The following is a 43,402-nucleotide window of genomic DNA, read 5'->3' on the forward strand; positions in this document are numbered from 1 at the left end:
GTGTGTCATAGTTATTCTCGCCAGGTATTAATTTTTGTGGGGGGGGGGGGGGGGGTCGTGGGCAGGCGCCCCCCCGCCATGATGGCATGTGTCTCGTACACATCCTGTCAGTTCGCACCAACGGCCGTGACTGCGGCGGCCGTTCAGGATGCCGGCGGCTCGTAGGCGGCTCGTCGCAGCAGGTGCGAACCGGGACGGACCGGGGCGTCAGCCGCGGAACGCGGGCAGGCCCACCGTGTCGCTGACCTTCTGCGGGGTGCCGCCCTTGGCGGGCACGGTGTAGATGCCGTCCGGGCCGCGGAAGGCGACGGTCGTGCCGTCGTGCGAGACGACCGGCTCGGTGTAGTCGGCCGAGGCGCGCGGGGTGAGGTCGCGCTCCTGGTGGGAGTCGACGGACCGCTCGAAGATGTGGCTGTGCCCGTCGACCGAGCGGACGAACACGATGTCGCCCTCGTCGTCGGCGGCCGGCTGCGAGCCCTTGGTGACGGCGGCGCCGTCAAGCCGCGTGTACTCGTCGCGGATGTACACCTGGCCGTCGTTCTTGTTGGCGTACACGGCCGAGCCGTGCGAGCCGGTCGCGTTCGGCCACAGGTTGCCGGTCTGCGGCACGCCCGGGCCGCCGTCCATGTCGGACGTGATCAGGCGGAGCGCCGCGGGGGTGGCGCCGGCGTGGGCGGGGACGGTGAGCAGGCGCAGCGTGCCGTGGTCGTCGGCGGTGAGGAGCAGGTTGTTGCGGCCCGGGTCGATCGAGTCGGGGACGGTGACCTGCCAGGTCGGGTGGGACCAGGTCTGGCCCGAGGGGGCCTTGGCGATCAGCACCTTGTGGCTGCCGTCCGGGTCGGAGGTCTGCAGGTTGCCGTTGCCGTCGACGAACGCGGCGTGCTTGCCGTCCGGGGACCACGTCAGGTCGCGGACGACGGTGCCGAAGTCGACGACCTTGCCGTCCATCACCACGTACCGGGTGCCGTTGCTGATGGTCAGCCCGGTGCCCTTGGTGAGGTTCAGCGCGGCCTTGGTCGGCGTGGTGGAGGGCGTGGCGGCCGGGGCGGGCGCGGAGCCGGTGGGCGTGGTCGACGCGGAGGCGGACGGGGTGGCGGAGGCGCCGGCGGAGGACGAGGGCGAGGCCGAGCCGACGGCGGACGGGGAGGTGGACCGGGTCGGCGCGGCGGTGCCGGACTTCGCGTCGGCCGCGTCGGCCGACGGGTCGCAGGCGGTGAGCAGCAGAGCGGAACCCGCGGTGATCGCGGAGACGAAGGCGACGGCGGCGGAACGGCGGAGGCGGGCGCGCGCGGACATGGAAGGTTTCCCCCGGAAGCAGTGAGTGATGGTGGCTCAGCCCGGTCCGTTCCGCGCTCTGCTGCGCTGTCGTTCGGGCGTTGACCAAAGATTGTCAGCCGGATGACCCGGGACCATGTGTGCACTGTCACTGCCCTGTAACCGGCGTTCGGGAGCCCGTTCCCGAGTGGCCTCGGGGTTGGTGACGACCCGTCGGGTGGCGGTCGCGCGCGCCGCCGGGAAACCGGGGCGGTCGCTGGCTAGCGTGGCCAGCGCACGTGGTCGTGCCCGTGGCCGGGTCCCTTGCCGGGCCGCGGATTCCCGATCCCCGACAGCGGAGCGAGAGGCACCATGGCTGCGCAACCCGAAGGCACCCCGGTCTGGGCGGACGCGATGTTCACCGACCTGGAGGGTGCGAAGAGCTTCTACGGCGAGGTGCTGGGCTGGACGTTCGGCGAGTCCTCGACCGAGCACGGCAACTACACGCAGGCGTTCCGGGACGGCAAGGCGGTGGCCGCGATCGTCCCGCCGCCGCCCGGGCACGGCGAGGCCCGGTCCACCTGGGTGCTCTACCTGGCCTCGCCGGACGTCCGGGCCACCGCGGAGCGGATCCGGGCGGCCGGCGGCACCCTGCTGCTGGAGCCGATGCAGGTCGGCACCTTCGGGTCGATGGCGGTCGCCACGGACCCGGGCGGCGTGCTGTTCGGCGTCTGGCAGGGCGAGGAGCACACCGGCTTCGAACTGCGCGACGCGCCGGGCAGTTACGGCTGGGCGGAGGTGTTCACCCGGGACCCGGACGCCGCGAACACCTTCTTCCCACAGGTCTTTTCGTACGGGGTGCGGAAGCTCGTCGACGAGAAGGTCGAGTACCGGCTCTTCACCGTCGGCGGCAGGGAGGTGCTCGGGTCGATGGCGATGACGCCCGAAGTGCCCGCGCAGGTACCGTCGTTCATCAGCATCTACTTCATCGTGGAGAACTGCGACGCCGCGGTCGAGCGGGTCGCCAAGGTCGGCGGACAGCTGGTGTTCGGGCCGATGACCAGCCCGTTCGGGCGGTTCGCGTCGTTCGTGGACCCGCAGGGCGCGGCGTTCTCGCTGATCGACCCGGGGGCCGCGGAGGGCGAGCCGCCGTCCACGGTGGAGGTGTCCTGATGGTCACGCCGCGGCCCGAACTCACCGGCGAGCGGGCCGATCTGCTGGCCTCGCTCGACAAGCACCGGGGGTTCCTGCGCTACACCGTCCGCGGGCTGACGGACGACCAGGCTCAGCAGCGCACCACCGTCAGCGAACTCACCCTCGGCGGGTTGGTCAAGCACGTCGCGGGGGTCGAGGAACGCTGGATGCGGTTCGCCATCGGCGGCGCGGAGGCGATGCGCTCCGAGGGCGCGCCGACGGACGCCGAGGCCTGGGCGGAGCAGTTCCGGATGCTGCCCGGCGAGACCCTGGACGTCCTGCTGGAGCGCTACCGGGCCGTCGCCGAGCACACCGACGGCCTGGTCGCCACCCTCGACCTGGACGCCGCCCACCCCCTGCCGTCGGCCCCCTGGTTCGAACCCGGCGCGGCCTGGAGCGTCCGCCGGGTCCTGCTGCACATCGTCGCCGAGACCGCGCAGCACGCGGGCCACGCCGACATCCTCCGCGAGGCGCTGGACGGGCAGCGCACCATGGGCTGAGTCGGTCCGCGACGTGCAGGACCGACTTGCCCTGTTCGGCACGGTGGTGGACGGGTCGGTGGTGGGCGGGCTGCGGTCCTGGACGGGGCGGGGCGGTGCGGGGGGTCAGTCGGCGTCGAGGACGGTCCGGTAGTAGTCGATCTTGTCGCGCAGGTGGGTGCGTTGGCGTGCCAGCAGGGTGATCTGGTCGTTGACGGCGGTGTCGTGCTTCTCCAGCAGGGCGATCCGGTCGCGGAGGCTGTCCGGGTGGTCGGTGCGGGCGAGTTCGGCGTAGCGACGCATGTCGGCGATCGGCATGCCGGTGTCGCGCAGGCAGCGCAGGATGCCCAGCCAGGCCAGGTCGTCGGGGGTGAAGCGGCGGTGGCCGCTGGTGGCGCGGGTGATGGAGGTGAGCAGGCCGATGCGCTCGTAGTAGCGCAGGGTGTCCAGGCTGAAGCCCGAGCGTTCGGCGGCCTCGGCGGGGGTGAGCAGCTGCTGAGTCGTCACGGGGCCGATTCTGCCTGCTCGTTGGGCGCGGTGCAGCGGACGAAGCGTTCGCCCCAGGTGGCCATCAGGGTGGCGAGTTCGGGCGGGGAGACGACCTGGAAGTCGACGTCCAGGGAGCCGACCGCCATCGCGGGCCAGTCCAGCGACTCGGCGTTCATCAGGAGGCGGCAGCGGCCCTCGTCCACCTCCTCGATGTCGGACCAGTAGCCGATCCGCTGCCGGACGGTCGCCGCCGGGGCGTCGATCAGCACGTCGACGCGGTACGGCCGGGACTGGGCGTTCAGGCCGGCCCGGACGAACTCGGCGGCGTCGGCGGCCGGCAGGGTGCGGGGGCGGAAGTGGGCGCCGGTCGGGGCGGGCGCGGTGAGCCGGTCGAGGCGGAAGGTGCGCCAGTCGTGCCGGACGAGGTCGTAGGCGACCAGGTACCAGCGTCGGCCCAGCCGGACCAGGTGGTGCGGCTCGGTGTGGCGCTCGCCGGTGCGGCCGTCCGCGGTGCCGTACTGGAAGCGCAGGCGTTCGGTGTCGCGGCAGGCGAGGGCGGTGGCGGTGAGGGTGTCGGGGTCGATCCGGTCGTCGGCGGTGTCCCGGCCGCGCCAGACGCCCGGCACGGTGACGGTGCGCAGCGCGTCGACGCGGCGGCGCAGGCGGGTCGGCATCACCTGCACCACCTTGGCCAGTGCCCGCACCGAGGCCTCCGCGATGCCCTCGACCGGGCCGTCGGCCGCTGCCTGGAGTCCGACGGCCAGCGCGACCGCCTCCTCGTCGTCGATCACCAGCGGCGGCAGGGCGGCGCCGGCGGCGAGCTGGTAGCCGCCGTCCACGCCGCGCCGGGCTTCGACCGGGTAGCCGAGCTCGCGCAGCCGGTCCACGTCGCGGCGCAGGGTGCGGGCCGAGACGCCGAGGCGGGCGGAGAGTTCCTCGCCGCTCCAGTAGCGGTGGGACTGGAGCAGGGTGAGCAGCCGCAGGGTGCGGGCACTGGTGTCGGCCATGACTCCGAATCCTCTCGCAATTGCGGCCGGAAACTGGCCGCAATGGCTCCTAGTGTGGAACACGAGCGAGCGGGACGGCGCCGAGAACGCGCCGAACTTCCTTGTGTTGAACCGCTGTTGACGTGCTTACGAGAGGCGAGACGATGACCGAGACCACCGAGACCCCCGTCGGCCAGTACCCCGTCGCCACCGCCACGGACGAGCGGCCGGCCGGCGAGCAGGCCGAGCTGCTGGACGCGCTGCGGGCGGCCCGGCACTTCCTGCGGATGACCGCCCGCGACCTGGACGACGAGCAGGCCGGGCGGCGCACCACCGTCAGCGAGCTGTGCATCGGCGGCCTGATCAAGCACGTCAGCTCGGTGGAGCGGACCTGGGCGGCGTTCATCGAGTTCGGGCCGTCCGTGATGCCGGACTTCATGAGCTTCACCGAGGCGGACTACGAGCAGCGCGCCGCGGAGTTCCGGTTGCTGCCCGGCGAGACCCTGGCCGGGGTGCTGACCGCGTACGAGACCGTCGCCCGGGCCACCGACGAGCTGGTGTCGAACCTGTCCGACCTGGGCGTCTCGCACCCGCTGCCGCCCGCGCCGTGGTTCCAGGCCGACACGGCCTGGTCGGCCCGCCGCACGCTGATCCACATCGTCGCGGAGACCACCCAGCACGCCGGGCACGCCGACATCATCCGGGAGGCGATCGACGGGGCGAAGAGCATGGGCTGAGGTTCGGACGGGCTGCGGCACAGCGGCTGCGCGGACGGCGCGGACGGCGCGCACGGCGTGCTGGGCTGCCCGGGCGAGGCGACCCGGAGGCGGGCGGGCGGACTCTCGGCAGCGCGGGCCGGACGCCTCCGGACCTTAGGCTGACGGGATGTCTGCTCCTCGTCTGCGCCGGGTCGCCGTGCTGGTCCTCGACGGTGCGAAGCCGCTCGACGTCGGGATCCCGGCGCAGGTGTTCTCCACCCGCGCGAGCATGCCGTACGAGGTGCGGGTGTGCGGCGCGGCGCCCGGGCTGGTGGCGGGCGGGGACGGGCTGTCGTACCACGTGGCGCACGGGCTGGAGGCGCTGGAGTGGGCGGAGTCGGTGTTCGTGCCCGGCTACCGCCACCCCGACCGGGACGACCCGCCGGCCGCCGTGGTCGAGGCGCTGTGCGCGGCGCACCGGCGCGGGGCCCGGCTGGCGGCGATCTCCACCGGGGCGTTCGCGCTGGCCGCGACCGGGCTGCTGGACGGCCGCCGCGCCACCACGCACTGGCACTACACGCGGGCGCTGGCGGCCAAGTACCCGCGGGTGCGGGTGGACGAGAACGTGCTGTTCGTGGACGAGGGCAGCGTGCTCACCTCGGCGGGCGCGGCGTCCGGCATCGACCTGTGCCTGCACGTGCTGCGCCGGGACCTCGGGGTGGCGGCGTCCAACCACACCGCGCGGCGGCTGGTGGCCGCGCCGTACCGCAGCGGCGGTCAGGCGCAGTACGTGCCGCGCAGCGTGCCCGAGCCGATCGGGGAGCGGTTCGCCGCCACCCGGGAGTGGGCGCTGCACCGGCTGGACGAGCCGCTGACGGTGCGGACGCTGGCCCGGCACGCCGCGGTCTCGCCGCGCACGTTCTCCCGGCGGTTCGTCGAGGACACCGGGTACACGCCGATGCAGTGGGTGCTGCGAGCCCGCGTCGATCTCGCCCGTGAGCTGCTGGAACGTTCCGAGCGGAGCGTCGAGCGGATCGCCGCGGAGACCGGTCTCGGCACCGGGGCCAACCTGCGCACGCACTTCCAGCAGATCCTCGGGACCACGCCGAGCGAGTACCGGCGGACGTTCACCAAGGGGGAGTGAAAGCGCTTTCCGGAGGCGAGGGGAAAGCGTTTTCCTGCTGCCGTCGGGGCCTGGCACGATCCTTGCGAACCGTGGCACGGACGCCACTGCCGCGGGCTGGGCGGGCGGGCGAGAGTGGAGGAGTTCACCCAGCGCACAGGAGGGCACTTCCCATGACCCGCATCGCCATCAATGGATTCGGCCGCATCGGGCGCAACGTGTTGCGCGCCCTGCTGGAGCGCGACAGCAAGCTGGAGGTCGTGGCCGTCAACGACCTGACCGAGCCCACCGCGCTCGGTCGGCTGCTGGCCTACGACACCACCTCGGGCCGGCTCGGCCGCCCGGTGACCGTCGAGGGCGACGTGCTGGTGGTGGACGGCCGTCGGATCAAGGTGCTCGCCGAGCGCAACCCCGCCGACCTGCCGTGGGCCGCGCTCGGCGTGGACCTCGTGCTGGAGGCCACCGGCCGGTTCACCTCCGCGGACGCCGCCCGTGCCCACCTGGCGGCCGGCGCGAGGAAGGTCCTGGTGTCCGCGCCGTCCGACGGCGCCGACGTCACCCTCGCCTACGGCGTCAACACCGAGGCGTACGACCCGGCCGCGCACACCATCGTCTCCAACGCGTCCTGCACCACCAACGCGCTGGCCCCGCTGGCCGCCGTCCTCGACGAACTGGCCGGCATCGAGCACGGGTTCATGACCACCGTGCACGCCTACACCCAGGAGCAGAACCTCCAGGACGGCCCGCACCGCGACCCGCGTCGGGCCCGCGCCGCCGCCGTCAACATCGTGCCGACCACCACCGGCGCCGCGAAGGCGATCGGCCTGGTGCTGCCGCAGCTGGACGGCAAGCTGTCCGGCGACTCGATCCGGGTGCCCGTCCCGGTCGGCTCGATCGTGGAGCTGAACACCACCGTCTCCCGCGACGTCACCCGCGAGGAGGTGCTCGCCGCCTACCGCGAGGCCGCCGCCGGCAAGCTGGCGGGCGTCCTGGAGTACTCGGACGACCCGCTGGTCTCCTCCGACATCACCGGCAACCCGGCGTCCTCGATCTTCGACTCGGAGCTCACCCGGGTCGACGGCCGGCACGTCAAGGTGGTCGCCTGGTACGACAACGAGTGGGGCTTCTCGAACCGGGTGATCGACACCCTGGAACTGCTCGCCGCGAACTGACGCGCGCGCCAGAGGGCCCGTACCGCGATGCGCGGTGCGGGCCTCCTGCGTGCGTGCGGGTCAGTGCGTCGGCAGGTCGAACGCGGCGGCGGCGACCTGGTACTGGGCGGCGAAGGAAGCGCCCGCGCGGGAGGTCGGGGTGAAGGAGTAGACCAGGTCGCGGGAGCCGTCGCGGGTCGCGAAGACGGCGCTGGTGTACCCGGGGCGGCTGCCGGTCTTGCCCCAGAACTCGACGCCGGGGGCGGGGGAGAAGCGCATCAGGCCGGTGCTGAAGCAGGCCCGGCCGGCGGTGGGGCCGATGTCGCAGTGGTCGTTCTGGTTGTTCGGCACGTTCGGGACGGCGAACAGCTCGGCCTGCTGGGCGGGCGGCAGCAGCCTGCCGTGCAGCAGCGCGGACATGAAGCGCTCCAGGTCGGGCGCGGTGGAGATCATGCCGCCCTCGGCCCACGGCCAGGGGCTCTGGTCGGTCACGTCCGCCAGGCCGGTGCTGCCGTCCGGGCGGGTGACGGTGAGGACGGCGTGCGCGGTCGGGTTCGGCAGCGCGGTGTCGTCGGCGCCCGGCACCCAGGTGTGGTGCAGGCCGAGCGGGCGCAGGATCCGGGCGCCGACCTCGTGGCCGTAGCTGTGGCCGGTGACCTGCTCGATCAGCAGGCCCGCCAGGTAGTAGTTGACGCCGTTGTACTGCTGGGCCTTGCCCGCGTCGAACGCCTTCGGGTTGAGCATGATCCGCCGGACCACCTCCTGCGGGGTGAAGCTGTCGCTCGCGTGGGCGGCGAACCACTCCGGGGTGCCGTCGTCGGGGAACTGTCCCAGGCCGTTCGGCAGGCCGCTGGTGTGGTTGAGCAACTGCCGTACGGTGACCGCGGAGTAGGCCTCCGGCAGGGTGTTCGGCGGCAGGTACCGGACGGCGGGGCCGTCCAGGTCGACCCGGTGCTCGGCGGCGAGCTGGAGGACCACGGCGGCGGTGAAGACCTTGGTGATGCTGCCGATCCGGAATTCGCCGTCCGCCTTCACCGGCCGCCCGGTCGCCGGGTCGCCCACCCCGGAGGTGCCCGACCAGCGGCCGCCCTCGCCGCCCACCAGCACGACGGCGCTGGTGAGTTGGTCGCTGGGCAGGCCTGCGATGGACGCCTTCAGCGCAGCCGCGTTCGGTGGCGTCGCGGCGGTGAACGGGCTCGTGGCGGTGGACGGGCTCGCAGCGGTGGGCAGGCTCGCGGGGGCGGTCGGTGCGGCGGTGGCCACGCCGGTGGTGAGGCCCACCACCAGTGCGCCGATCGCGGCGGTGGCTGCCAGCTTGCGTCCCGTGGTCTTCATGCCCGTCCCCCGTGTTCCTCAACGGCCGCTCCCGGTGAGCGCGTTGACGTGGGAAAGTCTTCCGTCCGGCCGTTCCGTGGTCATCCGGGACGAACCCCGAGCGGCCCCGGAGGTCGGACCTCAGGGCCGGCTCAGGGGTGGCTCAGGGGCGGGTCGACCAGGTGGTACTGCCAGGCCCAGGCGGCGATCTCGACGCGGTTGCGGGCGCCGAGCTTCTGCTGGACGGCGGTCAGGTGGCTCTTCACGGTGCTGAGGGTGATGAACAGGTCGGCGGCGATCTCCTGGTTGGTGCGGCCCCGGGCGATGGCGCGGACCACCTCGGTCTCGCGGGCGGAGAGCGGGCGGCCGGGCGGACGGCCCGGCGGGGTGGGCGCCGGGGCGGGGGCGAGGCCGCGCAGCAGGCGGAGGGTCAGGGACGGGGAGATCAGGGCGTCGCCGGCGTGCGCGGCCCGGACGGCCTCGATCAGCAGCGCGGGCGCCGCGCCCTTGAGGACGAACCCGACCGCGCCGGCGTGCAGTGCGCCGTGCACGTACTCGTCGAGGTCGAAGGTGGTGACGACGACCACCCGCAGCGGGTCGGCAACACCCGGACCGGCCAGCGCGCGGGTCACGTCGATGCCGTCCAGGCCGGGCATCCGGATGTCGACCAGGCAGACGTCGGGCCGCAGCCGGCGGGCGAGCTCGACCGCCTGGGCGCCGTCGGAGGCCTCGCCGACGACGGTCAGGTCGTCCTCGTCCTCCAGGATCAGGCGCAGGCCGCTGCGGATCATCGCCTGGTCGTCGGCGAGCAGGATGCGAATGGTCATCGGGGGGCGCTTTCGGGGACGGGGAGTTCGGCGTGGACGGTCCAGCCGCCGGTGGGGGCGGGGCCGGTGGTGAGGGTGCCGCCGAGGGCTTCGACGCGTTCACGCATGCCGAGGAGGCCGTAGCCGGCGGGGCGGCGGTGGCGGGTGTGGGCGGGGGCGGCGTCGTCGGCGACGGTGACGGTCAGGACGCCCGGGGTGTGGGCGACGGCGACCTCGGCGGTCCGGGCGTGGGCGGCGTGGCGGGCGACATTGGTCAGCGACTCCTGGACGATCCGGTGCACGGTGGTGGCGACCTCGGGCGGCCAGGGCGGCGCGTCCTGGTCCGGCAGGCACAGCCGGACGGTCGGGCCGTGGCCTTCGAACCTCCCTACCAGGTCGGCGAGTTCGGCCGGGCCGGGGGCGGCGGGCGCCGTCCCCGGAGTGTCGTCGGCGGCGCGCAGCAGGCCCACGACGCGGCGCATCGCGGACAGCGCGTCCGCGCCGGCCGTCTCGATCCCGGCGAGGGTGTCGTCCAGCTGCTCGGGACGCTTGCGGGCGACGATCCGGGCCGCCTGCGCCTGCACCACCACGCCGGTGATGTGGTGCGCGACCAGGTCGTGCAACTCCCGCGCCAGCGCGAGGCGTTCGTCGCGGCGGGCGGTCTCGGCGGCGGCCTGCCGGCGGTGGTCCAGCAGACGTAGCCCGAGGCCGGCGGCGAGCGCCAGCGCCCACACCTCGATGCCGACCCGGAACGGGGTCGCCGGGGCCTGCGCCGCCAGCAGTCCCGCCGTCATCAGCGCCAGTCCGGCGGCGGCGAGCGCGGCGGCCGAACGCCACGGCAGCGTCCGCACCGCGGAGCCGCCCAGCACCAGCAGCCCCAGCACCGCCGCCGCGCCGGGCTCCCCGGGCAGCCCCGCCGCGCGGGCGGCGAGGGCCGCCGCACCGGCCACGGCCAGGCCCAGCGCGGCCGCCCCGCCACGGTTCCGCTCCCGCCCCACGGCCAGCGCGCACACCACCGCACCGGTCGCCGCGTCCAGCAGCCACGTCCGGCCCTGCGCCGCGTACTGCGCCGCCATCACCAGCAGCACCAGCGCGAACCCCGCCCCGAGCACTGCGTTCCCCACCACCGACGTCCGTCTCACGCCGCCACGCTAGGGGAAACCACAGGTGCGGCGAACCGGCCGAAAGTACGACGGGCGGGTGGGGGGACCGTACCTTCGGCCGCTGTGGGGGGTTGGGGGTGGGCGGGAGTGTGGGGGCATGGATGGATTGACGAGCGGTGCCGTGCTGTTGGCGGTGGCCGAGAAGACTGAGCGGAGCCCGTTGTTGTACGCGTGGTGGGCGTTTCAGCTGGGCGTACTGGTTGCTCTGGGGTGGGGTGCGTACCGGTTGGTGCGGGCCTGGCGGGGGCGGCGGGCGGGGCGGGACGCCGAGGACGTGGAGCTGTGGTGACGCCGGTGTTGGAGGCCGTCGGGCTCGGCAAGCGGTACGGGCGTCGATCGGCGCTCGCGGACGTGGAGTTGAGTGTTCCGGCGGGCCGGGTGGTCGGTCTGGTCGGACCGAACGGGGCCGGGAAGTCGACGTTGTTGCAGCTCGCGTGCGGGCTGATCGCCCCGACGGCGGGCCGGATCCGGGTGCACGGCGCGGAGCCGGGCGTCCGACCGGATCATCTGGCGCGGGTCGGGTACGTCGCCCAGGACACGCCCGTCTACCCGGACCTCACCGTCGCCGAGCACCTGCGTCTCGGTGCCCGTCTCAACCCGCGCTGGGATGCGGCGCTCGCCGAACGCCGGTTGGGCCGTTCCGAGTTGGACCCTCGGCAGAAGGCCGGCCGGCTGTCCGGCGGGCAGCGCGCCCAACTCGCCCTGACCGTGGCCGCCGCCAAGCGGCCGGACCTGCTGATCCTCGACGAGCCCGCCGCCGCCCTCGACCCGCTGGCCCGGCACGCGTTCCTGGACCACCTGATGGAGTCCGTCGCCGAGCTGGGCGCGACGGCCGTGCTCTCCTCGCACGCCCTGCCCGATGTCGCCCGGGTCTGTGACCACCTGGTGGTGCTGGCTCGCGGACGGGTCCGACTGCACGGCGACATCGGCCCGTTGCTGGCCCGGCACGCCCGGGTGACCGGCCGCCCCGCCGACCTCGACGCGCTCCCGCCGACCGTCACCGTGCTCACCCGCACCGACCCGTCCGACGGCGGCCCGGCGACCGCCCTGGTCCGCACCGAGCAGCCGCTGCCGGACGGACCGTGGGCCGTCACCGTGCCCGACCTGGAGGAACTCGTCCTCGCCCAGCTGGCCCGCGCCGAGAACGCGCGCCGTCCCGCCGCCCGACCGGAGGCCCGTCGATGATCTGGCTGACCTGGCGTCAGTTCCGCACCCAGGCGCTGATCGGCCTGGGCGCGCTGCTCCTGCTGGCCGGCTACCTGGTGGTGCTCGGCCTCGACATCCACCACGCCCAGCAGGACACGCTCGCGCACTGCTCGGCCCGCGCCGACTGCACCGGGCCGCTCGCCGCCTTCGCGGACCGCTACGGGCTGCGCACCGACCTGCTCGGCTACCTGCTGCTGGTGGCGCCCGCCGTGTTCGGGGTGTTCTGCGGCGCGCCGCTGGTGGCCCGGGAGTTCGAGGCGGGCACGCACCGGCTGGTGTGGAACCAGAGCATCACCCGCCGCCGCTGGCTGGCGGCCAAACTCGGTGTGGTGGGCGGCAGTTGCACCCTTGCCACCGCTCTCGCCGCGCTGCTGCTGGGCTGGGCCGCCGGCCCCGTCACCGCCGTTCGCGGTGCGCGCTTCGAGCCGGTCGCGTTCGCCTCGCACGGCCTGGTGCCCGCCGCGTACGCCGCGTTCGCGTCCGTGCTCGGCGCCACCCTGGGCCTGTACCTGCGGCGCACCGTCCCCGCGATGGCGGCCACGCTCGCCGTGTTCACCGTCGTCCAACTGGTCGTCCCGGCCGTCGTCCGTCCGCACTACCGGGCGCCCGAGCGCACCGCCGTGCAGCTGACCGCGCCGATCGTCGCCAACCTCAGCAAGATCGGCACCTACGGCGACATCGGCGGACTGCGGGTGCCCGGCGGGCCGTGGGTGATCGACACGAGCGCGATCCTCGACGAGTCCGGCGCGCCCGTCGGGCACAGCGACTGGTTCCAGGACTGCATGGACCACAGTTCGCTCGCCGACCTGCCCGGCTGCCTCGCCGACCACCGGATCCACGTCGAGATCACCCAACAGCCCGCCGATCGCTACTGGACCTTCCAGCTTGTGGAGAGCGCGCTGTTCGCCCTGCTCGCCGCCGCCTTGGCCGCTCTCGCGGTGCGCCGGCTGCGGACCCGCGCCGACTGAGCGGAGACGATCCGAAAAAACTGCTGACAACCTTTCCGGCATGCTCGGGCGTGTGGTCGGTGTGAGTCGAGAAACCGAGGACGACGCCTACACGGCCTTCGTCGCGGCCGCCTGGCCGCGGCACCTGCGCACGGCCACCCTGATAGCGGGGGACCGGCACCGCGGCGAGGAGTTGTTGCAGGACTGCCTGGTCAAGCTGTACGTCCGCTGGCGACGGGTGGCCACCGACGATCCGCACGCCTACCTGCGGCGGATGCTGGTCAACGGACACATCAGCTGGTGGCGTCGACGGCGTCGGGAGACGCTCACCGCCGATCTGCCGGAGACGGCCGGCGCGGTCGGTGTCGAGTACGACGAGATGGACGAACTCCGGCGTGCACTGCGGTCGTTGGCACCGCGGCAGCGTGCGGTGGTGGTGCTGCGGCACCTGGAGGACCTGTCCGAGAGGGACACCGCCACCGTCCTCGGCTGCTCGGTCGGCACCGTCAAGAGCCAGCACTCCCGGGCGATGGCCCGGCTGCGCACCACCCTGTCGAACAACCGATCGATGAACCAGGAGGCTGTCAGCCCATGAGCACCACTGACCACGAGGACCTGTCGCACGCGCTGGAGGTGCTGGCGGACAGCCAGGCCCCGGCCGGGCCCGCGCCGATGGCTGACCTGCTGCGCCGGGGACGCCGCAGCAAGCGTCGGCGCGCCGCCACCATGACGGGGGCCGTCGCGGCGGTCATCGCCGTCGCGGTGGCGGGCGGCGCCGTGCTGACCGCCGGCCCGACGAACACTGTGGCCGGTCCGGCGGCCGCCCCGTCCGGCGGGGGCTCGTCGAAGCCGAGCGACGGTGCGTCGTCGAAGCCGAGCGACGGTGCGTCGTCCAAGCCCGGCAGCCCGGGCTCCGCGCCGAATGTCGCAGAGCTGCTGGCGGCGCGGATCCCGGCCGGCTACCACATCGAGAACACCTGGAACGACCCGGGCCCGCAGCCGCTGCCGAGCGGGATGCCGGGCCCGACGGACGGAGTCCGGCAGCAGGCGTTCCGGGTCGGGGCGCTGCACAACATCACCAACGGCACGCGGTCGGGCAACATCCGGATCGAGGTCGGCCAGGTCATCGGTGTTCCGCGGCACTCGACGGGTTACAAGCCGCACGCGACCTGCGGCAACGTGTCCAAGTGCGCTGTCGAGAACCGCCCCGACGGCAGCCAGCTGTACACGTACCTCCCCGACGCGGCGGCGGGCCTGCAGGACTGGCGGGTGACCCTCTACCGCACCGACGGCAGCATGATCACCGCTTCCTCGAACACCGTCGCCAATCAGGGGGGCAAGCTGTATCCGTCGCCGCTGCTCGACGGCGACCAGCTCACGGCCCTCGCGCTGGACCCGGTGTGGCAGCACGTCGCCGACACCGCGCCGGACGCCAAGGTCTGACCCCGGCACCGGTCAGGGGCGCAGCAGCCCCCAGTAGAGCGCCCACGGGACGAACGCCGCGCCCGAGAGTGCCAGCAGTCCGAGCCGTACCCGGGCGCCGCCCGCCGGGCGGTTCCGGAGCGCGGTGAACGCGGTCAGTGCGACCGCCACCACCGTTGCCACGGCGGCGAGTTGCAGCAGCCACCAGACGGCCGGCCGGCCCAGCAGGACCGGTCCGGGCAGGGAGACTGCGGTGATCGCCATGAACAGCAGGTAGAGCGGGGTGCCGACGACCGTGAGGGTGCCGGTCAGGGCGGCCCAGCGGGCCGGGCGGGGCAGGCCTGCCGGGGCGGGGCGGCGGCGCAGTCGGCGGACTGTGCCGGTGGCGAGGTGCCCGACGAATCCGATCAGGCAGACGCCGGTCAACGCGGCCTGGAGCCAAGGGGATTCGTACCAGTGGAGCGGGGCGAGCAGCCGGCTGGCGTACTCCTGTGCGGGGGCGGGGTCGGCGGATGCCGCCGGCAGTCCGGTCGCCAGCCCGTTGATCCAGCGGGACTCGAAGTCGGCGTAGTCGTCCGGTAGTTGAGGGGATCGGTCGAAGCCGTCGGCGAAGCTGCGGCGGAGGTTGTGGCGGACGTCCGGGACGGTTCGGATCGTGTAGTGGCGGTTGCCCGCACGGTCCAGGGCCTCCCGGACGATCCGCTCGCTCTCGGCGGGCACGGCCTCGCGGTCCAGCGTGCCCCACTCGGCCAGCACCGGCTGGTGGATCCGCTCCCAGGCGGGCACCGGGTCGTAGTCCGCTTCCGGGAAGAGCCCGGCGGCGGCCAGTTGCCGGATCAGTGTGCTCTGCATGGTCGGCACCAGCGAGCCGGTGATTCCGGCGTGTCGGAGGAACTCGCCGTACGCCCAGGCCTGTTGGCGGGCCGGGGTGAGGCCGACCGCGCCGGCGGTGACCACGAAGGACACGTCCGAGGGGGTGCGTCCGGCGGCCAGGGTGACCACCCAGGCGCCCTCCGACAGGCCCCACAGGCCGACCCGGTTCGGGTCGATCTCGGGCCGGAAGCGCAGGAGTTGGGCGGCGGCGAGGGTGTCGTCCGCGAGGCGGTTGTAGTCCCGGTCGAGAGTGGAGTAGCCGGCGGTCCGCTTGTCCCAGATCAGGGTCGGGATGCCGTGCCCGGCGAACGCCTCGGCGGCGGGCCGCAGTTCGTCCATGGTGACCGGGCCGGCCCCGCCGACCATCGCCAGCCCGGGGGCGCCGTTCGCGCCCTGCGGGGCGATCAGTTCGCCGTGCAGAGTGACGCCGTCGGTGCTGGTGAACTCGACGGTGGTGTGCGCAAGTTGACCGTCCGGGCGGGCTGCGGCGGGGGTCGCGGTCGGTAGCAGGAGCAGGAGTGCGATCACTCCCAGCAGTTTTGTTCGATGTCTGTTCCGCATGGCGTGGTCTCCCCGTGGTCGAGCGCGGTCGGTCGATCCACCCTTTCCGATCGTCCGCCGTCGCACGATGCGGTTGCCACCCGGACCCGGGGTAGGGGCAACCCCCGGATACGCCAAAGAAGCTGACGAGATGTCAGCTTCGTTCTGGCTGAGTGGCTACTTCGGCTCGCGGTCGAACTGCGAGCGGGACCAGCGGTAGCCGAGCACGGTGAGGGCGGCGCACCAGATCAGCGCGATCCACCAGTTGTTGCCGATGTGGGTGCCGAGCAGCAGGCCGCGCAGCGTCTCGATGGCGGGGGTGAACGGCTGGTACTGGGCGATCGGCTGGAACCAGCCGGGCATCGAGTGCAGCGGGACGAAGGCGGTGGAGATCAGCGGCAGCAGGATCAGCGGCAGTGCGGCGTTGCTGGCGGCTTCCGCGTTGGGGCTGCCCAGGCCCATGCCGACGGCGAGCCAGGTGAGGGCGAGCGCGACCAGCACCAGCAGGCCGAACGCGGCGAGCCACTCCAGCGCGGTGGCGTCGTGCGAGCGGAATCCGATGGCGACGCCGACGGCGCCGACCAGCACCACGCTCAGCACCGACTGCAGGACGCTGCCGACGACCCGGCCGAACAGCACCGACCCGCGGTGGATCGCCATGGTGCGGAACCGGGCGACGATGCCCTCGTTCATGTCGGTCGCCATCGAGACGGCGGTGCCGACCACGGTGGAGCCGATGGTCATCAGCAGGATGCCGGGCAGCAGGTAGGCGACGTACGCGGCCCGGCCGGCCCCGCCGCTCATCGCGCCGCCGAAGACGTAGACGAACAGCAGGAGCAGCATCACGGGGGTGAGCAGCAGGTTCAGGGTGAGCGACGGGTAGCGCCGGGCGTGCAGCAGGTTGCGCCGCAGCATGGTCGACGAGTCGCGGAAGGCGAGGGCGAAGGCGCTCATCGTGCGTTCTCCTTGGGCTGGTCGGTGACGGCGGGCGCGCCGGTCAGCGCGAAGAACACGTCGTCGAGGTCGGGGGTGTGCACGGTCAGCGCGTCGGCCTCGGCGCCGGCGGCGTCCAGCCGGTCGAGCACGGAGCGCAGGGCGCGCTGGCTGCCGTCGCTGGGGACGAGCAGGGTCAGCGAGTCGTCGTCGCGGGCGCTCTCGGCGAGGGCGTCGGCGGCGGACCGGTACCCGGCCGGGTCGGTGAAGCGGAGTCGGACGTGGCCGCCGGGGACGAGGCGCTTGAGTTCGTCGGCGGTGCCTTCGGCGGCGATCACGCCGTTGTGCAGGACGGCGATGCGGTCGGCGAGTTCGTCGGCCTCCTCCAGGTACTGGGTGGTGAGGAAGACGGTGACGCCGCCGGTGACGAGTTCCCTGATGATCTGCCACATGCTGTGGCGGCTACGGGGGTCGAGGCCGGTGGTGGGCTCGTCCAGGAAGATGATCCGAGGATTGCCGACCAGCGTCATCGCGATGTCGAGGCGGCGCTTCATGCCGCCGGAGTAGGTGGAGGCGGGCTTCTGCGCGGCCTCGGTGAGGTCGAACCGGGCGAGCAGGTCGGCGGCGACGCGGCGGCCCTCGGCCTTGGGCAGGTGGTGCAGGTCCGCCATGAGCAGCATGTTCTCCTCGCCGGTGATCAGGCCGTCGACGGCGGAGAACTGGCCGGTGACGCCGATCTCGGCGCGCACCGCCTGCGGGTCGGCGGCGAGGTCGTGGCCGCCGATCCGGATCGGGCCGCTGCCGGGGCCGGCCGAGATGAGGGTGGAGAGGATCTTCACGGCGGTGGTCTTGCCGGCCCCGTTCGGGCCGAGCAGGGCGAAGACGGTGCCTTGCGGGACGGACAGGTCGACGCCGTCGAGGACGGTCTTGTCCCCGTAGGACTTGCGCAGCCCCTGTGCCGCGATGGCCAGGCCGGTCATGGGAGAACTCCTTCTGCTGCTGGGCGGGTTGGTACTGGGTGGGTTGATGCCGTGCGGGTTGGTGCTGGGCGTGTCGGTGCCGTGCGGGTCGGTGCCGGGCGGGGCCGCCGTGCGGTGCGGCGGCCCGGTGGCGGGGCTGCGGTCAGACCGTGCGGGCGGTGATGTCGCCGTTCATGGTGGTGGCGCGGATGGCGAGCCCGGGCACGTCGTCGGCGTTGCGCAGGGCGTTGTGGATGCGGCCGTGGCCGGTGCCGGCGTCCAGCGAGGCGGACACGCCGCGGGCGGCGCCGACGGTGATCGAACCGGACTGGGTGGTGAGCGCCAGCTCGCCGCTCACCGCCTCGGTGACGCTCAGGTCGCCGCTCTGGGTGTCGAGCTTCGCCGAGCCGGTGAGGCGGCCGACCTCGATGCTGCCGGCCTGGAGGACGAGCCGGCCGCCGGCCGCCTCGGCGAGCTTGATCGTGCCCCGGGCGCTCTCGAACGCGACCTCGCCGAGCCGTCCCACGCCGGTCAGTTCGGTGTCGGCGGACTTGGCCTCGATCCGGGAACCGGCCGGCAGCTGGACGGTGACCTCCAGCGCGCCGGTCGGGCCGAGCAGGCGGTGCTGTCCGGAGGCGGTGACGATCCGCAGCACGCCGTCCGCGAAGACCACCTCGGTCTGCTCGGCGGCCCGCACGTCGCGGTCCTTCTTCGGGTTGGCGGGGAGCACCTCGACGACGGTGTCGGTGCGGTCGGTGGCGATCAGGCGGAGGTGGCCGGCGGGGATCTCGACGACGGCGGTGATCGCGGCGGGGGTGGCGAACTGCTGCATGGCTGACTCCATCTGCGCTTCGTTTCTAATGATGGAAACGCTACGTTGCGTTCATGGAGTCGGCAATGGACTTGTTGCAATCAAAGTGCATTGCAGCAGGTCAGCGGCCACAAATCGTTGCAACGGCCCTCCAGCTAACGCAACGTTGAGAGCGAGTGCGGTGCAATGAAATGTGCGTGAACGCTATGCTGGGGCCGACCGGGAAGACCGACCGGGAAGACCGACCGAGGAGACCGTGATGCCGGGAGGCAGGCTCACCCAGCAGGAACGCCAGCAGATCGCGCTGGGACTGGCCGAGGACCTTGCGTACGCCGAGATCGCCCGCCGACTCGACCGTCCGACCTCGACCGTCACCCGCGAGGTCATGCGCAACGGCGGCCCCAACGGCTACCGGGCCGACCTGGCCCACCGCGCCACCGAACGCCGCGCCCAGCGCCGACAGGCGCTGCCCCGCAGCCCGTACTCCGACCGGCCCGCCGACGGGCGCGACCCGGAGGCGGTGGCGGTCTATGCGGAGACCGTCACCACGGTGTTCATGCACTCCGGCATGAGCCGGATGCCCGCCCGGGTGCTGGCCGCGCTGATGCTCACCGACGAAGGCCGCCTCACCGCGGTCGAGCTCGCCCAGCGGCTCCAGGTCAGTCCGGCGTCCATCTCCAAGGCGGTCGCCTTCCTGGACGACCAGGCGATGATCCGGCGCGAACGCGACGAGCGCCGCCGTGAGAGCTACGTCCTGGACGAGGACATCTGGTACCAGGCCACCGTCGCCAGCGCCCGGGCCAACGCCGCCGTGGTCGAGGCCGTCCGCGAGGGCGTCTCCGTGCTCGGTCCCGGCACCCCGGCCTCCGACCGGCTGGACAGCATCGCGCGGTTCCTGAACTTCGTCTCCGAGGGCCTGTTCCGGCTGGCCGAGGACGCCCGGGAGATGCAGCACGCCAAGCCCGAGCCGGACGCCGAGGACGCCGAAGCCGCCGAGGACGCGGTGGTCGGCGGCGGCAGGGGCTGAGGGTCCTGGCCCGCCCGGTCAGTCAGGCCGTGGGCCGGGCCGGGCTCGGGCCGCGCGGCCCGACCGGGCGGGCCAGGAACGCGCCGACCGCCGCGGCGCCGGCCAGCAGGGCGACACCGGCGACCAGCAGCGCGAGCCGGGTGCCGGAGCCGTCCCCGGCCGCGTCGGCCGTCGCACCCAGCACGGCCACGCCGAGTACCGCGCCGGTCTGCCGGGCCGAGTTCAGCGCGCCCGAGGCGATCCCGGACTGCTCCTTGGCGACCGCGCCGACCACCGCCGTCATCAGCGACGGGATCGCGAACGACACCCCGAAGCCGAGCACCAGCAGCCCGCCCGCCGTCGCCACCCGCGCGACCGTCGAACCCCCGGTCGCCGCGGCGGCCACCAGCACCCCGACGCCCATCAGCAGGAACCCGGCGACGGCCGGGCGGCGAGCGCCGATCCGGCCCACCAGGCGGCCGGTGAACACCGGGTTGAACGCGGTCGGCAGCATCAGCGGCAGGAACGCCACGCCCGCGCCGAACGCGCTCAGGCCGTGCGCCCGTTGGAAGTGCAGCGAGAGCACGAACAGCACCCCCGACAGGCCGAAGTTCACCAGCAGCCCCGCGCCCAGCCCGGTGGCGAGCGTCCGGTCGCGCAGCAGTCCCAGCGGCAGCATCACGGCACGCCCCGCAGCCTCCCGGCGCCGCTCGACCAGTACGAACAGGCCGCCGGACAGCGCGAACACCGCGAAGCCGCCGAGCACCGGCAGCGAGCCCCAGCCCGCCGGCCCGCCCTCGATCAGGGCGCAGGTCAGGCCGGTCAGGGCCGGCACCGCACAGACCTGCCCCGGCAGGTCCACGCCCCGGTCCGCCCTGCCCCGGTCCGCCCTGCCCCGGTCCGCCCCGGGCCGGTCCGGCGGGGCGTGACGTGCCGTCAGGGCGAGGGCGAGGAACGCCACCGGCACGTTGACCAGGAAGATCGCCTGCCAGCCGAACCGGTCGGTGAGCGCCCCGCCGACCAGCGGCCCGGCGGCCAGCGCGCTGCCGCTGATCGCCGCCCAGACGCCCATCGCCCGGGCCCGGGCCGCCGGTTCGGTCCAGGCGTGCGCGATCACCGTCAGCGAGGCCGGCAGCAGCAGCGCGCCCGCCACCCCGAGCAGCGCCCGCAGCGCGATCAGCGCGCCCATCGAACCGGCCAGTGCGCTCACGCCGGAGCACGCGCCGAACAGCCACAGCCCGGCCAGGAACACCCGCCGTCCGCCGTGCCGGTCGGCCAGCGCGCCGGCGGTGAGCAGCAGCGCGGCGAAGGTGAGGGTGTAACCGTTGGAGACCCACTGCAGAGCGCCGAGCGAACCCGACAGGTCCGCGCCGATCGCCGGCAGGGCCACGGTCACCACCGTGGTGTCCAGCATCACCATGAAGTAGCCGAGCGAGAGTCCGAGCAGCAGCAGCCCGTTCCCACGCCGGGAGTCGGTCCGTCGACGACCGGGCACAGTTGTCCCCCGAGGGTGCGAAAGAAATGAGTGGATGCGGAGGGCGCGCCGGACGGCGGCGGCACCAGGGTTCGCCTCGCCGGTTGTGCACGGCGGGCGGTCACTGAAATTCTTGCCGTGCCAGGGTGGTTGAGGAAGCGGGCGCTTCCGATGACGCCCATCGCCGGAACCGATGCAAGCGACGCAAGCGGTGCACGCGACGCACGCGATGCGAGCGACGCAAGCGGTGCACGCCATGCAGCCGGTGCGGCGGCCGACACCGACCTGACGAGGAGCGGACGCCGTGGAACTGCGCCACCTTCGGACCTTCCGCACCGTCGCCCGGACGCTCAACTTCACTCGCGCCGCAGCCGAGTTGAACTACGCCCAGTCCAGCGTCACCGAACAGGTCCAGGCCCTGGAGGCCGAACTCGGCACCAAACTGTTCGACCGCAGCCACCGCCGGCTCTCCCTCACCTCCGCCGGGGAGCGCCTGGTCGAGTACGCCGACCGGATGCTGCTGCTCGTCCAGGAGGCCCGGACGGCCGTCGAGGACGGAGCCCGCCACCCCGGCGGCCGACTGGTCGTCGGCGGCCTGGAGACGCTCTGCGCGCACCGCCTGCCTGCCGTCCTCGCCGCCTACCGCCGCGAGTGCCCCCGGGTGCAGGTGGCGGTCCGCCAGGGCAGCCGCGGCGAACTGTACGACTGGGTGCGGCGCGGCGAGATCGACGTCGTACTGACCTTCGGCCGGGCGCCCCGCGGCGAGGCGACGGCCAGCGAGACGCTGGCCGGCGAGCGGCTGATGGTGGTCGCCCCGAACGGCCACCGGCTGGCCCAGTACGCGCAGCTCGCCGGGCCCGAACTGCGCGGAGAGCCGTTCCTGGCCACCCCGGCCGGCTGCGGCTTCCGCGAGATGCTGGACCGCCTGATCGACAGCCTCGACTCCGACGCCCCCGTGATCGAGACCGAACTGGCCGGCATCGCCGCCCTGCGCCAGTGCGCCGCCGCCGGCCTGGGCTGCGCCCTGCTGCCCGAACTCGCGGTGGCCGACGCGGCGTCCCGCGGCGAACTCGCCGCCGTCCCGCTGCTCGGCGACGCCGCCCGGACGACGATCACCATGACCTGGCTGCGCCGCGCCGAGGCGCGGCCCGCGGTACCGGCGTTCCTCGCCACGGCGCGCGCCGCGTTCGCCCGGCTGGCGATGGAGCGGGCGGCGGCGTGAGCTGCGCTCAACCGGCCTTCACGCTTGAGCAGTTGAGCAGTTCGGCGCGGGCCGGGAGCACCTGGCCGAGCAGCAGTTCGTGGAGGTGCGGGTCCGGATCGGCGACGCCGTCGGGCAGCACGCGGAGGCGGTAGTCGCGGTCGGCCGCGTCCAGGGCGGTGGCCAGGACGGCGCCGCCGGTGCTGAGGCCGGCGAGGATCAGGGTGTCGACGGCGCGGGCGCGCAGCCGTTGGTCCAGGCCGGTGCCGGACAGGGCGGAGAGGCGGGTCTTGCGAACCGCCAAGTCGCCTTCCAGCGGGGCAAGTTGCGGGTGGAAGGCGGCGTCCGGGTCATCGTGGTGCAGGACGCGATGCCGGGCCACGGCGGCGAAGACCTGGTTGGTGGCGGGGACGGCCGCCCAGTCGGACTCGGTGAACGCGGTGCGCACGTGGGCCACCGTGCCGCCCTCGGCGCGGACGTCGGCGGCGGCCCGCTCCAGCCGGGCGAGCAGCGGAGCGGGATCGGGCAGGGTGGCCAGGACGGCGGGCTGGCAGTCGAGCAGGAGCAGTGCGGTGTGCTTCATGGAGAGGTCCTCGAAGTGGCGGATCGACGAACAGTGCGGCTTCGCTTCACGGAGTGGGCGTCGAAGTGGGCGTTCCTGCAACGCCGTTGATCGGATCAGACTCGCGCGCCGACAGCGGCAACGGCGCCGGCTCCGGCTCCGGCTCCGGCACCGGCACCGGCACCGGCTCGCGGCGCGGGAGCAGGAGCGGGGTGGCCAGCGCCAGCAGTCCGGCGACGGCCAGGGTGGTGCGCGGGTCGGTCAGGGTGGCGAGCAGGCCGCCGAGCGCGGTGAGGACGGCGGTCGTCGCCTGCTGGCCGATCGACCACGCGGACAGGGTGCGGGCGACCAGATGGGTGGGGGTGCGTTCCAGCCGGTAGGTGGCGAGGACCGGCGTGAACAGGCTCATGTGGACGATGATCGCCAGCTCGACGGCCATCACCGTGAGCAGTCCGGCCACGCCGGACGGGACGAAGGCCAGCCCGATCAGCCAGACGACGCGCAGCGTGCCGACCGTCCGGAACACCCACGTCCGGCCGCGTCGCGCCACCACCCGGCGGGCCAGCCGGGAGCCGATCAGCCCGCCGAGGCAGGGCGCGGCGAACGCCAGGCCGTACTGCCAGGCGGGGAAGTGGAGTTGGCGCAGCAGCAGGACGGCGAGCACCGGTTCGGTGGCCATGATCAGGCCGGACACCAGCAGGTTGTTGAGGTACAGCGCCCGCAGTTCCGGGTCGCCCAGCAGGTGCCGCCAGCCGTCCAGCAGCGATCCCGGCCCGGCCGGGCCGCCGTCGCGGGCGGGCGGGGGCTCCTCGCGGTGGCGGATCGCCGCGAGGCCGAGCGCCGAGAGCAGGTAGCTGCCCGCGTCCGCCAGCACCGTGACGACCGGGCCGAGCACGCCGATCGCGGCCCCTCCGAGCGGCGGGCCGACCGCGATCGAGCTCCAATTCGTCGACTCAAAACGGGAGTTGGCGACCAGCAGGTCGTCCGGCCGGACCAGCGCCTTAAGGTAGGCCCCGCTCGCCGCGCCGAACGCGATCTTCGCTGCGGCGACCACCGCCGACACCGCGAGCAGCTGGCCGAACCCGAGCACCCCGCAGGCGTACGCGAGCGGGACGGACGCCATCGCGCCGCACCTGACCAGGTCGGCCGCGACCATCACCGGTCGCTTGCGCCGGAACTCCACCCACGGCGCGAGCGGCAGCGCCAGCAGCGCCCCCACCGCCGGGCCCACGGCGGACAGCGCCGACACCTCGGCGGGGCCGGCGTGCAGCACCAGCACCGCGATCAGCGGCAGCGCCCCGAACCCCAGCCCCGAGCCGTACGCGCTCACCGCGTACGCCGCCCACAGCCACCCGAAGGGCCGTCCCAACGACCGCCGACCGCCCATCGCCACCCCGTTCGACCGTACAAACCCGCGTTGACCCGGCAGAGCAAATCGGGTCGTGAAGGTGCAGGTCAAACAACCGGGAAGGGCCTCGGGCACAACCGCTGGTTGTTCACTAAGGTGGACGGCGTGGACCTCGAAGCCGTACGCACCTACCTCGCCGTCGCCGAGGCGGGCCAGTTCCAGAAGGCCGCCGCCGACCTGGCGATCACCCAGCAGGCCGTCTCCAAGCGCATCGCCGCCCTCGAACGGGACCTCGGGGTGCGGCTGTTCGCCCGGACTCCGCGCGGCGCCGAGACCACCATCGACGGCCAGGCGTTCCTGCCGCACGCCCGCGAGCTGTTGCGGGTCGCCGAACGCGCCGTCACCTCCGTGCACACCGCCCGCCGCCCGCTGCGGGTGGACGTGATCAACCTGCGCGGCGCCGCGTCCGGCCTGCTGCGGGGTTTCCACCGCACCCGCCCCGAGATCGAACTCGACGTGGTGAAGCTGCTCGACATCGACGAGGCCCTCGACGCGATCCGCGCGGGCACCATCGACGCGTCCTTCCGCGCCGTCGGCACGCCGGGCCGGCCGCTGCCCGACGACCTGGCGTCCGTCCGGGTGGTCGACGAGAAGCTCGAACTGCTCACCGGTCCCGGCCACGCGCTGGCCGGGGCCCGCGCGGTGACGCCGGGCGAACTGGTCGGGCACCGGATCTGGATGCCCGGCATCCTCCCCGGCTCCGAGTGGGCGGCCTACTACGACGACCTGGTCGCCGAGTTCGGCCTCACCATCGAGGCCACCGGGCCCAACTTCGGCTCCGACGCGCTGCTCGACACCATCGCCGACACCCCGGCACTGGCCACCTTCATGAGCGACGGCACCCGCCTGGTCTGGCCGGCCGGGCACGACCTGCGCCGGATCCCGCTCACCGACCCGACGCCGGTCTACCCGCACTCCCTGGTCTGGCACCGCGACAACCCGCACCCGGCGCTGGCCGCCCTGCGCGCCCACCTGGCCGCCGCGGGGACCGTCCAGGACGCCCCGGGCACCTGGGTGCCGGGCTGGGCGCGGAAGGCCTGAAGCAGGACCTAAAGCAGTCCGCGCAGGAAACGTTCGAAGGCGGCGGGGGCGGACAGCATCGGGTAGTGGTCGGCCTCCGGCAGGGCCGTCAGTTCCGCGTCCGGTACCTGCTCGGCCAGCCGCCGGGCCCACATCCGGGTCGCCGGGAGGTCGTGCTCCCCGACCAACACGCTGACGGGGACGGCGAGTTCGGCGAACCGGGTCTTGACGGGCGGGTCGAGCTCGGTGCCGAGGTACTCCTCGTCGGGCAGCGTGACGAGGTGGGTGTTCGCCACCTCCAGGCCGATCATCAGCCTGCGTTGGTCCCGTCCGAGCGCCGGACCCCACGCGTCCACGTCCACCGCCGCCGAGGCGTGCATCCCCTCGGCCGTCCGGACCCGCGCGATCCGTTCGAACAGCGCCGGCAGCAGGGCGCGCGAGGCCTCCTCCTCCGCGTTCGGGTCGGGGAACGGCCCGAACGTGCCGCCCACCGCCACCACCCGGCGGACCCGCGCCGGGTACCGGTGCGCGAACGCCAGCGCGCGACGCGCCCCGTCCGAGACGCCCAGCAGGAGCGCGTCCGTCACCCCGGCCGCGTCGAACACCGCCGCGATGTCCTCGACCTCGCTGTACGGCGCCGTCCCCGCCGAGGACAGGCCCGTGTCGCGGTAGTCGAAGGTGATCACGCGGGCCGCCCCGGACAGCCAGGGCAACGTCGACTCCCACATCCGCAGATCCGCCGCGCCCGCGTTGCACAGCACCACGTCCCGGCCCGCGCCCGCCGTCCGGTAGTGCAGGTAACCCCCGGGAACCTCAACGTACTTCGCCATATGATCGTTGATCAGCATGCTCGAACTGTCGCAGCGCCGGTCGGCCCGGGGGAGCTGTGAGGCCCCCGGCCTCATAGCGACAAAACGCCCACCGGACCGGCCCCGGGGGAGGCACCCGTGATCGAACTCGCGCTCGACGTCCACGACCTGGCCCGGACGAGCTTCAGCATCTCGCCGTTGGAACAACTGCTCACCGGTTCGCTCGCCGTCGACAGCCGCCGCCGCACCGGCCCGAAGGCCCGCTGGTGGCGCGGCATCCGCTCGCGCGTCCCGCACCGGGCCGCACCCTTCCTCGACCTGCTCGCCGACAGCCCGCGCGGCCTCCCCGACTTCCTGCTCGCCGACAGCACCGCCTACCTGCGCACCTTCGCCGACGAACTCGACAGCGTGCTCACCGCCACCGACGAACGCATCCGCGCCGAACTCGACCACTGCTACGACCGCACCGCACCGCCCGTCGTCCAACGCCTGCGCGAGGAAGGCGCGAGCGCGCTGCGGCCCGTGGTGAACGCCGCAGCCGCGCTCTACCGCGCGTGCCTGGCCCCCGAGTGGCACGAGATCCGGCGCACCCTCGACGCCGAAGTCCGGTGCCACGCACAGGCGGTGGTGACGGACGGACCCGCCGCGATGCTGGAGCGCCTGCACCCCCGGCTCGACTGGCGCGACACCGGCACCCTCACCGTCGACCGCCCCGGCCCGCCGGTACGGCACCGGCTCGCCGGGCGGGGCCTGCAACTCCACCCGAACCTGTTCCTCGACAAGTGCGCCGTCCTGCACCAGCACGACCGTCCCACCGCCCTCCTGCACCCGGTGCTGCTCCCGTCCCGCCGGACCGCCGACGACTCCGACGGCCTGCGCCCACTGCTCGGCCCCGCCCGCGCCCGCACCCTCCGAGCGATCGCCCAAGGCCCGTGCACCACCACCGAGTTGGCGGCGACGCTCGGCATCGCGCCGCCCTCGGCCTCGCCGCACACCAACGCGCTGCGGGCCGCCGGGCTGATCGCCACCACCCGGCAGGGGCGCGGCGTCCAGCACGCCCTGACGCCCCTGGGACGCGCCCTGCTGGCAGCCAACCCCTGAGGGGCGTCGAGCGGGCCCTGACGGTGCCCTGGAAGGCCGTGTCGACCCGTCATGTCAGCCCGCCGGGACGGGGTTTCCGACGCCATTGCCGGCACGGACCCACTGCATCGCCTCGCGGACCCGGGCCGCACCGGCCCGGGCGAACGCCTGGCCGCCGCCGACCGCGGGGGTACGGGCGCCCAGACCGGCACACGGGCGGCAGATGCCGGGCTCGGGGATCGGATCGCAGCACCTGGCGCACTCGGCGTACGGAGCCCGTGGGGGCGGCGCGGCCTCCGGGACGGGCGGCAGTTTCGTCTCCAGCCGGTAGCGCAGGAAGCCCCCCGGCGAGAGGATCCGGTCCGGCAGACCGTCCGTGAGGGCCCGGGTGAGCTCCGATTCCGGCACACCGCGCTCCAGCCACGGCACGACCTGCGGCGCGAGCCTCCGCGCCTCGGCCGGGCCGATCCGCAGACGCGGCGTGCCGGCGATCGCCCGGAGCAGCACGGAGACGGCCTTCCGGTTGCGCTCCTTCACGGCCTCGGCCACCAGCTGATGCACGGCCTCACGCCCGGCCCGCGTGCTCGGATCCAGCTGCTCGACAGACGCAGGCTGGGCGGGAACGGCGGCGGGGGCGGGGACGGCGGGGGCGGGCGCGACGGGCGCGGCGGACGCGACCGGTGCGGCGGGCGCGACCGGTGCGGCGGGCCGTGCGGCGCGTTCGCGTCGGGCGGCGGGAATGACTGGTCGGCTCGGCGAGGCGGGCACGGAGGGCTGGTTCGGCCGAGGCGAGCCCACGGGCCCACCGGGCCGACCGGGCCGTCCCGGCCCACCCGGGCCACCGGGCCCACCGGGCTCGTCAGGCCGGGCAGGCCCATCCGGGTCGTCGGGGCCGCCACGGCCATCGGGGCCGCCAGGTGCACCGGACCCGCCAAGGCCGCTCCGCTCGTCCGGCCCGGCAAGGCCGTTCGGCGCGGCAGGCCCGGCAAGGCTGCCCCGCTCGTCCGGCCCGGCAAGGCCGTTCGGCGCGACTGACCCGACAACGCCGCCCTGCCCGGAAGGCCCGGCAAGGCCGCTCCGCTCGTCCGGCCCGGCAAGGCCGCTCCGCTCGTCCGGTCCGGCAAGGCCGTTCGGCGCGGCAGGCCCGGCAAGGCCGCTCCGCTCGTCCGGCCTGGCAAGGCCGTTCAGCGCGACTGCCCCGACAACGCCGCCCTGCTCGGAAGGCCCGGCAAGGCCCTCCGGCGCGTTCGGCGTGTGGGCTCGGCCCGAGTCCGGCTGAGGCGCGTTCGGCGGGTTGGTCTCGATCCGCCGTTCCGGCCGTCCCGCCCCGACCGGCTCTCGCTGCTCGGCGAGCTTGGCGAGCCCGTTGAGCTCGCCGGGGGGTAGGGGGGTGGTTTTTACCTCCAGGTCTTTAAGGAGGAGTCCCGGCGCGTCGAACGTCACTCCACCGAAGCCCGGCCCGTCGGTCCCCGGTCCCCGGTCACGGGAGGGGAGGTGGGGCTTGTCGTGCACGTGGATCTGGGTGGTGACCCGACCCTGGAATCGGGTCTTCACCGTCACGTAGTACCCGGCGGCCTTCAGCTCTGCCAGGGCGTTGTTGACGGCGGCTCGACCCAGGGAGCTGGAGTCGGCGAGGTTCTTGGCGGTCTCCCAGTGGCCGTCCGGCAGGGAGAGGAGGTACCCGATCACACCGCGGGCGGTGAAGGAGAGGGCAGGATTCTGCAGAATCTCGGTTGGCAGATAGGTGCATTCGCCCTCGTGGGCGCTACGATAAACACGCATCGGAAGTCTTGTTTCTGTTGCCGTGCCCCGGGACGTTGCCGCGTCGCCGGGGCTATTTGGTTTCTTGGAAGCGGAACTTAGCACCCGAACCGTGGCAGACGATCGGTGCGAGAGCCCGCTGACCGCTTGAGCACCACATGTGTACACAATCGGACCGTTCGCGATCGCAAACGGTCAAAATCTGTCATCTTCCTGACCGCTTCTGACCGTTTCCCCTGAAGATCACCCGGTCGAAGGACGCCCCGCCGTCACCAGGTAGTAGTCGAGCAGCCGCCGCTCGTGCGCGTGCAGGAAGTTTCGCGGCCAGCTGCCCTCGTCCCACCAGCGGCTGAGCCAGCGGTCCCAGCCCGGCCAGACGTCCGCGCCGAGCGACTCGACACGCCGGTCGGCCAGCCCTGCTGCCGCGAAGGCGTCGGTGAGCGCGCCGACCGGGCGGGCGATGTCGAGGCCGTCGGCGAAGGTGTCGAGCAGGCCGGCGAGGTCCTCGGGGCGTCCGGGGGAGTCGTCGGGCGTGAAGAAGCTGACGACGGCGACCCGCCCGCCGGGGCGCAGGACGCGGAAGGTTTCGGCGGCGAAGTCGGTCAGGTTCGGAAAGTGCTGGGCGGCCTCGACGCTGATGACGACGTCGAACTGCCGCTCCTCCAGCGGCATTTGGCCTGCCGCGCCGCGGACGAACCGGAGCCGGTCCGGTTCGCGCCGGAGCGTCTCGGCGTGGGCCCGGCGGGCCCGTTCCAGCTGGGCCGGGTGGATGTCCAGACCGGTCACGGCGGTGGCGTCGCGTTCGTTCAGGGCGAGTACGCAGCCCATGCCGAGCCCGCAGCCGACCTCCAGGATCCGGGGCGCTTTCGGAAGCCGGGCGGCGTCCAGGACGCGCCGGTAGAGGTCCTGTTGGCTGCGGATCCGGTCGGCTTCGTCAATCGGATGCGTCAGATCGATGTCATGCCAATAACCGAAGTTGATGAATCCTCCGGCGAAGATCCGTTCCGCGCCCAGGTCGGCGGGGCCGTACGTCTCCCGCACGGCGGGACTCATCTCGGGAACGTCAGGACGGGCATCGGGTTCCACGGGGCGCACCTCCGGATCGAGCGGTCGTCGAATGGCGTGCGAGGCCCAGCGTGCCGTGGGCGCGCACCGCCTGACAACGGCGCGTGGCGCGGCCCGGTGACGGGCGGGCGGAATCCTCATCCGGTCCGACGTGCCGAGCGGCTGGTCGCGGGAGTGGCTGACCATCAGCTGGGAGACCACGGCCGGGTCCATCGCGGTGCCGCCGGCGGCGATCCGGCGGATCGCGCCGATGAACTGCTCGTTGTCGAAGACGCTGTCCTTGAGCAGGTAGCCGGTGCCGTCGGCGAGCAGCTCACGGGCGTACATCTGCTCGACGTGCTGGGAGAGCACCAGGATCGGCAGGCCGGGGATCTCCCGCCGGGCCTGCAGCGCGGCCCACAGGCCCTCGGTGGTGAACGTCGGCGGGAGGCGGACGTCGACCAGCAGGATGTCGGGGCGGTGCTCGGCGGCGGCCGCCAGCAGGTCGGGGCCGTTGTCGACGGCCGCGACGGTCTCGAAGCCGTAGGCGTCCAGGAGTTGGATCAGCCCCTGCCTCAGCAGGAAGAGGTCTTCGGCGAGGACAACGCGAACGGTATCTCCATCGTGATGGCGGTCGGGCCGCCCGGCGGGCTGGTGATGTCGACGGTGCCGTCGAAGGTGGCCAGCCGGCGGCGGATGCCGTGCAGGCCGGTACCCCGGGCGGGGTCGGCGCCGCCCCGGCCGTCGTCGACGACCCGGGCGTGCAGCACGGCGCCGTCGTGCCGGGCGACGACCTCGACGCGTTCGGCGCCGGAGTACTTGAGCGCGTTGGCGAGCAGCTCGGACACCGCGAAGTACAGCGCGGATTCGAGCGGCGGCGGCACCGCGCCGGGCAGGTCCACCGTCACCTCGACGTGCAGCGGGCTGGCCAGGCCGAGGGCGCGCAGCGCGTCCGCCAGGCCGCGTTCGGCGAGGACCGGCGGGTGGATGCCGCGCACCAGGTCGCGCAGTTCGCGCAGCGCCGTGACGGACGAGGTGCGGGCGTCCCGCAGCAGCCTGCGGGCCTCGTCCGGGTTGCTGTCGAGGTGGCGTTCGAGCGCGCCCAGGGTCATGCCGAGGCTGACCATCCGGGCCTGCGCGCCGTCGTGCAAGTCCCGCTCGATGCGGCGCAGTTCGGCCGCCGCCGCGTCCAGCGCCCCGGACCGCGTCTCGGCCAGGTGCTGCACCCGCAGGACCAGTCGCGACCGTTCGGTCGGGCCGAGCAGCAGCCGGGTGAAGTGCGCGTGCACGACGAGGAAGGCCCGGCTGTACCGGGCCCAGCCGACGAACAGCGCCGATGCCGCCAACGCGGCGTACAGCGCAGTCGGTCGGCCTTCGATCGGGACGAGGAAGTACACCCGCCCGGTGCCCTGTGCGTGCAGCACGGGCCGCCACAGGCCGAACGCCAGTGCCAGCCCCTCCAGGACGTAGTAGAGGACCGCAGCGGGCAGGAAGCCAATCATTCCAATGACCGAGTTGAGCAGCAGCCAGAGCAGGTCCCGCCAGCTGGCGGGGTCGGTCAGGATCCACTTGCAGCGGCGGATCCAGCCGACGATGTCCCGCTCGAACTCCGCCGGCGCCGGCCGGTACGGCACCTCGACGGGCACGCCGACCCGGGCCGCCGCCCGCCGGTTGGCGTTGCACAGGCGGCGGACCCACGCGGTCACGATCGGCAGCATCAGCGCGCCGATGCCGATGACGAACAGGATCACGAAGTAGGCGGTGACCAGGAACAGGCAGATCGAGAGCATCGCGCCCAGCGCGATCAGCACCCCGACCACCAGGTCGGCCCCGGCCCGGCGCAGATCGGCGCGGCGGCGGGGGAGCGTCTGCGAGGTAGAACTTCCTCCACCCCGCCGAGCTCGGCTCAGGCGAACGCCGCCCACCGCTCCACGCCGAATCCGCCCCCCGGCGCGCGCCGGACCTCCAGCGCCCCCGCCCCGCCGAAGTGCGCCGGAACCACCAACTCCCGGCGCTCGGCGGCCCGTTCGAGAATCCGACGACGGCTGGCCGCCGCCTGCTCGGGATCGACGCAGAAGCAGCTGCTGCACGACGGCGCGAGGACCTGCACCGGGCTGTGCATCAGATCGCCGACGAAGACCGCCCGCTCGCCGCCCGACTCCAACCGCAGCACCGCCGAGCCCGGCGTGTGACCGGGCGCGGACTCCAGCACCAGGTTCTCGTCGATCCGGTGGACGCCCTCCCAGCGCTCCAACTGCCCGCTCCGGACGACCGGGGCGATGCTGTCCAGATAGATCAGCCGACTCTCCAACTGCCCGCCACCGAAGGAGTTTTCGGGCCCGAAGTGGAAATCGTCCGCCGCGTGCAGCAGGTAGCGCGCGTTCGGGAACGTCGGCACCCACTCCCCGTCGACCTCGGTGGTGTTCCAGCCGACATGGTCCGCGTGCAGATGGGTGTTCACGACCACGTCCACCTCCTCCGGACGGACGCCCGCCTCGGCGAGCCGGCCCAGGAAGTCGCCCCGCCACCGATGGAACATCGGCGTCTCCGGCCGCTCCCGGTCGTTGCCGACTCCCGTGTCCACCAAGACAGTTCGGCCGCCACTGCGCAGCACCCAGGTCTGCAGCGCAGCCGCCGCCATCCCACTCCCCGGCTCCCAGTGGTGCGGCGCGAGCCAGTCGACGTTCTCCTCCCACAACCCCGGCCCGCCCTGCGGGACCAACTGATCGGCCGGCAGGAACGGACCCTGCCACTCGACGACGCGGAGGACCTCGACCTCGCCGAGCACGACGCTCTGTGTGTGGTTCATGCCTCCGAAGCTATGCGGCACCCGGGGAGCGCCTCAATGTCGCAACACCTCACTCGGATACGCGAAACCCTCACGGCCGAGCGCATAGATACACTCCCGCCATGGATGTGGTCAGCGACGCGATATCGACCGTCCGGATCGGACGATCCTCCTCCAACCGCGTACGGGTGAGCGGGAGTTGGTGCGCCCGCTTCGCGCCCTACGACGGCGCGGGCTTCCACGTCGTCCTCTCGGGAGGCTGCCGACTGTTCGGCGCGGACGGCACCGCCCTGACCCTCGCGGCCGGCGACGCGGTGCTGCTCCCGCGCGGCGCGGGCCACGTGCTCGCGGACGCCGAGGCCGACCCGTCCAGGGCCCAACACGCCGTCCCCTTCGAGGAGTTCACCGGCGAGCTGCCGAAGGCGCAACCCGGCGGCCCCGGCGAGGCGGAGCTGCTGTGCGGCAAGTACCGCCTCGACCACAGCCGCGCACACCCGCTGCTCGCGGAACTCCCGGACGTCGTCCACCTGCCCAACCGGGTCGGCCACCACCCCGAACTGCGGTCCGCCATCGACCTGTTGGGACGCGAGCTGAACGGCCACCGGCCCGGCTCCGGCATCGCCGTGCCGAGCCTGCTCGACCTGCTGCTCGTCTACATGGTCCGCGCCCGCCTCGCCGAGGACTCCACCGGCGCCTGGCCGGCCGCCCTCGCCGACCCGGTGACGGCGGCCGCGGTCCGCGCCCTGCACGCGGACCCGGCCGCCCCCTGGACCAACGACCGGCTGGCCGCGGAGGTCGGCGTCTCCCGCGCCACCCTCGCCCGCCGGTTCACCACCCTGATCGGCCGCCCCCCGATGGCCTACCTCACCTGGTGGCGGCTCGCCCTGGCCGCCGCCCGCCTCCGCGACACCCCCGACCCCCTCGCCGCCATCGCCCGCCGGGTCGGCTACGGCACGCCCTACGCCCTCTCCCACGCGTTCCTGCGCGAGTTCGGCACCACCCCCGGGCGCTACCGCAGCCGTTGACCGGCTCAGCCGCCGCCGTCCCGGTCGGCTCCACCAGCAGCACCTTGCGGTACGTGTTCGGGTAGGTGGCGTCCCAGTCCACCAGCGTGATCCGGCTGCGCCGTCGAGCGCCGTCAAGCGCTGTCGAGCGCTGTCGAGCGCCGTCAGGCACCGTCTGCGAGTTCGCGCAGCGTCGCCTCGGCCTTCGGGGTCAGGGCGAGCGGGCCCTGTCCGGTCGTCCACACCGCCTGGACGTCGAGGCTGCGCAGCCGCCAGCCGTCCGAGGTGCGGACGGCCTCGCCGGTGAAGGTGCCGCCGACGTCGAAGTGGCCGCCGGGGGCCTCGCCGCGGGCCCGCTGGGTGGTGGCGAGGTGGACGTGGGTCATGATGGCGTTCCAGCGGACGGTGGCCCGGTCGCCGTCGAGGGCGATCAGGTAGTTGGCGCCGACGTGCTGGGTTCGTTCGAACTTGCCGAGAGTGGCCTGCTCGGCCTCGGCCAGGCCCTCGATCCCCTGGTGGTCGCCCACCGGTGTGCTGATCCGTACATCGGACGTGAAGTACCGCCGCGCCCACGCCTCGTCGAACCGTCCCCCGTCCCGGGGCACCGTGTCGAGGCTGATCAGATAGCCGTCGACGAGAGACGCGATCTCGGCGCGGTCGGCCAGGACCTGAACCCGCCGTTCGAGCGCGGCGAACTCCGCAGTGCTGATGCTCATGTCCGTACCTCCCAGGGGCGAGAGCGGCCGGCCCGGCCGCACACCGGCGAGGCTAGAACTTCAAGCCCGCTTCAGATCAAGCCCCAAGCGCCAAGAACCAGGCGCCAAGCGCCAAACATCAAGCGGTCAGCCGCGCACGTGCAGCCCGAAACCCTGGCGGCCCGCCGGCTCCAGCCCCTCCTTCAGGAGCAGCGACGGCAACTCGTAGTCGCCGAAGTTCTGCGGCCGGAAGGCGATCGGCTCGGTCGACTCCAGGGTGAGCAGCCGCCGCTTCCACGCCTCGGCGATGCCCGGGTACGCCTCGTCGGTCAGCCGGTCCGCGCCGTACAGGACGAACGGCGGCAGCACCTCGACGCCGGGGTAGTAGAGGATGCCGTGCTGGAACGGGAACAGCAGGTCGTCGATGGGCCCGTTGATGCCGCGCGCGGCGTAGTGCGACTCGGGGCCGCCGACCGTCACCGACAGCAGCGCCCGCCGGCCCGCGAGGGTGCCCTCGCCGAAACGCTCGCCGTACTTGGTGGCACTGTGCTCGCCGACGCCGTACGCGAAGCGGTAAGTGAACACCCGGTCCACCCAGCCCTTCAGGATCGCGGGCATCGAGTACCACCACAGCGGGAACTGGAAGATGATCGTGTCGGCCCACAGCAGCTTCTCCTGCTCGGCGAGGACGTCCGCGGAGAGCGTCCCGGCCTCGAACGCCCGCCCCGAGTCCAGCGCGACCTTCAGCGGGCTCGACGCCTGCGGGCCGTAGTCCTCGGCGTCCACCACCGCCTTCCAGCCCATCGCGTACAGGTCGCTCACCCGCACCTCGTGCCCGGCCGCCTCCAGGGTGGACACCGCCAGGTCCTTCAGCGCGCCGTTCAGCGACTTCGGCTCCGGGTGGGCGTGGACGATCAGCGTCTTCATGGGAACTCCCTCATCGGCTCGGATGCCTTCGACGCCCTCGATCCTGGACGTTCCGCCGCCCGCCGTTCAGGGCCCCCGCCACCGTCGGACCGGACTTCCTGGTACCGGCAGGGCCACCCTCAACGGCGCTGCCCGTCCCCATACTTGAGCCCATGGACGATCTCGCGGGCTTCCTGCGGACCCGGCGCTCCCGGGTCGACCCGGCCACCGCCGGCATCCCCACCGACAACCGCCGGCGGGTCGCGGGGCTGCGCCGCGAAGAGGTCGCGCACCTGTCCGGCGTCAGCGTCGACTACTACGTGCGCCTGGAGCAGGGCCGCGCCACCCAGCCCTCCGAGCAGGTCCTCGACGCGCTGGCCCGCGTCCTCGACCTCGACGGGACCGAACGCGAGCACCTCTACCGCCTCGCCCGCCAGCGCCGCCGCACCACGAAGACCCCGGCCGCCCGGATCCGCCCGGAACTGCTGCGCGTCCTCGACCTGGTCCCCGACGCACCCGCGCTGATCATGAACCACCGGCTGGACGTCCTCGCCTGCAACCGCCTCGCCGCACTCCTCCTCGGCCGCCCCGCACCGGGCCTGAACACCGCCCGCCACATCTTCCTCGACGAAGCCGAACGCGGCCTCTACGCCGACTGGGAGAGCTGCACCCGCGACGTGGTCGGCCACCTCCGCCTGGCCGCCGGCAAGTACCCCGACGACCCGCGCCTGGCCTCCCTCATCGGCGAACTCGCCATGGGCAGCGACCGCTTCCGCCGCCTCTGGGCCCGCGCCGACGTCCGTGCCCGCACCCACGGCCGCAAGGCCTACCAGCACCCCCTGGTCGGCCTGCTCGAACTCCACCAGGAGAACTTCGCCCTCCCCGACGAGTCCGGCGTCGAACTCCTCGTCCTCTCCGCACCCCCCGGCACCCCCGCCGAACACGCCCTCCGCCTCCTCGCCACCCTCGACCCCCCGACCACCGCCCCCTCGACCTCCTCGGCCCCCTCGACCCCCTCGTCCTCCTGAGTGACAGCCGGCCAGGAGCGGCGGGATGATGCCACCGACCATCGGCCGCCCCGTCCCACGGCGACGGCCGGAGCCGAATCGGACGGGGAGCCGGACGTGCCCAGCACCGAACTGAGCCGCGCCTACGACATCGCGGCACCACCCGCCACCGTGCTCGCCCACCTCGCGGAACCCCAGAACTACATCGGCCTCTCCCCGCTGCTCGTCGACGTACGGGACATACGACGCGAGAACGGAGTGACGCACTACGCGGCCGTCGAACGCTTCCGCTTCCTCGGCCTGCTCCAGCACGACAACGTCATCCAGGTCACCATCCGCACCGAAGACACCCACCTGCCCGACACAGCGACAGTCAGCGGCGAGGTGGCCAGCCCCGGCGGAGTACGGATGACCTACCGCTTCACCATCACCGCCCGCCCCGACGGCAGCTCCCACATCATCGACACCCTCCACCTGCACACCCCCTTCGGCCTGCTCCACTACGCAGCCGCCAAAGCCGGAGCCGTACAGACCGCCCGCGCCCGAGTCCTGTCCCACCGACTGAACAACCCCACCTGACCCAGCAAAACGCCGAAGGCCCGGTTGAAGCCACCGACTGGGCACAGCAATTTTTGCTTGGCCTCGCCGTCTCACCTGGAGGAACGTTCGCCGATCAGCGATCGCTCCGCAGGCGAGGGCGGGCAATCACCGTCAGACCTTCACCACCACGACGTGGTCCGGCAGCAGCCTCTCCAAATCCTCCGGGTCGGACGTGAAGACCGTCACCTGCCCTCGCTGCTGCAGCGCCACCACTGCGAGCATGGCGTCGATCGCGTACTTGTGCCCGTGCAGGCCGGCGTCCGCCAGCAGCCGGCGTGCCTGCCGAGCCTCGTCCTTGCCCAGCTCGGCGACGTTCACCCGCGACAGCACCCAGTCCCAGCGCTGCTCCGTGGTGCGTGCGTCGTACGCCTCGACCAGGGTTATGGGTGACGTGACGATCTCCGCCTCGCCGCGGGCGGCGAGATCGAGCCGGGCGATCATCATGCGATCGCCGCGGACCGCGAGCGACAGGGCCTCGCTGTCCAGTACGAAGACGCGCAGCCGGCGGACCCCCTCGGCGCGCTTCTTCACGCGGCCGCCCCGCTGCTCTTGCCACGGGCCGCCCGGCGCCGGTCGTGCTCCGCGTCGAGGTCGTCCAGCTCCGCGTAGGCGGCGGCCCGTTCGTCACTGAGGACCGGCCCGTGTTCCTCCTCCAACCACGCGACCAGTTCCTGCAGACGGTCGCGGTCCCGCTTGGCTCGCAGGGCGTCGGCAACGTAAGCGGACAGACCGCGCTCGGCGCTGTCCGCGCGGATCTCGTCCAGCAGTTCTTCGGGAATGGTGACGGTGACCTTCTTGGATGCCATACAAGTCACCATACTTGCCATAGTCCAGGATGGCCTGAATTCTCCGCGCGCCCGGGCCGTGTCCAGGGAAGCTCGGCTGGATCTCCCGCGCTCTGCGTCGACTCCGCCACCCGGCCAAAACAGCCCTCGGCATCGAGCTTCGACAGTGGAAAATATCATTATGTGAATATCTCTTGCGGTGCAGGGTGTTCGGGCTTGTCTAAAGAATCCAACCGTATTTGGTAATGACTTTATCGCCCGTTAAGGTCTGCTTCAGGTGGCGGCCTTCCCTCCGTCGCCGAGCTGCGGGTTCGCCGAAAATCCATATCGCCAGAGAGGGTGGGGCTGCGGCCTCGGTAGATGCGCTGACCAGGTTCTTTGCTGCCGAGGTGTGGATTCAGGCATCCGATCCGATCGGGGTCGAAGGGTCCTCTGGTCCAGATGAGAAATTGCTTTGATTTCGCGGTGGCACGCCCGGGAAAGCTTCGGTTTCGGGCAGAGTGAATGGGCGTACTGTCCATCCTGGAAAATCGCCTGAAGTCGTTCCGGTTCACTACTCGGCCCCGTCAGCTTCGTAGTCGACAGTTCACAGACTCAAGGAGATACCCCATGGCTGCGAGCCACGACCGGGTGCCCACCGCGCACCCGCACCGGTCCGCTCGTGAGGTCGCCGTCTGGCCCGTGACCCCGGTGCCCCAGGCGCGCACCCTGCTCGACATCCTGTCCGCCACCGCGCAGGCGTTTCCCCGGGCTCCGGCCCTGGACGTCGGCGGCACGGTGCTCGACTACCAGGCGCTGCTCCACGAGGTGGGCACCCTGGCGAACTGGTTCAACCGTCGCGGGATCGGCGCCGGCGACCGGGTCGGCGTCCGAGTCCCCTCCGGCTGCGCCGACCTGTACGTCTCGATCCTCGCGGTGCTCGCCGCCGGCGCCGCCTACGTGCCGGTGGACGCCGACGACCCCGACGAGCGGGCCGAGATGATCTGGCAGGACGCCCGGGTCTGCGCCGTGATCGGCACCGGCCGGCAGGTCGTCCTGAATCGGGCCGTCCCGCCCGTCGGCCGGGCCGCCGGCCCGTCACTGGACGACGACGCCTGGATCATCTTCACCTCCGGCACCACCGGCCGCCCCAAGGGCGTGGCGGTCACCCACCGCTCCGCAGCCGCCTTCGTGGACGCCGAGGCGCGGATATTCCTCCAGCAGCACCCGCTCGGTCCGGGAGACCGGGTGCTGGCAGGCCTCTCGGTCGCCTTCGACGCCTCCTGCGAGGAGATGTGGCTGGCCTGGCGGTACGGCGCCTGCCTGGTCCCGGCCCCGCGCTCGCTGGTCAAGGCCGGCACGGACCTCGGCCCCTGGCTGGTCGAACGCGCCATCACGGCGATCTCCACCGTGCCCACCCTGCTTGCGCTCTGGCCCCAGGAGTGCCTGGACCGGGTCCGGCTGGTCATCGTCGGCGGCGAGGCCTGCCCGCCCGACCTGGTCCACCGGATCGCCGCCCCGCACCGCGAGTTCTGGAACACCTACGGCCCCACCGAGACCACCGTGGTCGCCACCGCCGCCCGGATGCTGCCCGGCGAACCGGTGCGGATCGGTGCCCCGTTGGACGGCTGGCAGCTCGCCGTGGTCAACGAGGCCGGGTACCCGGTCGGCTGGGGCGAGACCGGCGAACTGCTGATCAGCGGCATCGGCACCGCCCGCTACCTGGACCCGGCCAAGGACGCGGAGAAGTTCACCGCGCACCCCGCGCTGCCCGGCGGGCGGGTCTACCGCAGCGGCGACCTGGTGGTGGCCGACCCGCGCGGCCTGCTCTTCGTCGGCCGCGCCGACGAGCAGGTCAAGCTCGGGGGCCGGCGGATCGAGCTCGGCGAGGTGGACGCCGCCCTGCAGGCGCTGCCCGGGGCCAGGGCCGCTGCCGCAGCCGTGCGCACCAACCCGGGCGGCACCCAACTGCTGGTCGGCTACCTGGTGCCGCACCCCGGGGTCGATCCCGACCTCGCCCTGGCCCGCAAACTCCTGCAGGAACGTCTGCCCGCTGCCCTGGTCCCGCTGCTCGCCGTCGTCGACCAGCTGCCCACCAAGACCTCCGGCAAGGTCGACCGCAACGCCCTGCCCTGGCCGCTGCCCGGCCTCGGCACGGGCGACGGCGGCGACCGGGCCCGGCTCACCGGCACCGCCGGCTGGCTCGCCGAGCAGTGGGAGGCCACCCTCGGCCTGCCGGTGCAGGCCGACAGCGACTTCTTCGCGCTCGGCGGCTCCAGCCTGGTCGCGGCCCGGCTGATCTCGGTGCTGCGCGCCAGGTTCCCCGGCCTCTCGGTCGCCGACCTGTACGCCAACCCGGTGCTCGCCGACCTCGCCGCCGTACTGGACGGCCAGGGCGGCGGACCCGACCGACAGCGCCGGGTACGCCGTCCCGCCGTACTGGACGGCCAGGGCGGCGGACCCGACCGACAGCGCCGGGTACGCCGCACCCCGCGCTGGACCGCGGTCGGCCAGACCCTGGTGCTCGCCGTCCTCTACACCGTCACCAGCGTGCGCTGGGTACTCGCCGTCGCCGGGGTGGACAACCTGATGGGCGGCCGGCTCAACTGGGCCCCGCACACCCCCTGGTGGCTGATCATCACCGGCCTGTTGGTGTTCTCCAGCTCCATCGGTCGCCTGCTGCTGACCACCCTCAGCGCCCGGCTGCTCACCGCCCGGCTGCGTCCGGGCAGCTACCCCCGTGGCGGCCTGGTCCATCTGCGGCTCTGGGCCGCCGAGCGGGCCGCCGTGGCGTTCGGCGCCGGCGATCTGATCGGCACGCCGTGGGCCCGGCACTACGCCCGGCTGCTCGGCTGCAAGGTCGGCCGGGGCGTCCACCTGCATGCCCTGCCGCCGATCACCGGCCTGGCCGGATTCGGTGCCGGCTGCTCGGTGGAACCGGGCGTGGACCTGGCCGGCTGGTGGCTGGACGGAGACCTGCTGCACCTCGGCTCGATCGAGATCGGCGCCGGTGCTCGGATCGGCGCCCGGGCCACCCTGATGCCCGGTGCCCGGATCGGCGCCGCCGCCGAGGTCGCCCCCGGCAGCTGCGTGCTCGACGCCGTCCCGGCCGGTCGGCGCTACCACGGCGCGCCCGCCCGCCCCAGCAGCGAACCGGGCGAACCCTGGCCCGCCCCGGGCCGAGCCCGCCGCCACGGGGGCTTCTGGAACCTCGCCTACGGCCTCGGCCTGTTCGGCTTCACCCTGCTGCCGCTGCTCGCCGCCGTGCCCGGGCTGCTGGTGCTCTACCCGATGCTCGACACCGATCGCACACTCGGCAGTGCGCTGCTCCAACTTGTGTCTTTCAGCTTGGAGTTGACGGTCATGACCCTGGCGGTCTACGCGCTGTTGCTGGTGCTGCTGATCCGGATCTTCAGCGTGCCGATCAAGCCCGGACACCACCCGGCGCACGGCAAGGTCGCCTGGTGCGTCTGGGCCGTCAACCGGCTGATGGACACCGCCCGCCGCACCCTCTTCCCGTTCTACGCCAGCCTCTTCACCCCGGTCTGGCTGCGGCTGCTCGGGGCCAGGATCGGCAGCCGGGTGGAAGCCTCCACAGTGCTGGCGCTGCCCGGCCAGATGTCCGTGGACGACGGCGCCTTCCTCGCCGACGACACCCTGATCGCCCCGTTCGAGGTGTGCGGCGGCTGGCTGCGGATCGGCCCTTCCCGGGTCGGCCGGCGGGCCTTCGTCGGCAACTCCGGCATCGTCGGCGCCGACCGCGAGCTGCCCGACCGGGCGCTGGTCGGGGTGCTCTCCGACGCGCCCGCCAAGGCCGCGCCCGGCTCCTCCTGGTTCGGCCGACCCGGCATCGAGCTGCCCCGGGTGGCCGACGAGGTCGACGAGGGACGCACCTACGACCCGCCGCGTCGGCTGATGCTGGCCCGGGCCTGCGTGGAGCTGTGCCGGCTGCTGCCGGTGGTGCTCACGGTGATCCTGGGCGACCTGGTCTTCGGCGCGCTGAACGAGGTGATCGACCAGGACGGCCTGGCCGCGGCGCTGGCCGTCGGCGGGATCGTGCTGGCCGGCGCGACCCTGGCCGCCTGCCTGGTCACCACACTCGCCAAGTGGCTGCTGGTCGGCCGGTTCCGCAGCGGCGAGCACCCGCTCTGGTCCAGTTTCGTCTGGCGCAACGAGCTCTACGACACCTTCGTCGAGGAGCTGGCCATGCCATGGGGCGGCCGCAACCTGCTCGGCACGCCCTACCTCAACCTGTGGCTGCGCAGTCTCGGCGCCAAGGTCGGCCGCGGCGCCTGGTGCGAGACGCACTGGCTGCCGGAGGCCGACCTGGTCACCATCGGCCCCGGTGCCAGCGTCAACCGCGGCACCGTGTTGCAGACCCACCTGTTCCACGACCGGGTGATGCGGCTGGGCCCCGTGGAACTGGACGAGGGCGCCACCCTCGGGCCCAACTCGATCGTGCTGCCCGGGGCCACGATCGGGGCCGACGCCTCGATCGGCGGGGCCTCGCTGGCGATGCGCGGGGAGTCGATCCCGGCCGGCACCCGGTGGATCGGCAACCCGGTGGCCGCCTGGCCGACCGCGCACGCGCCCGGCGCGTCGTAGCAGCACCGCCGGCCACGACCGGTCCGCCCGTAGCACCCGAGGCGCCCAGTCGAACCGACCCGGCCCGGCTCCGGACGGTGTGACTGCAACCACGCAACGACGAAGGCGGAACCGGGACGGGCGCGTCTCTCCCGGGCGGGCCCTACGTGCCGTAGTGGTAGCGGCAGGCAATGACGCACAGGGCGTCGGCCTGCTCGTCAAGGACGTAGACCAGGCGGTGTTCCTGGTCGATTCGGCGGGACCAGGCCCCAGCGAGCTCATACCGATGCCCTCGTTGCCGTTCCGGCGGATGTCGTCGAGCGGCCCAGGAGGGTGGGGCGGATCGAGTGCTGGGCGGCGGCTCGGGTCAGGAGATCTCCGGCTGCATCTTGGCGTCCAGGCATGCCTGCACCGGTTCGAACATTCCGTACGGGACGAACTCGGCGATCTGCTCGGGTGTGATCCATGCCGGCTCGGCGAGCTCCTCGGTGTCGACCACTGTCGCCGTGTCTATGGGCTGCCCGGCCGACGGCCGCCACCGACGCGACCCGAGGACCGCCACCAGCAGGGCGAGGAACGGTCCGGCCCCGGTGGACAGTTCGGCGCTCTCTGGCGCTCCGTCGGGGTTCGTGTCGTCGGGGCGTGCGACGTCCCTCGACCCGGATGGGATGACGAGCCGTCGGATCGACGGTCGTCGGGACGGCGATCCTGGCGTCACGGCGGCTCGGAAATGAACTGCGTGTCGCGCCTGTAGCGAATCGTTACTCTGGGTGAGACTTCCATGGAGCGTGACGCGTGAGTGTGTCGTGCCGGGAAGAAGGGCGACGGTCATGGTGCAGGGCTCACACGAACGGCGCGGGCAGGCGGGAGGTGCCACCAACGCGACCGTAAGTGGCGCATCGATGTTCGCCGGGATCGGGCTGTCGGTCAGCGGGACCTTGAGCATTCTCCTGGGTGCGGCCGGCATCGCACAGGACAGCCTGTTCTCCTCGGCCGGCTATGCCTACCAGTTCAATCTGACCGCCTGGGGTTGGATCCATCTGGTGATCGGCGTGTGGCTGTCCGCCGCCGGTATCGGGGTGCTGGCCGGCCAGGCATGGGGGCGATGGGCCGGACTGACGGCGGCTGCGATCAGTCTGATCACCCAGTTCATGTTCATTCCGTACTACCCGGTGTGGTCGATTCCCGTGATGACCCTCGATCTGCTCGTCATTTGGGCACTGAGCAGATTCCAGCTGTACCCCGCCTAGATGATTGATGCCAAGGGCTCGCTGGCGTGCATGAAATGACGCGAGGGAGTCCAAAGGTCGGTTGTGACGCCTGACCTGGACTCCCTCGCGA

The 43,402-nt window shown here is 73.0% G+C and carries 43 protein-coding genes and 1 pseudogene; 19 read left to right on the forward strand and 25 right to left on the reverse strand.

Annotated features, from left to right (window positions below; translation table 11 throughout):
- Positions 1-207: 207 nt before the first annotated feature.
- Positions 208-1,296 carry a hypothetical protein gene (locus ACFV4P_RS20670; RefSeq protein WP_380473090.1) on the reverse strand — a complete coding sequence of 363 codons (1,089 nt, stop codon included), beginning with the start codon at positions 1,294-1,296 and terminating at the stop codon, positions 208-210.
- Between the two features lie 330 nt (positions 1,297-1,626).
- Here ACFV4P_RS20670 and ACFV4P_RS20675 point away from each other — a divergent pair, with 330 nt between their 5' ends.
- Complete coding sequence (locus tag ACFV4P_RS20675; RefSeq protein WP_380473092.1) at positions 1,627-2,427, forward strand: VOC family protein; 801 nt, start codon at positions 1,627-1,629, stop codon at positions 2,425-2,427.
- A complete protein-coding gene (locus tag ACFV4P_RS20680; RefSeq protein ID WP_380473094.1) occupies positions 2,427-2,948 on the forward strand; it encodes a DinB family protein in 522 nt (173 codons plus the stop codon). Before ACFV4P_RS20675 ends, ACFV4P_RS20680 begins: the two co-directional genes overlap by 1 nt.
- Positions 2,949-3,053: 105 nt before the next feature.
- Here ACFV4P_RS20680 and ACFV4P_RS20685 read toward each other — a convergent pair whose 3' ends face one another.
- Both ACFV4P_RS20685 and ACFV4P_RS20690 read right to left on the reverse strand, forming a co-directional pair.
- The gene (locus ACFV4P_RS20685; RefSeq protein ID WP_073807319.1) at positions 3,054-3,434 is read right to left on the reverse strand and encodes a MerR family transcriptional regulator; all 381 of its coding nucleotides are present in this window, start codon (positions 3,432-3,434) and stop codon (positions 3,054-3,056) included.
- Complete coding sequence (locus ACFV4P_RS20690) at positions 3,431-4,423, reverse strand: helix-turn-helix transcriptional regulator (protein WP_380473096.1); 993 nt, start codon at positions 4,421-4,423, stop codon at positions 3,431-3,433. The genes ACFV4P_RS20685 and ACFV4P_RS20690 overlap by 4 nt, the downstream gene beginning before the upstream one ends.
- Before the next feature lie 143 nt (positions 4,424-4,566).
- Here ACFV4P_RS20690 and ACFV4P_RS20695 point away from each other — a divergent pair, with 143 nt between their 5' ends.
- From ACFV4P_RS20695 to gap, 3 genes are all read left to right on the forward strand, one after another.
- Positions 4,567-5,139, forward strand: coding sequence for a DinB family protein (locus ACFV4P_RS20695; RefSeq protein ID WP_380473098.1), 573 nt, complete (start codon positions 4,567-4,569; stop codon positions 5,137-5,139).
- A gap of 148 nt (positions 5,140-5,287) precedes the next feature.
- Positions 5,288-6,244, forward strand: coding sequence for a GlxA family transcriptional regulator (locus ACFV4P_RS20700; protein ID WP_380473100.1), 957 nt, complete (start codon positions 5,288-5,290; stop codon positions 6,242-6,244).
- A 152-nt stretch (positions 6,245-6,396) separates the two neighbouring features.
- The gene (gene gap, locus ACFV4P_RS20705) at positions 6,397-7,395 is read left to right on the forward strand and encodes a type I glyceraldehyde-3-phosphate dehydrogenase (RefSeq protein ID WP_380473102.1); all 999 of its coding nucleotides are present in this window, start codon (positions 6,397-6,399) and stop codon (positions 7,393-7,395) included.
- A gap of 60 nt (positions 7,396-7,455) precedes the next feature.
- On the opposite strand, the gene ACFV4P_RS20710 is transcribed toward gap, so the two are convergent.
- From ACFV4P_RS20710 to ACFV4P_RS20720, 3 genes are all read right to left on the reverse strand, one after another.
- On the reverse strand, positions 7,456-8,709 hold the full coding sequence (locus ACFV4P_RS20710; RefSeq protein ID WP_380473104.1) for a serine hydrolase domain-containing protein: 1,254 nt from the start codon (positions 8,707-8,709) through the stop codon (positions 7,456-7,458).
- A gap of 131 nt (positions 8,710-8,840) precedes the next feature.
- Entirely contained in the window at positions 8,841-9,515 is a 675-nt protein-coding gene (locus tag ACFV4P_RS20715; protein WP_380473106.1) for a response regulator, read from the reverse strand.
- Positions 9,512-10,618 (reverse strand): sensor histidine kinase, encoded by a 1,107-nt coding sequence (locus ACFV4P_RS20720; RefSeq protein ID WP_380473108.1) that lies wholly within the window; start codon positions 10,616-10,618, stop codon positions 9,512-9,514. Before ACFV4P_RS20720 ends, ACFV4P_RS20715 begins: the two co-directional genes overlap by 4 nt.
- 136 nt (positions 10,619-10,754) lie before the next feature.
- Here ACFV4P_RS20720 and ACFV4P_RS20725 point away from each other — a divergent pair, with 136 nt between their 5' ends.
- The 5 genes from ACFV4P_RS20725 to ACFV4P_RS20745 all read left to right on the forward strand — a co-directional run bounded on the left by ACFV4P_RS20725 (position 10,755) and on the right by ACFV4P_RS20745 (position 14,253).
- Entirely contained in the window at positions 10,755-10,946 is a 192-nt protein-coding gene (locus ACFV4P_RS20725; RefSeq protein ID WP_380473110.1) for a hypothetical protein, read from the forward strand.
- Positions 10,943-11,842, forward strand: coding sequence for an ABC transporter ATP-binding protein (locus tag ACFV4P_RS20730; protein ID WP_380473112.1), 900 nt, complete (start codon positions 10,943-10,945; stop codon positions 11,840-11,842). Before ACFV4P_RS20725 ends, ACFV4P_RS20730 begins: the two co-directional genes overlap by 4 nt.
- Positions 11,839-12,831, forward strand: coding sequence for a hypothetical protein (locus tag ACFV4P_RS20735; protein ID WP_380473114.1), 993 nt, complete (start codon positions 11,839-11,841; stop codon positions 12,829-12,831). The genes ACFV4P_RS20730 and ACFV4P_RS20735 overlap by 4 nt, the downstream gene beginning before the upstream one ends.
- Positions 12,832-12,892: 61 nt before the next feature.
- Positions 12,893-13,405, forward strand: coding sequence for a SigE family RNA polymerase sigma factor (locus ACFV4P_RS20740; protein ID WP_380473116.1), 513 nt, complete (start codon positions 12,893-12,895; stop codon positions 13,403-13,405).
- Positions 13,402-14,253, forward strand: a complete 852-nt coding sequence (locus ACFV4P_RS20745) for a hypothetical protein (protein ID WP_380473118.1) — start codon at positions 13,402-13,404, stop codon at positions 14,251-14,253. Before ACFV4P_RS20740 ends, ACFV4P_RS20745 begins: the two co-directional genes overlap by 4 nt.
- A 12-nt stretch (positions 14,254-14,265) precedes the next feature.
- On the opposite strand, the gene ACFV4P_RS20750 is transcribed toward ACFV4P_RS20745, so the two are convergent.
- The 4 genes from ACFV4P_RS20750 to ACFV4P_RS20765 form a co-directional block, all read right to left on the reverse strand.
- Positions 14,266-15,633 carry an alpha/beta hydrolase family protein gene (locus ACFV4P_RS20750; RefSeq protein WP_380473120.1) on the reverse strand — a complete coding sequence of 456 codons (1,368 nt, stop codon included), beginning with the start codon at positions 15,631-15,633 and terminating at the stop codon, positions 14,266-14,268.
- 189 nt (positions 15,634-15,822) lie between these two features.
- Positions 15,823-16,599, reverse strand: a complete 777-nt coding sequence (locus ACFV4P_RS20755) for an ABC transporter permease (RefSeq protein ID WP_380473122.1) — start codon at positions 16,597-16,599, stop codon at positions 15,823-15,825.
- Entirely contained in the window at positions 16,596-17,558 is a 963-nt protein-coding gene (locus tag ACFV4P_RS20760) for an ATP-binding cassette domain-containing protein (RefSeq protein WP_380473124.1), read from the reverse strand. The genes ACFV4P_RS20755 and ACFV4P_RS20760 overlap by 4 nt, the downstream gene beginning before the upstream one ends.
- A gap of 142 nt (positions 17,559-17,700) precedes the next feature.
- Positions 17,701-18,369, reverse strand: coding sequence for a DUF4097 family beta strand repeat-containing protein (locus tag ACFV4P_RS20765; protein ID WP_380473126.1), 669 nt, complete (start codon positions 18,367-18,369; stop codon positions 17,701-17,703).
- Positions 18,370-18,607: 238 nt separating this feature from the next.
- On the opposite strand from ACFV4P_RS20765, the gene ACFV4P_RS20770 reads away from it, so the two are divergent.
- Entirely contained in the window at positions 18,608-19,375 is a 768-nt protein-coding gene (locus ACFV4P_RS20770; protein ID WP_380473128.1) for a helix-turn-helix domain-containing protein, read from the forward strand.
- Between the two features lie 22 nt (positions 19,376-19,397).
- On the opposite strand, the gene ACFV4P_RS20775 is transcribed toward ACFV4P_RS20770, so the two are convergent.
- Positions 19,398-20,849, reverse strand: a complete 1,452-nt coding sequence (locus tag ACFV4P_RS20775; RefSeq protein ID WP_380473130.1) for an MFS transporter — start codon at positions 20,847-20,849, stop codon at positions 19,398-19,400.
- A gap of 283 nt (positions 20,850-21,132) precedes the next feature.
- Here ACFV4P_RS20775 and ACFV4P_RS20780 point away from each other — a divergent pair, with 283 nt between their 5' ends.
- On the forward strand, positions 21,133-22,050 hold the full coding sequence (locus tag ACFV4P_RS20780; protein WP_380473132.1) for a LysR family transcriptional regulator: 918 nt from the start codon (positions 21,133-21,135) through the stop codon (positions 22,048-22,050).
- A gap of 7 nt (positions 22,051-22,057) precedes the next feature.
- On the opposite strand, the gene ACFV4P_RS20785 is transcribed toward ACFV4P_RS20780, so the two are convergent.
- Positions 22,058-22,612 (reverse strand): cysteine hydrolase family protein, encoded by a 555-nt coding sequence (locus ACFV4P_RS20785; RefSeq protein WP_380473134.1) that lies wholly within the window; start codon positions 22,610-22,612, stop codon positions 22,058-22,060.
- Positions 22,613-22,658: 46 nt separating this feature from the next.
- On the reverse strand, positions 22,659-23,978 hold the full coding sequence (locus ACFV4P_RS20790) for an MFS transporter (RefSeq protein WP_380473185.1): 1,320 nt from the start codon (positions 23,976-23,978) through the stop codon (positions 22,659-22,661).
- Between the two features lie 126 nt (positions 23,979-24,104).
- Between ACFV4P_RS20790 and ACFV4P_RS20795 the strand changes: the two genes are divergently transcribed.
- Positions 24,105-25,040, forward strand: coding sequence for a LysR family transcriptional regulator (locus ACFV4P_RS20795; protein ID WP_380473136.1), 936 nt, complete (start codon positions 24,105-24,107; stop codon positions 25,038-25,040).
- Positions 25,041-25,048: 8 nt separating this feature from the next.
- Here the strand turns inward: ACFV4P_RS20795 and ACFV4P_RS20800 are convergent, their stop codons facing one another.
- Positions 25,049-25,849 carry an alpha/beta fold hydrolase gene (locus ACFV4P_RS20800; protein ID WP_380473138.1) on the reverse strand — a complete coding sequence of 267 codons (801 nt, stop codon included), beginning with the start codon at positions 25,847-25,849 and terminating at the stop codon, positions 25,049-25,051.
- A gap of 117 nt (positions 25,850-25,966) precedes the next feature.
- Here ACFV4P_RS20800 and ACFV4P_RS20805 point away from each other — a divergent pair, with 117 nt between their 5' ends.
- Positions 25,967-26,929, forward strand: a complete 963-nt coding sequence (locus ACFV4P_RS20805) for an ArsR/SmtB family transcription factor (protein WP_380473140.1) — start codon at positions 25,967-25,969, stop codon at positions 26,927-26,929.
- A 54-nt stretch (positions 26,930-26,983) separates the two neighbouring features.
- Here the strand turns inward: ACFV4P_RS20805 and ACFV4P_RS20810 are convergent, their stop codons facing one another.
- The 5 genes and pseudogenes from ACFV4P_RS20810 to ACFV4P_RS20830 all read right to left on the reverse strand — a co-directional run bounded on the left by ACFV4P_RS20810 (position 26,984) and on the right by ACFV4P_RS20830 (position 32,522).
- The gene (locus tag ACFV4P_RS20810) at positions 26,984-28,690 is read right to left on the reverse strand and encodes a hypothetical protein (protein ID WP_380473142.1); all 1,707 of its coding nucleotides are present in this window, start codon (positions 28,688-28,690) and stop codon (positions 26,984-26,986) included.
- 222 nt (positions 28,691-28,912) lie between these two features.
- The gene (locus ACFV4P_RS20815) at positions 28,913-29,875 is read right to left on the reverse strand and encodes a class I SAM-dependent methyltransferase (RefSeq protein WP_380473187.1); all 963 of its coding nucleotides are present in this window, start codon (positions 29,873-29,875) and stop codon (positions 28,913-28,915) included.
- Positions 29,876-29,890: 15 nt separating this feature from the next.
- Positions 29,891-30,295 (reverse strand): annotated as a pseudogene (locus ACFV4P_RS20820) (response regulator transcription factor); the annotation flags it as partial.
- Positions 30,289-31,524: a sensor domain-containing protein gene (locus tag ACFV4P_RS20825; RefSeq protein ID WP_380473144.1), complete on the reverse strand. Its 1,236-nt coding sequence runs from the start codon at positions 31,522-31,524 to the stop codon at positions 30,289-30,291. The pseudogene ACFV4P_RS20820 and the gene ACFV4P_RS20825, both read right to left, overlap by 7 nt.
- Positions 31,525-31,619: 95 nt before the next feature.
- Entirely contained in the window at positions 31,620-32,522 is a 903-nt protein-coding gene (locus tag ACFV4P_RS20830) for an MBL fold metallo-hydrolase (protein ID WP_380473146.1), read from the reverse strand.
- A 101-nt stretch (positions 32,523-32,623) separates the two neighbouring features.
- Between ACFV4P_RS20830 and ACFV4P_RS20835 the strand changes: the two genes are divergently transcribed.
- Positions 32,624-33,526 (forward strand): cupin domain-containing protein, encoded by a 903-nt coding sequence (locus tag ACFV4P_RS20835; RefSeq protein ID WP_380473148.1) that lies wholly within the window; start codon positions 32,624-32,626, stop codon positions 33,524-33,526.
- Positions 33,527-33,669: 143 nt separating this feature from the next.
- Here the strand turns inward: ACFV4P_RS20835 and ACFV4P_RS20840 are convergent, their stop codons facing one another.
- Positions 33,670-34,221 carry a nuclear transport factor 2 family protein gene (locus tag ACFV4P_RS20840; RefSeq protein WP_380473150.1) on the reverse strand — a complete coding sequence of 184 codons (552 nt, stop codon included), beginning with the start codon at positions 34,219-34,221 and terminating at the stop codon, positions 33,670-33,672.
- A gap of 126 nt (positions 34,222-34,347) precedes the next feature.
- Positions 34,348-35,127, reverse strand: a complete 780-nt coding sequence (locus ACFV4P_RS20845) for an NAD(P)H-dependent oxidoreductase (RefSeq protein WP_380473152.1) — start codon at positions 35,125-35,127, stop codon at positions 34,348-34,350.
- Between the two features lie 152 nt (positions 35,128-35,279).
- Here ACFV4P_RS20845 and ACFV4P_RS20850 point away from each other — a divergent pair, with 152 nt between their 5' ends.
- Together ACFV4P_RS20850 and ACFV4P_RS20855 are read left to right on the forward strand one after the other, a co-directional pair.
- On the forward strand, positions 35,280-36,134 hold the full coding sequence (locus tag ACFV4P_RS20850) for a helix-turn-helix transcriptional regulator (RefSeq protein WP_380473154.1): 855 nt from the start codon (positions 35,280-35,282) through the stop codon (positions 36,132-36,134).
- A 96-nt stretch (positions 36,135-36,230) separates the two neighbouring features.
- Complete coding sequence (locus ACFV4P_RS20855) at positions 36,231-36,692, forward strand: SRPBCC family protein (protein WP_380473156.1); 462 nt, start codon at positions 36,231-36,233, stop codon at positions 36,690-36,692.
- A 132-nt stretch (positions 36,693-36,824) separates the two neighbouring features.
- Here the strand turns inward: ACFV4P_RS20855 and ACFV4P_RS20860 are convergent, their stop codons facing one another.
- Together ACFV4P_RS20860 and ACFV4P_RS20865 are read right to left on the reverse strand one after the other, a co-directional pair.
- Positions 36,825-37,244, reverse strand: a complete 420-nt coding sequence (locus tag ACFV4P_RS20860) for a PIN domain-containing protein (RefSeq protein WP_380473158.1) — start codon at positions 37,242-37,244, stop codon at positions 36,825-36,827.
- Positions 37,241-37,519: a CopG family transcriptional regulator gene (locus tag ACFV4P_RS20865; RefSeq protein ID WP_380473160.1), complete on the reverse strand. Its 279-nt coding sequence runs from the start codon at positions 37,517-37,519 to the stop codon at positions 37,241-37,243. Before ACFV4P_RS20865 ends, ACFV4P_RS20860 begins: the two co-directional genes overlap by 4 nt.
- 588 nt (positions 37,520-38,107) lie before the next feature.
- Here ACFV4P_RS20865 and ACFV4P_RS20870 point away from each other — a divergent pair.
- Positions 38,108-42,082 carry a Pls/PosA family non-ribosomal peptide synthetase gene (locus ACFV4P_RS20870; RefSeq protein ID WP_380473162.1) on the forward strand — a complete coding sequence of 1,325 codons (3,975 nt, stop codon included), beginning with the start codon at positions 38,108-38,110 and terminating at the stop codon, positions 42,080-42,082.
- A 142-nt stretch (positions 42,083-42,224) separates the two neighbouring features.
- On the opposite strand, the gene ACFV4P_RS20875 is transcribed toward ACFV4P_RS20870, so the two are convergent.
- Both ACFV4P_RS20875 and ACFV4P_RS20880 read right to left on the reverse strand, forming a co-directional pair.
- Positions 42,225-42,314: a type II toxin-antitoxin system YoeB family toxin gene (locus ACFV4P_RS20875; RefSeq protein ID WP_380473189.1), complete on the reverse strand. Its 90-nt coding sequence runs from the start codon at positions 42,312-42,314 to the stop codon at positions 42,225-42,227.
- A gap of 114 nt (positions 42,315-42,428) precedes the next feature.
- Entirely contained in the window at positions 42,429-42,560 is a 132-nt protein-coding gene (locus ACFV4P_RS20880; protein WP_380473164.1) for a hypothetical protein, read from the reverse strand.
- A 331-nt stretch (positions 42,561-42,891) separates the two neighbouring features.
- On the opposite strand from ACFV4P_RS20880, the gene ACFV4P_RS20885 reads away from it, so the two are divergent.
- Positions 42,892-43,311: a hypothetical protein gene (locus ACFV4P_RS20885; protein WP_380473166.1), complete on the forward strand. Its 420-nt coding sequence runs from the start codon at positions 42,892-42,894 to the stop codon at positions 43,309-43,311.
- Positions 43,312-43,402: the final 91 nt, after the last annotated feature.

The sequence above is a fragment of the Kitasatospora sp. NPDC059795 genome (assembly GCF_042732175.1).
In the GTDB taxonomy this organism is placed as follows: Bacteria; Actinomycetota; Actinomycetes; order Streptomycetales; family Streptomycetaceae; genus Kitasatospora.

Bases quoted from the DNA above. Each gene is read 5' to 3' on its own strand.
- ACFV4P_RS20670 (WP_380473090.1), bottom strand. From the start codon at position 1,296: ATGTCCGCGCGCGCCCGCCTCCGCCGTTCCGCCGCCGTCGCCTTCGTC.
- ACFV4P_RS20675 (WP_380473092.1), top strand. From the start codon at position 1,627: ATGGCTGCGCAACCCGAAGGCACCCCGGTCTGGGCGGACGCGATGTTC.
- ACFV4P_RS20680 (WP_380473094.1), top strand. From the start codon at position 2,427: ATGGTCACGCCGCGGCCCGAACTCACCGGCGAGCGGGCCGATCTGCTG.
- ACFV4P_RS20690 (WP_380473096.1), bottom strand. From the start codon at position 4,423: ATGGCCGACACCAGTGCCCGCACCCTGCGGCTGCTCACCCTGCTCCAG.
- ACFV4P_RS20695 (WP_380473098.1), top strand. From the start codon at position 4,567: ATGACCGAGACCACCGAGACCCCCGTCGGCCAGTACCCCGTCGCCACC.
- ACFV4P_RS20700 (WP_380473100.1), top strand. From the start codon at position 5,288: ATGTCTGCTCCTCGTCTGCGCCGGGTCGCCGTGCTGGTCCTCGACGGT.
- gap (WP_380473102.1), top strand. From the start codon at position 6,397: ATGACCCGCATCGCCATCAATGGATTCGGCCGCATCGGGCGCAACGTG.
- ACFV4P_RS20710 (WP_380473104.1), bottom strand. From the start codon at position 8,709: ATGAAGACCACGGGACGCAAGCTGGCAGCCACCGCCGCGATCGGCGCA.
- ACFV4P_RS20715 (WP_380473106.1), bottom strand. From the start codon at position 9,515: ATGACCATTCGCATCCTGCTCGCCGACGACCAGGCGATGATCCGCAGC.
- ACFV4P_RS20725 (WP_380473110.1), top strand. From the start codon at position 10,755: ATGGATGGATTGACGAGCGGTGCCGTGCTGTTGGCGGTGGCCGAGAAG.
- ACFV4P_RS20735 (WP_380473114.1), top strand. From the start codon at position 11,839: ATGATCTGGCTGACCTGGCGTCAGTTCCGCACCCAGGCGCTGATCGGC.
- ACFV4P_RS20745 (WP_380473118.1), top strand. From the start codon at position 13,402: ATGAGCACCACTGACCACGAGGACCTGTCGCACGCGCTGGAGGTGCTG.
- ACFV4P_RS20755 (WP_380473122.1), bottom strand. From the start codon at position 16,599: ATGAGCGCCTTCGCCCTCGCCTTCCGCGACTCGTCGACCATGCTGCGG.
- ACFV4P_RS20760 (WP_380473124.1), bottom strand. From the start codon at position 17,558: ATGACCGGCCTGGCCATCGCGGCACAGGGGCTGCGCAAGTCCTACGGG.
- ACFV4P_RS20765 (WP_380473126.1), bottom strand. From the start codon at position 18,369: ATGCAGCAGTTCGCCACCCCCGCCGCGATCACCGCCGTCGTCGAGATC.
- ACFV4P_RS20770 (WP_380473128.1), top strand. From the start codon at position 18,608: ATGCCGGGAGGCAGGCTCACCCAGCAGGAACGCCAGCAGATCGCGCTG.
- ACFV4P_RS20785 (WP_380473134.1), bottom strand. From the start codon at position 22,612: ATGAAGCACACCGCACTGCTCCTGCTCGACTGCCAGCCCGCCGTCCTG.
- ACFV4P_RS20790 (WP_380473185.1), bottom strand. From the start codon at position 23,978: ATGGGCGGTCGGCGGTCGTTGGGACGGCCCTTCGGGTGGCTGTGGGCG.
- ACFV4P_RS20800 (WP_380473138.1), bottom strand. From the start codon at position 25,849: ATGGCGAAGTACGTTGAGGTTCCCGGGGGTTACCTGCACTACCGGACG.
- ACFV4P_RS20810 (WP_380473142.1), bottom strand. From the start codon at position 28,690: ATGCGTGTTTATCGTAGCGCCCACGAGGGCGAATGCACCTATCTGCCA.
- ACFV4P_RS20815 (WP_380473187.1), bottom strand. From the start codon at position 29,875: ATGAGGATTCCGCCCGCCCGTCACCGGGCCGCGCCACGCGCCGTTGTC.
- ACFV4P_RS20830 (WP_380473146.1), bottom strand. From the start codon at position 32,522: ATGAACCACACACAGAGCGTCGTGCTCGGCGAGGTCGAGGTCCTCCGC.
- ACFV4P_RS20835 (WP_380473148.1), top strand. From the start codon at position 32,624: ATGGATGTGGTCAGCGACGCGATATCGACCGTCCGGATCGGACGATCC.
- ACFV4P_RS20840 (WP_380473150.1), bottom strand. From the start codon at position 34,221: ATGAGCATCAGCACTGCGGAGTTCGCCGCGCTCGAACGGCGGGTTCAG.
- ACFV4P_RS20845 (WP_380473152.1), bottom strand. From the start codon at position 35,127: ATGAAGACGCTGATCGTCCACGCCCACCCGGAGCCGAAGTCGCTGAAC.
- ACFV4P_RS20850 (WP_380473154.1), top strand. From the start codon at position 35,280: ATGGACGATCTCGCGGGCTTCCTGCGGACCCGGCGCTCCCGGGTCGAC.
- ACFV4P_RS20865 (WP_380473160.1), bottom strand. From the start codon at position 37,519: ATGGCATCCAAGAAGGTCACCGTCACCATTCCCGAAGAACTGCTGGAC.
- ACFV4P_RS20870 (WP_380473162.1), top strand. From the start codon at position 38,108: ATGGCTGCGAGCCACGACCGGGTGCCCACCGCGCACCCGCACCGGTCC.
- ACFV4P_RS20885 (WP_380473166.1), top strand. From the start codon at position 42,892: ATGGTGCAGGGCTCACACGAACGGCGCGGGCAGGCGGGAGGTGCCACC.